Genomic DNA, 50,338 nt, shown 5'->3' with positions numbered 1-50,338 from the left:
CCGGCGCGACCTCCGCGCGCTCCCGGGGAAACAGCTCCGCGTCCATACGCTCCATCGTGCCGCATGCCCGCGCCACCATCCCTGAGCTGCGGCTCCGCTAGCCTGGGAGGCACGATGAGCGACCGTATGACGACACCGTGGGGCGAGGCCGAGCTGTCCCGCTTCCCCGAGGATCCGCGCGACCGGCTGCGTGCCTGGGACGCCTCCGACGCGTACCTGCTGCGCCATCTGGCCGAGGAGGGCGTGCCGCTCACGGGTTCGGTCGTGGTGGTCGGGGACCGCTGGGGCGCGCTGGTCACGGCACTCGCGGAGCACCGGCCGACGCAGATCACCGACTCCTTCCTGAGCCAGGAGGCGACGCGGGCGAATCTGGCGCGGGCCGGCGTCGAGCCCGGTGCCGTGCGGCTGCTGACCACCCAGGATCCGCCGCCGGAGCGGGTGGACGTGCTGCTGGTGCGGGTGCCGAAGAGCCTGGCGCTGCTGGAGGACCAGCTGCTGAGGCTGGCGCCCGCCGTGCACGCGGGCACGCTGATCGTCGGCACCGGGATGGTGAAGGAGATCCACACCTCCACGCTGCAGCTGTTCGAGCGGATCCTCGGCCCGACCCGCACCTCGCTGGCGCGGCAGAAGGCCCGGCTCATCTTCTGCACCCCGGACCCGGCGCTGGAGCGGCCGGCGAACCCGTGGCCGTACAGCTACGCGCTCCCGGACGGGACCGGGGCGGTCTCCGGGCGAACGGTCGTCAACCACGCGGGCGTCTTCTGCGCCGACCGCCTCGACATCGGCACCCGGTTCTTCCTGCGCCACCTGCCCGGGCCGGGCGCGGACCGTGTGGTGGACCTCGGGTGCGGCAACGGCGTCGTGGGTACGGCGGTGGCGCTGGCGGATCCGTCGGCCGAGGTGCTGTTCGTGGACGAGTCCTTCCAGGCGGTGGCCTCGGCGGAGGCGACGTACAAGGCCAACGGGGTGCCCGGGCATGCCGAGTTCCGGGTCGGCGACGGGCTGGCCGGGGTCGCCCCCGGCAGCGTGGACCTGGTCCTGAACAACCCGCCGTTCCACTCCCACCAGGCGACGACGGACGCGACGGCCTGGCGGATGTTCACCGGCGCGAAGCGGGCGCTGCGGCCCGGCGGCGAGCTGTGGGTGATCGGCAACCGGCACCTGGGCTATCACGTGAAGCTGCGGCGGCTGTTCGGGAACAGTGAACTGGTCGCGAGCGACCCGAAGTTCGTGGTCCTGAGGGCCGTCAAGAAGGACTAGCGCCTGTCCGTCGGAACCTGTCGCAGACGCGGCGGACCGGCACGCCCATCTGCGCCGTCGGCGCCCGCCTCCGCGTTGCAACTGAACGCTCCCCCACGCTCCCATACGCTCGCGCGGGGGCACCCCCATCGCCCGCCCACCTGCGCTGATGGGGCGCCGCCGAGTTTCTCCGCCCTGATCCGCCGGACAGGCACTAAGCCGTCCCGGACAGCACCCCGATGATCCGTCGGACCTCCTGGGCCATCGCCTCCCGGCCCACGCTGAGGTACTTGCGCGAGTCGACGGCTTCCGGGTGGGCGGCGAGGAAGTTCCGGATCGCGCCGGTCATGGCCATGTTGAGAGCCGTGCCGACGTTGACCTTGGCGATGCCGCCGGCGACCGCCGCGACCAGTGCGTCGTCCGGCACACCGGAGGAGCCGTGCAGGACGAGCGGGACGGGCAGTGCGGCGGACAGGCGTTTGAGCAGGCCGTGGTCGAGGGTGGCGGTGCGGGTGGTCATCGCGTGCACGCTGCCGACGGCGACGGCGAGCGCGTCCACGCCGGTACCGGCCACGAAGTCGCGCGCCTGGTCCGGGTCGGTGCGGGCACCGGGCGCGTGGGCGTCCAGCGCGGCTCTGCCGTCCTTGCCGCCGATCTGGCCCAACTCGGCCTCGATCCACAGCCCTTGGGAGTGGGCCCAGTCGGCGGCGGCCCGGGTCGCGGTGAGGTTGTCGGCGTACGGCAGCCGGGCCGCGTCGTACATCACCGAGCTGAACCCGGCGTCGGGCGCCTGGCGCAGCAGGTGGTCGCTCTGCACATGGTCCAGGTGCAGAGCGACGGGTACGGTGGCGTGTTCGGCGGCGGCGACGGCCGCGCGGGCCAGCGGGAGCAGCCGACCGTAGCGGAACTTGACGGCGTTCTCGCTGACCTGGAGGACGACGGGCGCACCGGCCGACTCGGCGCCGGCGATGACGGCCTCGACGTGTTCCAGGGTGATGACGTTGAACGCGGCGACGGCGGATCTGGTGTCGGCGGCTGCGGTGACCAGCTCGCCGGTGGACGTGAGGGGCACGGGAGGTGTCCTTCCGGGGCGCGGGTCAGGGAGCCAGGATCACCGAGCGGGTGAGGTGGCGTGGCTGGTCGGGGTCGAGTCCGCGGGCGGCGGCGACGGCGACCGCGAGCCGCTGGACGCGGACGAGTTCGGCGAGCGGGTCGAGTCCGCCGTCGATCCAGGACCCGCCGGTCGCGCGCACCTGTTCGGCCAGGCCTTCGGGCGCCTCGCCCAGCATCCAGGTGGCCGTGCCCTCGGTGGTGACGCTGATCGGGCCGTGCCGGTACTCCATCGCCGGGTACGCCTCGGTCCAGGACAGCGAGGCCTCGCGCATCTTCAGCCCGGCCTCGTTGGCGAGCCCGACGGTCCAGCCGCGCCCGAGGAAGGTGAACTGGGTGCAGTCGACCAGCCCTTCGGGAAGAGAAGTGGAGAGGGCCGTGCGCGCGTCGGCGACGACGGAGTCGGTGTGCAGGCCGAGACAGGAGCGCAGGAGGGTGAGGGCGGTGGTGGCGAACCGGGTCTGGACGACGGAGCGTTCGTCGGCGAAGTCCAGCACCACGAGGTCGTCGGCGGCGGACATGACGGGTGTGTCGGGGTCTGCGGTGACGGCGGTGGTGCGGGTCCGTCCTTTCAGCTCCCCCAGCAGTTCCAGCACTTCGGTCGTCGTACCGGAGCGGGTGAGGGCGACGACCCGGTCGTATGCGCGTCCGTACGGGAACTCGGAGGCCGCGAACGCGTCGGTCTCGCCCTGGCCGGAGCCTTCCCGCAGACCGGCCACGGCCTGTGCCATGAAGTACGAAGTGCCGCACCCCACGATCGCGACCCGCTCCCCCGGCCCCGGCAGCGCGTCCTGGTGCCGCCCAGCCGCCTCGGCCGCCCGCATCCAGCACTCCGGCTGGCTGTTCAGCTCGTCCTCGACATGAGTCATGCTCACACCTTCCCCCTGATTGATTGTTCTTGCAAGATATAGCGAGCTTTCGAGCACAATCAAGCATTCGAGCGCAGACCGGGTGCGTTAGGGTCGCCGGGGAATGGGAGTGCGGTCGGCGAGCGACCGGGAAACGACCGCGCAACGGTCGGAGAGCGGAGGTGCGGATGTCCCGGGACGCCCGCTGGAAGGCGCTGCTGGAACTGCTCGTCGAGCGCGGCCGGCTGGAGGTCGAGGAGGCGGCGGCCGAGCTGGAGGTGTCGGCGGCGACGATCCGCCGGGACTTCGACCAGCTCGCCGAGCAGCAGATGCTGGTGCGCACCCGGGGCGGAGCGGTGGTGCACGGGGTGTCGTACGAACTCCCGCTGCGCTACAAGACGGCCCGGCGCGCCTCGGAGAAGCAGCGCATCGCCAAGGCGGTGGCCGAACTCGTCGCCCCCGGCGAGGCGGTGGGGCTGACCGGCGGTACGACCACCACGGAGGTGGCCCGTGCCCTGGCCGTGCGCGGCGACCTGTCCACCGGTTCGCCCGCGCTGACCGTCGTCACCAACGCGCTCAACATCGCCAACGAGCTGGCCGTACGGCCCCAGTTCAAGATCGTGGTGACGGGAGGGGTGGCGCGCCCGCAGTCGTACGAACTCATCGGTCCGCTCGCGGACGGGGTGCTCGGGCAGATCACGCTCGACGTGGCCGTGCTCGGCGTGGTCGCGTTCGACGTCACGCATGGCGCGGCCGCCCATGACGAGGCGGAGGCCGCGATCAACCGGCTGCTGTGCGAGCGCGCCGAGCGGGTGGTGGTCGCCGCGGACTCCAGCAAGCTGGGCCAGCGGGCGTTCGCCCGGATCTGCGGGGCGGAGCTGGTGGACACGCTCGTGACGGACACGGCGGTGGGGCAGGAGACGGTACGCCGCTTCGAGGAGGCGGGCGTCCGGGTCCTCGCGGTGTGAGGGGAGGCCGGCCCGGACAGGGTCGGCGTGCACCGGGTCCCGTGGCAGGCGCCCGGCTCAGATACGGCTGAGGTCGGTCTTCACGAACCCCGCGCCGCGCTGGTCGTTGCAGCCGGCCGGTGGCCTGTCGAGCGGGTCGGGCCAGGCCTGTTGGGCCTGCAGCGCCACGCTCACCAGGGTCAGCAGCAGGTCGACGTCGCTCGCGGCGTCGAGGCGGATGGTCACCCACTGCGAGCCGGGCACGACCCTGATCGCACCCGAGTCCTTGAAGTCCTTGGCGAACCGTCTGATCGCCCTGTCGGTCAACTGCAGATCGACATCGCGGTCCGAGTGGAAGTGGGCGATCTCGCCCTGGGCCGAACTCACCGCCTGTCCCAGGCCGCAGCTCGGGACCGCCTGACTCAGGTCGGGCCAGGTCGCCAGTTGCGCGAGCGCGCGCGAGGCCAACGTCATGGGCCCATCATGGACCGCTCACCCATCGGCAACCAGCTCGTGAACAAGCATTAACCAAGCCGTTTCCCGCCGCGGACCGGGCATGTGCGCCCCGGAACCACCCGAACAGGACCTGCGTCACGCCGCGTTGACGCCCTCGCCGTCCCGGACGCGTACAAGTCGGCGCAGGTCACGGCCACATCGGTCGCAAGGTGCGCACGCCGATCCCGGTCAATGGGCATCCGGAACCGGCCGATCGTACGGGCGAGGACCGATGTCGCCGATGCGGGTGACGGCGGAGAGCCGCCTCAGCCGGCCCCACTCCCTTGCCCCACCCCGCGTCCCCGCCTAGCCTGAGTTTGTGCCGCAAATAAACAAACTCCGATCGCACAGTGCCGTGCCGGATGCCGGCCGTGATCTGACCCGCCTCCGCCGCGCGCTCACCGCCTTCTTCGCCCTGGACGGCTTCATCTTCGCGGGCTGGGTGGTCCGGATCCCTGCCATCAAGGAGCAGACCGACGCCTCCGCCAGCGGTCTGGGGCTGGCCCTGCTCGGTGTCTCCGCCGGCGCCGTCGTCACCATGACCCTCATCGGGCGGCTCTGCCGACGCCACGGCAGCCATCCGGTCACGGTGGTGTGCGCGGTGGCGCTCTCCCTCAGCGTCAGCCTGCCCCCGCTGACCCACTCCGCGCCCGCCCTCGGCGCCGTACTCCTCGTCTTCGGCGCCGCCTACGGCGGTATCAACGTCGCGTTCAACAGCGCCGCCGTCGACCTGGTGGCCGCGTTGCGGCGGCCGATCATGCCCACGTTCCATGCCGCGTTCAGCCTCGGCGGCATGATCGGCGCCGGCCTCGGCGGGCTGGTCGCCGGTGCGCTCTCCCCCACCCGGCATCTGTTCGGCCTCACCCTGACCGGGCTGCTCGTCACGGCCGTCGCCGGACGCACCCTGCTGCGACAGGACCCGCCCCGGCCCGCCGCCCGGCCCGCGTCCTCGCCCACGCAGGCGTACCGCGGCGCACCGCGGCGGACCGGCGGCCGCGGGCTGGTCGCCGTCTTCGGGCTGATCGCACTGTGCACCGCCTACGGCGAGGGCGCCATGGCCGACTGGGGCGCGCTCCATCTCCAGCAGGACCTCGCGGCGTCGTCCGGCGTGGCGGCGGCCGGGTACTCGTGTTTCGCGCTGGCCATGACCGTGGGCCGGGCCACCGGCACGACCCTCCTGGAGCGGCTCGGCCGGACCCGTACGGTGATCGCCGGCGGCACCGTCGCGGCGGCGGGCATGCTGCTCGGCTCGCTGGCGCCCTCCGTGTGGGCCGCGCTGGCCGGCTTCGCCGTCACCGGGCTCGGGCTCGCCAACCTCTTCCCGGTCGCCGTGGAGCGCGCGGGCTCACTGACGGGTCCGTCCGGTGTGGCCGTCGCCTCGACGCTGGGCTACGGCGGCATGCTCCTCGGACCGCCCGCGATCGGGTTCATGGCCGACTGGTTCTCCCTGCCGGCCGCACTCACCAGCGTGGCGGCGCTGGCCGGCGTCGCCGCGGTCATCGGGGTGGCCACACGGCGGACGATGGGCAGTTGACCCGGAAAAGGCACACCTTCGTCCGCACTCCATCCGGCAGACTCACCCCCATGAACACTGCCGACTTCCTTCAGACCCTGGACCGCGAGGGCCGGCTGCTCGCGGCGGCCGCCGAAGCCGCGGGGACCGACGCCAAGGTGCCCACCTGCCCGGAGTGGCAGGTGCGGGACCTGCTGCGGCACCTCGGGGCGGTGCACCGCTGGGCCGCCGGTTTCGTCGCCGACGGGCTCACCGCGCCGCGCCCCCCGGACGACGCGCCGGACCTGAACGGCGCCGAGCTGGTGGGCTGGTACCGGGACAGTCACCGCCTGCTGGTCGACACCCTGGCCGCCGCGCCCGCCGACGTGGAGTGCTGGGCCTTCCTTCCGTCACCCAGCCCTCTGGCGTTCTGGGCCCGCCGGCAGGCACACGAGACGACCGTCCACCGCTACGACGCGGAGGCGGCACGGGGCGGCACGGCATCCCCGGTCGCGCCGGACTTCGCGGTGGACGGCATCGACGAACTGCTGCGCGGTTTCCATGCCCGCTCCAGGAGCCGCCTGCGTACGGAGGAGCCGCGGGTGCTGCGGGTGAGGGCGCTGAACGCGGGGGCGGACGCGGTGTGGACCGTACGGCTCACGGCCGAGCCGCCGGTGACCGTACGGGAGGAGGGCGGGGAGGCCGAGGCCGAACTGTCCGGCCCCGCCGAGGAGTTGTATCTCGCCCTGTGGAACCGAAGGCCCGTGCCGAGCGTGTCCGGTGACCACTCCCTCGCCGTGCTGTGGCGGGAGAAGGGCGGCATCTGACACAGCGTCAGTCGGCTGCCCGGCCGGCCGACCAGCCGGTCAGTCGGCGTCGGCCAGCATCCGGGCCAGCACCGCGCGCTGCACGGGCCGCACCTCGGCGTGCAGCGCGCGCCCCTTCGCTGTGAGCGCCACCCGCACCCCGCGCCGGTCCTCGGCGCACATGGCGCGCTCAACCAGGCCGTCCTTCTCCAGGCGGCCGATCAGCCGGGACAGCGCGCTCTGGCTGAGGTGGACGCGCTCGGAGATCTCCTGCACACGGGAGGCACAGCCGCCGTCCGCCGCCGCGCCCTCGGCGAGCAGGTCGAGGACCTCGAAGTCGCTGGCGCACAAGCCGTGTCCGTGCAGCTCACGGTCAAGCTCGCACTGGGTGCGGGCATGCAGCGCGAGGATGTCCCGCCACTGCTCCACGAGCGCCTGCTCGGCCCTGTTCGACGCCATGGGCGCACCGTAGCAGACAAGCAAGATTATTGCATCGGAATTAAATGCATTTGCATGTGATGCATACGCATGTAATCTCGTCGGCATGACCTCTCCGCTCAACCCCTCCGCGACCCCGTCCCCGGCGGTTCGCTGGACCCCCCGGCTGTGGGGCACCCTGCTGGTGCTCTGCGCGGCGATGTTCCTGGACGCGCTGGACGTGTCGATGGTCGGCGTCGCGCTTCCGTCCATCGGCTCGGACCTGCACCTGTCCACGTCGACGCTGCAATGGATCGTCAGCGGCTACATCCTGGGCTACGGCGGCCTGCTCCTCCTCGGCGGCCGCACCGCCGACCTGCTCGGCCGGCGTCAGGTGTTCCTCGTCGCCCTCGGCGTCTTCGCGCTCGCCTCACTGCTCGGCGGGCTCGTGGACTCGGGTCCGCTGCTGATCGCCAGCCGATTCATCAAGGGCCTGAGCGCGGCCTTCACGGCACCGGCCGGCCTGTCGATCATCACCACGACGTTCCCGGAGGGCCCGCTGCGCAACCGGGCGCTCTCCATCTACACGACCTGCGCCGCCACCGGCTTCTCCATGGGCCTGGTGCTCTCGGGCCTGCTCACCGAGGCCAGCTGGCGCTTCACCATGCTGCTGCCCGCGCCGATCGCGCTGGCCGCGCTCCTCGCCGGCCTGCGGCTGCTGCCGCGCAGCGCCCGCGAGGAGAACCACAACGGCTACGACATCCCCGGCGCCGTCCTCGGTACCGCCTCGATGCTGCTGCTGGTCTTCACCGTCGTCCAGGCCCCCGAGGCCGGCTGGGCCTCGGCCCGCACCCTGCTGTCCTTCGTCGCCGTCGCGGTGCTGCTGAGCGCGTTCGTCCTCATCGAGCGGCGCTCGCCGAGCCCGCTGATCCGGCTGGGCGTACTGCGCTCGGGCAGCCAGGTCCGCGCCCAGTTCGGCGCGATCGCCTTCTTCGGCTCGTACGTCGGCTTCCAGTTCCTGACGACGCTGTACATGCAGTCCCTGCTCGGCTGGTCGGCGCTGCACACGGCGCTCGCGTTCCTGCCGGCGGGCGCGCTGGTGGCGGTGTCCTCCACCAAGGTCGGCGCGATCGTCGACCGGTTCGGCACACCCCGGCTGATCGCGACCGGCTTCGCCTTGATGGTCCTCGGGTACGCGCTGTTCCTGCGCGTCGATCTCGACCCCGGGTACGCGGCCGTGATCCTGCCGTCCATGCTGCTGATCGGCGCGGCCTGCGCGCTGGTCTTCCCGTCGCTCAACATCCAGGCCACCAACGGGGTCGAGGACCACGAGCAGGGCATGGTCTCCGGGCTGCTCAACACCTCGGTGCAGGTGGGCGGCGCGATCTTCCTGGCGGTGGTCACGGCCGTGGTGACGGCCGGCGCTCCCGCGCACGCCACCCCGCAGGCCGTGCTCGACAGCTACCGGCCGGGCTTCATGGTCGTCACGGCCATCGCGGCGGCCGGCCTGCTGATCACCCTCACCGGCCTGCGCAGCCGTCGAGCCCAGCCGTCCGTAGTCGTCGCCGGGTCCACCGTGAGGGAGGCGGAAGCGGAGCGCGTGGCGGTCCGCGACTAGGGGGAAGCCTCCGAGTGCGCGCCCGGCGGGGCTGGTTGCTCCGCCGGGCGCGCCTCTGTGAAGCTGGGGGAATGTACGCATACGGGGGACGCCGTACCAAAGCTCAACAGGACGCGGCGACGGTGGAGATCGGTTATGCGCTGGTGAGCGCGGCCTTCGCGGCGGCGGTGCTGTTCGGAGCCGTGGCCGGGCCCGCGCTCCTCTTCGATCTGCCGCATCTGCTGTCCGAGACCCTGCTGCGGCTCGGCATGGCGGTGGCGCCGATGGTGTTCGTGGCCCGGGTGGTCAGTGTCCTGGTGCGCTTCCGGCAGGCTGCTCAGCCCAGCCATCCGGGTCGTACCAACCCCGACTCGTAGGCGAGCACGACGAGTTGGGCGCGGTCCCGTGCGCCCAGCTTCACCATCGTGCGGCTCACATGGGTCTTGGCCGTGAGCGGGCTGACCACCAGCCGGCGGGCGATCTCCTCATTGGACAGGCCGATGCCGACCAGCGCCATCACCTCCCGCTCCCGCTCGGTGAGCCGGCCGAGGGCATCCGCCGCCGCGGGTTCCTTGGAGCGGGCCGCGAACTCGGCGATCAGCCGACGGGTGACGCCCGGCGACAGCAGCGCGTCACCCTGGACCACCGCCCGTACCGCGCGCAGGAGTTCGTCCGGCTCGGTGTCCTTGACCAGGAAGCCGGAGGCGCCGGAGCGGATAGCCTCGAAGACGTACTCGTCCAGCTCGAAGGTGGTGAGCATGACCACCTTCACGTCCTGCAGCTCCGCCTCGCCGGTGATGCGCCGGGTCGCGGCGAGCCCGTCCAGCAGGGGCATGCGGATGTCCATCAGGACGACGTCCGGCCGCAGTTCGCGCACCAGGCGCACTGCCTGAGCACCGTCGGCCGCCTCCCCGGCCACCTCGATGTCCGGCTGTGCGTCGAGCAACGCCCTGAAACCGGCCCGCACCAACGACTGGTCGTCGGCGAGCAGTACCCGGATCACTGGTCCTCCCTGAGGTGCGACGGCAGTACGGCGAGCACCCGGAAACCGCCGTCGGGGCGCGGGCCCGCCTCGATGGTGCCACCGAGCGCGGCCGCCCGCTCCCGCATGCCGGCCAGCCCGTTCCCGCTGCCCCCGGCATCGGCACCGGTGGCCGGCCCGTCGTCGTCGATGCACAGCCGCAGCGCGTCGCCGTCATGGGCGAACCGCACGCGCGCGTGCCGCGATCCGGAATGCCGTACGACGTTGGTCAGGGCCTCCTGCACGATGCGGAAGGCGGCGAGGTCGGCACCGGGCGGCAACCGCGGTGGCTCGCCCTCGATCCGCACGGTCAGCCCGGCCGCGGCCGCCTGCTCCACCAGCTCCGGCAGCCTGTCCAGGCCGGGGGCGGGGGCGCGCGGTGCGGCGCCGGAGGTGCGCAGGGTGTCGAGGACCTGGCGTACTTCCCCGAGCGCCTCCTTGCTGGCGGCCTTGATGGTGGTGAGCGCGGCCCGCGCCTGCTCGGGATCGCTGTCGAGCAGCGCGAGCCCCATGCCGGCCTGGACGTTGATGACGGAGATGCTGTGCGCGAGGACGTCGTGCAACTCGCGGGCGATCCGCAGCCGTTCCTCGTCCGCGCGGCGCCGCGCCGCCTGTGCCCGGTCGGCGCGCTCGCGCGCCCACTGTTCGCGCCGTATCCGGGCCAGTTCGGACAGGGCGACGATGGCCAGCACCCAGGTGGCGACGACGATCTCCTGGGTGAGGCTCGCGCCCTTGTCCCCCGATGGCGGCAGCCAGCGGTAGAGCCAGAGGGTGATCAGGGCGTGCCCGGCCCACAGCAGGCCGACGGAGGCCCAGGCGGCCCGCCGGTGCCCGGCGACGACGGCGCTGAAGCAGCCGACGGCGACGGTCAGGAGGACCGGCCCGTAGGGGTAGCCCGCGGCCAGGTAGCCGAGGGTCACCGTGGCGGTGCCGAAGGCCACGGCCACCGGGTACCGGTGCCGCCACAGCAGCAGGACCGAGGCGATGAGCAGCAGCACGCGCGCGTACGGGTCGAGCGGCACGCGCAGGGGCTGGCTGTGCGCCGCGAAGTTGGTGCCGATCAGGACGAACGCGGTGAGCAGCACGGTCGAGCGCCAGGGCCAGCGGCGGGCGAGGGGCGGCTCGGCCCCGTCGTCGTCCGGGGCGCCGCGCCACACAGGCCCGTACCGCCACCGGTGCGAGGGGGCGCGCTGCTCTTCCATGACCGCCACGCTAGACGCCGGCGCCACGGGAGGGCGTCAGCCGGACGAGGTGATCACTCGTACTCCCCGGGAAGTACGACGCCCAGGAGGGACCGAGTGCACCGTGTGCCCCTGGCCTACCGCAGGCCCACGCTGTGCGCCAGCCTCGTGACCGCGTGGCGGAAGAACGTCTCCCGGTCCTCCACCACGTTGTTGAACTGGCCGAACAGCTCGAAGCCCACCAGCCCGAACAGCTGCGCCCAGGCCGCCACCAGCGCCACGGCGGCCTCGGGACGCAGCTCGGGGGCGAACGCTGCGACCATGTGCTCGCCCTCGGGCCGGAGTGCGGCGGGCAGGGGCAGTTCGGCGAGGCCGGGGCCCTCGTGGGCGTCGCGGACGATGCCGATGAGGACGAGTCCGACCCGGGCCGCGGCCCTGATCGTGGTCTCGGGGGCGGAGTAGCCGGGCACGGGTGAGCCGTAGATCAGGGCGTACTCGTGGGGATGCGCGAGCGCCCAGCCGCGCGCCGCCTCGCACACGGCCGTCCAGCGGTCCACGGGAGCGGCCCCGGAAACGGCGTCGCGGGCCTTCTCCGCGGCCTCGCCGAGGGAGTCGTAGGCATCGATGATCAGGGCGGTCAGCAGCTCGTCGCGGCTGGGGAAATAGCGGTACAGGGCCGAGGAGACCATGCCCAGCTCACGGGCGACGGCCCGCAGCGAGAGCTTCGCCGCGCCTTCCTCCGCCAGCTGTCTGCGGGCCGCTTCCTTGATGGCGGCGGTGACTTCGATCCTGGCCCGTGCACGGGCGCCCTGTGGGGTGCTCATACCGGCAGTCTGCCACGCGGGAGAGCGGTGCACACAAAAGAGAGCACTGCTCTTGCATTCTCGCGCCGGCCTGCCCACACTGGAGTCAAGCGAGAGCACCGCTCTCCCAAAGTGTGGGGGTCCCCATGTCGTCGTCTTCGTCTTCGCCGTACTACCTCAAGGGCAGCCCGATGAACGACCGGATGAACAGCGTCATCGGCTGGCTCGCCCGGCACGGCCTCAGCCTCGCGGGCAGCGCGGAGTTGTCCGTGGCGGGCCGCAAGAGCGGGCAGATGCAGCGCATCCCGGTCAACCCGCACACCTACGACGGCGGGCAGTACCTGGTCTCGGCGCGCGGCCACTCGCAGTGGGTGCGGAACATGCGCGCGGCCTGCGGCGGCGAACTGCGCGTCGGCCGCAAGGTGCGCACCTTCACCGCGGTGGAGCTTCCCGACGCGGAGAAGCTCCCGGTCCTGCGGGCCTATCTGGAGAAGTGGGGCTGGCAGGTCAACCAGTTCTTCAACGGGGTGACCGCCCAGTCCACCGACGAGGAGATCATCGCCTGCGCCGGCGACCACCCGGTCTTCCGGATCACCGTCACGGACTGAACCGTGTGGGACGGGAACGGTCAAGAACTGACGGGTTCCTCCGCCGGGACGGCCTGCCCCCGGTCCAGCGCGGTCAGGGCACGCTGGGCGATCGGGTGGACGCGGACGATCTCGCCCAGCGAGGTCGAGCCCTGCGTGATGTCCCGGAACGCCTTCCATGCCGGGCGGAAGCCGGTGAGGGCCGCGTGGAAGAGGCCGGGACGCTTCTCGAACACGGTCAGCAGGCGCTTGCCGACGCTCATCTCGACACCGAGCCCGGCCTTGATCGCGAACGCGTAGTTCAGGGCCTGGCGCCGGGTGTCGACCGCGTCGTGCGCCTCGGCGATACGGACCGCCCACTCCCCCGCGAGCCGGCCCGAGCGCAGCGCGAAGGAGATGCCCTCACGCGTCCACGGCTCCAGCAGCCCGGCCGCGTCACCGCAGACCAGCACCCGGCCCCGGGACAGCGGGGAGTCATCCGCGCGGCAGCGGGTCAGATGGCCGGAGGAGATGGCGGGCTCGAAGCCGGACAGGCCGAGGCGGGCGATGAAGTCCTCCAAGTACCGCTTGGTGGCGGCGCCTTCACCGCGCGCGGAGATCACGCCGACCGTCAGCGTGTCGCCCTTCGGGAACACCCAGCCGTAACTGCCCGGCATCGGGCCCCAGTCGATGAGGACCCGCCCCTTCCAGTCCTCGGCGACCGACTCCGGGACCGGGATCTCCGCCTCCAGACCGAGGTCCACCTGGGCCGGCTTCACACCGACATGTGCCCCTATGCGGCTGGCGCTGCCGTCGGCACCGACGACCGCGCGTGCCAGCACCGTCTCGCCGCCGTGCAGGACGACGGCCACCGTGCGCCGGTCGGGGACCGCCGAGCCGTGCTGCTCGACCCGCTGGACCGTGACGCCCGTACGCAGCTCGGCGCCCGCCTTCTGGGCGTGCTCGACCAGCTGCTGGTCGAACTCGGGCCGGTTGATCAGCCCGAACAGCATCTGCTTGGAGCGGCGGGTGCGGGTGAAGCGGCCGTTGTGCGTGAAGGTGACCGCGTGCACCCGGTCGCGGAAGGGCAGCTCGAAACCGGGGGGCAGCGCGTCGCGCGAGGGGCCGATGATGCCACCGCCGCAGGTCTTGTAGCGGGGCAACTCGGCTTTCTCCAGCAACAGCACACGCCGTCCCGCGACCGCGGCCGCATAGGCGGCCGAGGCCCCCGCGGGTCCCGCGCCCACCACGACGACGTCCCACACCCGCTGCACGTCGTCCGCCGAAGAGTTCTCGCCGCTCACGATGGTCTACTGCTCCGATCCAGCCGCTGCCGTAGTGTCCCTCGCATCCTACGGCGGCCGTCGTCGCAGGCCACTGTGGGAGTATCGGGGGTATCACCCCGTACAACGTCGCACCCACGAGGAGCGTGCCCATGTCGTCGAATCCGGTCGCCGAGACCGTCGCCTCGCTGCTGCCACGGGCCAAGGCGGAGCTGGCCGAACTGGTCGCCTTCAAGTCGGTGGCGGACTTCGCGCAGTTCCCGAAGAGCGAGAGCGAGGCCGCCGCGCGCTGGATCGCCGACGCCCTGCGCGCCGAGGGTTTCGCCGACGTGGCGCTGCTGGACACCCCGGACGGCACCCAGTCCGTCTACGGCTACCTGCCGGGCCCCGAGGGGGCGAGGACGGTTCTCCTCTATGCGCACTACGACGTGCAGCCGCCGCTGGACGAGGCCCGCTGGACCACCCCGCCGTTCGAGCTGACCGAGCGCGACGGCCGCTGGTACGGCCGCGGGAGTGCCGACTGCAAGGGCGGCGTCCTCATGCACCTGCTCGCGCTGCGCGCCCTGAAGGCGAACGGCGGCGTCCCGGTGCATGTCAAGGTGATCGTCGAGGGCTCGGAGGAGCAGGGCACGGGCGGCCTGGAGCGGTACGCCGAGGAGCACCCGGAGCTGCTGGCCGCGGACACCATCGTGATCGGCGACGCGGGCAACTTCCGGGTCGGCCTGCCCACGGTCACCACCACGCTGCGCGGCATGACCCTGGTCCGGGTGGCCGTCGACACGCTCGCGGGCAATCTGCACTCCGGCCAGTTCGGCGGCGCCGCCCCGGACGCGCTGGCCGCGCTGATCCGCGTGCTGGACTCGCTGCGCGCCGAGGACGGTTCGACCACGGTCGACGGTCTCGACGCGACGGCGGCGTGGGACGGCCTGGAGTACACCGAGGAGCAGTTCCGTACGGACGCCAGGGTGCTGGACGGCGTGGAACTGATCGGTGGCGGCTCGGTCGCCGACCGGATCTGGGCCCGCCCGGCAATCACCGTGCTCGGCATCGACTGCCCGCCGGTCATCGGCGCCACCCCGTCCGTGCAGTCGAGCGCCCGCGCCCTGATCAGCCTGCGGGTGCCGCCGGGCGTGGACGCCGCGGAGGCGACCAAGCTGCTCCAGGCGCATGTCGAGACGCACGCCCCCTGGGGTGCCCGGGTCACCACCGAGCAGATCGGCCAGGGCCAGCCCTTCCGCGCCGACCCCTCCAGCCCTGCGTACCAGGCGATGGCCGACGCGATGGCGGTCGCCTACCCCGGCGAGACCATGCAGTACGCCGGCCAGGGCGGCTCCATCCCGCTGTGCAACACCCTCGCCGGCCTCTACCCGCAGGCCGAGATCCTGCTCATCGGCCTGAGCGAGCCGGAGGCGCAGATCCACGCGGTCGACGAGAGCGTGTCCCCCGAGGAGCTGGAGCGGCTGTCGGTCGCCGAGGCGCTGTTCCTGCGCAACTACGCGGCGGGCTAGGCCCTGTCGTCACCTTCGCGCCGTCGTCCGCCCGGAGGGCGGGCCCGGCGGCGGCGACGGGGGTCCCCCGCGGTGGGGATCTCCCGCGTGCGAAGCCGAGCGTAGGGGAAGCGTGCGATCGGCAACGCGGCTGGGGGTGTCCCCTCTGGGGAGTGCGTGTCGTGCCATACGCCGCCGGACCAGGGGCACCTCCCACGTCCTTAGGGCAGTGGGGGAGGGAAGGGGGCGACAGGGCCTCACGCCCTTCTGCCGACGGCAGAGCGCCCTCGCCCACAGGTGGGGGCGCTGCCTACGGTCGGGGCATGGACGTCATCGAACTGCTCCCCCGTCTGCACCTCCTCCGTTTCCCGGTGGGCCAGGCCTATCTCTGGCGCGACGACGACGCGTTGACGCTGATCGACGCGGGCACGATCGGCGCCGGTCGCGCGATCGCCGACGCGGTCACGGGCCTGGGGTACGCGCCCGGGGACGTACAGCGGATCGTGCTGACCCACTTCCACGAGGACCACGTGGGCGGCGCGGGCGAGTTCGCAGCGCTCAGCGGTGCCGAGGTGCTGGCGCACGACCTGGACGCGCCGTTCGTCCGTGGTGAACTCCCCGGCCCGCCCCCGCGGTTCGAGGAGTGGGAGCTGCCACTCCACGCGGCGGCGGCCCGGCATCTGCCCGCGGGCACACCAGTGCCGCCAGCCGCGGTCACCGCCGTGTCCGACGGCGATGTCCTGGACTTCGGCGGCGGCGCCCGGGTCGTCCATGTACCCGGGCACACGGACGGCAGCATCGCCCTGTTCCTGCCCGCGCAGGGCGTGCTGTTCACCGGGGACACGGTGGCGGCCTCACCGGTCGACGGCACGGTGATCCCGGGCGTCTTCAACCTCGACCGACCCCAACTCCTGGCCTCGCTCGGTCGGTTGGCCGAGCTGGACGCGGACGTGGCGTGCTTCGGCCACGGAGACGCGGTGGCAGGGGGCGCGGCCGCCGCACTGCGCAAGGCGGCGAGCGCTCGCTGAGCACGGGGGACGTGTTCCGGCCACGGCCGGCCTCCGTACGCCGGACGACTCGGCCGAGCAGGCGGCACGGCCTTCAGCCACCGTCGGCTCGCGCGCGCCGGGCGACTCGGCCGAGCGAAGGACACGGTCTCCAGCCACCGCCGAAGGGTGCGTCCCGGACGGATCAGCCGACCGGTACCCCGGCCTCCAGGTACAGGGCGGTTCCCCGCTCGCGGGCCCGCAGGGCCCAGCGCAGGCGCTCGTAGCGGACCGGAGGCAGCATGCCGGCTGCCTCCTGTTCGGTGGCGAAGCGCCAGGCACGCAGTTCCGGGCCGGGCAGCAGGACCCGGGACGCCTCGCCGGACTCCAGCCTGCCGCCGTCGAACAGCAGCCGCAGCCCGCCGAAGCCGGGCGGCACCGGCCGTTCCCAGTCGACGACGAGCAGACGGGGCACGTCTCTCAGCCGTATTCCGGTCTCCTCGGCGACCTCGCGCATCCCGGCGCGGGCCGGTGCCTCGCCGCGCTCCACCACACCGCCGGGGAACTCCCAGCCGGGCTTGTAGGTCGGGTCCACGAGCAGCACCCGGTCGTGCTCGTCGAAGAGCAGCACCCCGGCGGCGAGGGTCTCGGCGGTCGGCTCGGGGGTCTGCACGATGTCGCAGGGCGGTACGGCACCGCTGCCGACGGCGTCGGCGATGCGGACGGCGGTGGCGTACGGCGTGAGGGCGCTGGTGTCCACGAGATGGGCGTCGGCGGTGAGCCAGGAGGCGAGGGCGGCGTGGTAGGGCTCGATGTGGTCGTAGGCCCACTGCCGCTGCCGTATCTCGCCGTCGGGCAGGTCCGGCGGGATCTCCCGCCCGGCTATCCGCTCGCGCAGGATCGTTTCAGCCGGAGCGAGCAGCAGATGGTGCACCGGGATCCTGCGGGCGGCGAGGCCGCCGAAGATCTCGTCGCGGTACTCCTGACGGAGCAGGGTCATGGGCACCACGAGGCTCCCGCCCAGCTCGGCGAGGAGCGCGGCCGCCGTGTCGACCACGAGCCGGCGCCAGATCGGCAGGTCCTGGAAGTCGCCGACCTCGGCGAGGCGCTTGGCCGGCAGCAGATGCGTGAGCTCTCCGCCGATGACCTCGGGGTCGAAGAGCGTGCTGTTCGGGATCAGTTCGATCAGTTCCCGTGCGGTGGTGGTCTTCCCCGCACCGAACGCGCCGTTGATCCAGACGACGGTCACGGACTCCCCCTCTTCTGTTGGCCCCCTGAGGCTTGCCCGCTCCACCCTGCCACGGAAACCCCGCCCCGGTGAGGGCGCCGAAAGGGCGGTGCCGGTGCCCTCTGCGGCGGGGACACCGGCACCTGCGCCGCGAGCCGTCGGAGCTACTTCTCCCTGGTGCCGGTGTCGTCGAAGCCGAAGCTGTCCAGGGTGACCGGGTGGCCGCCGGTCGAGTCGAGCGTGTCCGAGACATTGAAGTCACCCAGGGTCATCCCGGTGGGGCCCTTGTCCGCCGCGTGGGAGGGGGTGACGGCGGCCACGACGAATCCGGTGGCCAGGGTGGCGATGGCGAGCATGCTGCGCTTCTTCATGGGCTGACCAACTGCGGATCCGGCCAGGGGTCACGCGGATACCGGCAAGCGGACGACGCGGGCCATCGCGTCCCGGTGGGAGGTCGCATGGAGACGTCCGACGGTCATATCCACGTCGGGGCGCAGGGCGACGCTGCGGCCGTGCGCAACGTCCTCGCCGCCACGTTCGGCCTCGTCGGCACCCTCACCCTCTCAGCCGAGGCGGGCCCGGGCCGCGGGCTGCGAGCTGCGGGTGCCCCGCGCCTTCGTCTCGCGGCACCCCGAGCGCGTCACGTGCCTGCCGTGCCGCGAGCACGCCCGCGACCAGCACCAGCGGCTCGCCGGCCAACTCGACCACCTGGCCGGCCCGGACCGGACCGCTCGCCGATCGTGCCCGGGTGGAGCGGGCGGCCGCCCATCACCGCGTGCCGGCACGGCGGTTCACGGCACCGTGAGGGGACCGGCCGTGCCGTAATCGGCTGGCACGCGCCCGCACGGCGCCGGTATCGTCCGGCATCCCGCCCTGCCCTCGTGTGAGGCAGGCCCCGACCAGAAATGCGCCGCCATGACCAGCCCGCCCCTGACCACGACCCTCTGGCGCCCCACCGGACCCGAGGAACTGGAGCTGGTGCGCGCTCTCGGCTGGCGGGCCTGGCCGCCCCGGCTCCCGGAGCAGCCGATCTTCTACCCGGTCCTCAACGAGGACTACGCGATCCGGATCGCCCGAGACTGGAACGTCCGGTACGACGGCGCCGGCTTCGTGACCCGCTTCGAGGTCGACACCGAGTTCCTCGACCGCTGTCCGGTACGGCAGGCCGGCGGCGAGACGATCCTGGAACTGTGGGTGCCGGCCGAGGAGTTGGAGGAGTTCAACGCCCATATCGCCGGCCGTATCGAGGTCGTACGGGAGTTCCGGTGAACGGGCCCACGGCCTTCGGCGCCCCGGACGATCGCGCCGTAGATGTTCCCCCCGCAGACGATCGCATCGAGGACGTCGTGCGCTCGGGCGACCGGCTGGTCCGGGCCGCGGCCGGGCTGTCCGACGCCGGACTGCGCGCTCCGTCGGAGCTGCCCGGCTGGACGCGCGGCCATGTGCTCGCCCACGTCGCCCACAGCGTCGATGCCTATGTGTGGCTGCTGCGGCTCGCGCACACCGGCCGGGAACCGGGCCCGCACGCGGACGCGGTGACGCTGTCCGCGGCGGTCGAGCGGGATGCGGCGCTGCCCGCGGACCGGCTCGTGGACAGGCTGCGGGAGAGCCTGGACCGGTTCGCGGCGCGGTCGCGTACGACGCCCGCCCCCGTCTGGGACCGCCTGGTCCCGGCGCTGGCCGGCTGGCTCCACCCGGCCCGGTACCTGCTGCTGCGCTGCCTGCGGGAACTGGAGACCCATCACCTCGACCTGGGCCTCGGACACGGCACCGACCAGTGGCCGAACACGTATGTCGCCTGGGCGCTGGACGACACCCTCGTCACGCTGCGCGCCCAGGGGTTTCCGCTCGCCTCGGTGGAGGCGGTGGATCTCGGCCGGCGCTGGCCGGTGGCGGCCCAGGGCCCCTCGGTCGCCGGGGCCGGGCACCAGGTGCTCGGCTGGCTCAGCGGACGGACTCCGGCCGACGCGCTGACGACCGGCCGTCCGGCACACCTCCTGCCCCGCCCGCCCGCATGGCCCCAGCCTCCGCTGCCCGGCTGGGGACGCGTCGACGACGGGGCGTGAGCCGGGAAACCGACGCGCCCGAAGCCCGGGAAGCCGACGCGCCCGAAGCCCGGGAAGCCAACACATCCGAACGCTCGATCACACCTGCGGACGAAATCTCTGGCCCATCAAGGCATCTGACGGGATATCGAACAGTCTGGACGCGCCTCTTCCAACACAGTCCGACACGTCCTACCGTAAACGCGCACAGCCGACACACAGATGACGCCCAGGCGGCGCCATGTCGTCATTCACCGTTCGCGAGTCGGAGGAACGTCAACGATGCGTCACCCTCACACGCGCACAACCCGCCGAAGAGTGGTCGAAGCCTTCACCGCGGGACTGCTGTGCGCGGCGGGCCTCGCCACCCCCGCGCACGCCTTCCCCGCGCACGCGGCCCCCGCCCAGACCCCGGCAGCCTCCGCTGTCCCCGCCCTGGCCGACGGTCTCGCCCTCACCCCGCCGATGGGCTTCAACAACTGGAACTCGACGCACTGCGGTGCCGACTTCAACGAGACCATGGTCAAGGGAATCGCCGACCTCTTCGTGACCAAGGGCCTGAAGGAGGCCGGCTACCAGTACGTCAACCTGGACGACTGCTGGGCACTGCCACACCGCGACGCCGACGGCAAGCTGGTACCCGACCCGGCCCGCTTCCCGAACGGCATCAAGGCCGTCGCCGACTACGTCCACTCCAAGGGACTCAAACTCGGCATCTACACCAGCGCCGGCACCAAGACCTGCAACAGCGCGGGCTTCCCGGGCGCGCTCGGTCACGAGTACAGCGACGCCCAGCAGTTCGCCGACTGGGGCGTGGACTACTTGAAATACGACAACTGCAATAACCAGGGCGTCGACGCCAAGCAGCGCTACACGACCATGCGCGACGCGCTCAAGGCCGCCTCTCGGAAAACAGGCCGGCCCATCGTGTACAGCATCTGCGAATGGGGCGAGAACAAGCCCTGGGAGTGGGCGGCGGACGTCGGTCATCTGTGGCGCACCACCGGTGACATCAGCGACAACTGGGGCTCGATGCTGTCGATCCTCAAGCAGAACCTCCCGCTCGCGCCGTACGCCGGACCCGGCCGCTGGAACGACCCCGACATGCTGGAGGTCGGCAACGGCGGCATGACGGACACCGAGTACCGCTCGCACTTCTCCCTCTGGTCGGTCATGGCGGCGCCCCTGCTCATCGGCACCGACCTGCGCAAGGCCTCCCAGGTGACCTTCGGCATCCTGGACAACAAGGAGGTCATCGCCGTCGACCAGGACCCGCTGGGCAAGCAGGGCACGGTCGTCTCCGCCACCGGCGGACGCTGGGTGATCGCCAAGGAGATGAAGGACGGCAGCCGGGCGGTCGCCCTGTTCAACGAGTCCGGCGCCGCCCAGCGGATCGCCACCAGCGCGGCCGCCGTAGGCCTGCCCGACGCCCCCGCCTACACCCTGCGCGACCTGTGGCAGCACCGCAGCTACAACACCGCGGGCACCGTCGCGGCCACCGTCCCGGCCCATGGCACGGTCCTGCTGCGCATCTCGGCCGACCCGCACTGGGCGGCCAACCCGCCCGCCACCGAACTGGGCCTGGACGGCAGCCCGTTGCTGGAGGCCGCCGCCCCGACGCCGCTGACCAGCACCGTCACCGACCTCGGCCGCACCCCCGCGCGCGGGGTGTCCGTGTCCCTGACCGGCCCCGAGGGGTGGACCGTACGGCCCGCATCAGGGACCACGGCCACCGGCCTCGCCACCGGCAGGAGCCTGCGCACCGCCTGGAGCGTCACCGCCCCGGCGGGAACACCCACCGGCTCCTACGGCCTCACGCTCCAGGCGCATTACCGCTCACCCGCCGGACAGCGCGTCACCAGCACGCTCCCGCTGACCGCGTCGGTCGTGGTACGGCCGCCCGCCGGGACGTCGTATCTCAGCGACCTGAACTGGCTGTCGGCGACGAGTGGTTGGGGGCCGGTGGAACGCGACACCAGCAACGGGGAGAGCGCGGCGGGCGACGGCCACCCGATCACCATCGGCGGCACGGTGTACGCCAAGGGCCTCGGAGTCCACGCACCCAGCGACATCTCCTTCTACACCGGCAAGTCCTGCCGGAAGGTCACCGCGGACGTCGGCGTCGACGACGAGAAGGGCACCAAGGGCACCGTCGCCTTCGAGATCTGGGCGGACGGCACCAAGGTCGCCTCGACCGGGGTCCTGACCAACGCGATGCCGGCCCAGCCGGTCTCCGCCGACGTCACCGGCGCCCAGGTGATCCGCCTGGTCGTCACCGACGGCGGGGACGGGAACGACTCCGACCATGCGGACTGGGCGAACGCCACGCTGACCTGCTGACGGCGCCCACCCAACAGGGCGGTCGGACCGTACGCGGCTGCGGGTGCGGGTGCGTGGGGGCTGTTCACGCAGTTCCCCGCGCCCCTTGGGAACTGCAGTGCCGTCGCTTTCAAAGCGCCGCCGCCGCTGCGCCCCAGCACCCTCCTGGCTCAGACCCCCGCCTTCGCGTCCGGCCTCCGGGCCAGCGCAGCGGCTGCCGCGCCGACCAGCCCCGCGTCCGTACCCATCTGTGCGGGCACGACCGTCAGCCGCTGGACGAAGGACAGCGTCGCGTAGTCGGTGAGCGCCTTGCGCAGGGGCGTGAAGAGGATGTCGCCCGCCTTGCCCACGCCCCCGCCGATCACCGCGATGTCGATCTCGACCAGGGTCGCGGTGGCCGCGATCCCGGCGGCCAGCGCCTGGGCCGCCCGCGCGAAGGAGGCCACCGCGACCGGGTCGCCCTCGCGGGCGGCGGCGGCCACCGCGGCGGCCGAGGTGTCACCGTCAGGGCCGGGACGCCAGCCCTGTTCCAGGGCGCGGCGGGCGATGTTCGGCCCGCTCGCGATCCGCTCCACGCAGCCGCGCGAACCGCACGGGCACGGGTCGCCGTCGAGGTCGACGCTGATGTGCCCGATGTGCCCGGCGTTGCCGGTCGGACCGGGGTGCAGTCGGCCGTTCAGGACCAGGCCGCCACCCACACCGGTCGACACCACCATGCACAGCGCGTTGTCGTGGCCGCGGGCGGCTCCCTGCCAGTGCTCGGCGGCCGTGATCGCGACACCGTCGCCGATCAGCTCGACCGGAAGCCCGCCGGTGGTCGCGCGCACCCGCTCGACCAGCGGGAAGTCGCGCCAGCCCGGCACGTTCACGGGGCTCACGGTGCCCGCGGAGGCGTCCACCGGGCCGGCGCTGCCGATGCCGATGGCGCCGGCGTGTCCCCACAGCGGTGACCCGGCGAGCTCGCCGAGGACCTCCTCGACGGCGCGCATGACCGTTTCCCCGTCCTGCTGCGCGGGCGTGCCGCGCTGGGCCCGCGTCAGGATCCGTCCGTCGTCGTCCACCAGCGCGCCGGCGATCTTGGTACCGCCGATGTCCAGGGCCGCCACGAGGTCGGTGTGCATCAGAGTGAAATCTCCCCGTTGAAGCTTGAAAACCAAAGAAGGGGCAGGCCGGTCAAGCGTTGGGGGCGCAGGCCGACAGACAGCGGTGGACAGTCTCTCGCGCATCTGACAACGTTGTCCAGGCTCTATGCTCGACGCCACATCCTCATACAATCCACGAGTCGGCGCACCACCCCGCACGCACCGATTCCGCGGACCAGACGGACGACAGGACAGGACACCGCATCGTGCCCGAGACGACCCGCCGCGCAGACAGCCTTCCCGGCACCCGTTACGGCAACCGCCCGACGATGAAGGATGTGGCGGCGCGGGCCGGTGTCGGGCTGAAGACGGTCTCCCGGGTGGTCAACGGCGAGCCCGGCGTCACCCCGGACACCGAGCGCCGGGTGCAGGAGGCGATCGACGCGCTGGGCTTCCGCCGCAACGACAGCGCCCGGGTGCTGCGCAAGGGCCGTACGGCGAGCATCGGCCTGGTCCTGGAGGACCTCGCCGACCCCTTCTACGGCCCGCTCAGCCGCGCCGTGGAGGAGGTGGCCCGGGCCCATGGCGCCCTGCTCATCAACGGCTCCAGCGCCGAGGACCCGGAGCGCGAGCAGGAGCTGGCGCTGGCCTTGTGCGCCCGCCGGGTGGACGGTCTGGTGGTGATCCCGGCCGGGGACGACCATCGCTATCTCGAACCGGAGATCAGGGCCGGGGTGGCGACCGTCTTCGTTGACCGTCCGGCCGGGCGGATCGACGCCGACGTGGTGCTGTCGGACAACTTCGGCGGGGCCCGGAACGGCGTCGCCCATCTGATCGCGCACGGCCACCGCCGGATCGGGTTCATCGGCGACATGCCCCGTATCCACACCGCCGCCGAGCGGCTACGCGGCTACCGGGCGGCCATGGAGGACGCCGGGATACCGGTCGAGGACGCCTGGATGTCCCTCGGGCAGACGAATCCGGAGCGGGTGCGCAGGGCGGCGGAGGAGATGCTCTCGGGGCCCGAGCCCGTCACCGCGGTCTTCACGGGCAACAACCGGGTGACGGTCACCGTGATCCGGGTGCTGGCCGAGCGGTCCCGCCGCGTCGCGCTCGTCGGCTTCGACGACTTCGAGCTGGCCGATCTGCTCCAGCCGGGCGTCACGGTCGTCGCCCAGGACGCGGCCGCCCTCGGCCGTACCGCCGCCGAGCGCCTGTTCCGTCAGCTGGACGGCGGGCTCGTGACACCGGAGCGCATCGAACTGCCCACCCGGCTGATCACGCGCGGCTCGGGCGAGCTGCCGCCGGCCGACTGAGCCGCCCATGACCGGCCGCACTCTGGAGGAACTCGGCCTCGCCGAGGTCCCCCGCGACGATCCGCTGACCTATCCCGGCGCCTGGCCCGCCGAGTCCGGGCTGCTGCACGGCGACCTGCTGCTCCCGCTGGAGCGCCTGGTGTACGACGACCGGGTGCCGCTGCTGGCCGTCGGCTCCAACGCCTGCCCCGGCCAACTGCGTTACAAGATGGCGGAGTTCGGGATCGGCTCCCCCCTGCCTATGGTGCGGTCGCGGGTGTCCGGGCTGGACGTGGGCGTCTCGGGGCATGTCAGCCTCTTCGGCTATGTCTCCGCGTCCCCGGTCAACGCCCCGCGTGCATCAAGCGAGTTGTTCGTCCTCTGGCTGGACCGGCGCCAGCTGGAGGTGATCGACGCCAGCGAGCCCCACTTCCGGCGGGCCTGGCTGCCCGCGCCGCGGGTGCGGATCGAGCTGCCGGACGGTTCCGCACTCACCGGGGCGTACGCCTACGTCAACCGGCACGGGGTGCTGCACAACGGCGTCGGTGTGCCGCGCCGCCATCCCGGCGACCAGCACGTCCTGATCTCCGAACTCCTCGCGCGATCGGCTCGGTTACGGGAACTGTTCGGGGTCAAGCCGGAGGAGTTCTGTGCGCGGGCACGCCGTGACGCCGGGCTGTGCGCGCGGGGCACGCGGCTGTTCGCCGAGCAGAAGTGGGTGACGGAGTCGGGTTTCGAGTCGTACGCCGACGATCAGCAGACCGGGAGTCCCGGCACCGGGGCGTCGTTGTTCCCGCCCTTGAGGTAGACGTCGCTGACGTAGACACCGGTGTTGCCGCTGTCGTCGTCGGTCTTCGCCCACCACACGTTCGTCCAGCGGCCGTAGGTCTCCCGGCGCCCCAGATTCGCCTGGCAGTAGAAGTAGTCGGTGCCCGCGTTCAGCGTTCCGGCCGCGGCGCCGGAGGCCGTGTAGGACGTGGCGCTGCGCCAGACCTGGCAGTTGTACTTGCCACCGCCGGTGGGCCCGCAGGCCGGCGCCGGGTTCGAGGTGTGGCCCGTACCGCCGGTCCCGGTGGGGGCGTCGGAGGGTTCGGCCGACGTGGAGGCGGGCGCCGAGGCGGAGGCGCTGGAGGACGGCTTGGCGTCACCGGCCCCGCTCGGCTTCCCGGTGGGCGCGGCGCTCTTCCCGCCGGCTCGGTGCGGGTGTCCGGGCTGGGTGGACCCCTCGGTGCCGGCCCGTCTCGTGGCGGCGTCCGTGCTGTGGGCGGCGGCTGCAACGGAGTCCGCCCCCGGCGCACCCTGATCGCGCACCAGGGCCACGGTGACCCCGGCCACGGCGAGCACGACGGCGACGGCAGCGGCGGCGAGCAGGGCCCGGCCCTTGCGACGGGGCGAACCCGATGCCGTGCTCATGGGTCCGGTGGGGGCACCGGACGCGAAGGCCGGGGTCGGTCCGGTGGGAGCGCCGGGCGGGAATGCGGGGGGCGGTCCGGTGGCAGCGCCGGTGTGCGGGGCGGGGCTTTCCGGGTGATCCGGGTGAGAGGACACCGGCTCCATCGGCACACCGGCCTGCGGAGCGGGAGCGTGCGCACCGGCATCCGGAGCCGGACCATATGCACCAGCCCGCGCGGCGGAACCATGCGCACCGGCCTCGGGAGCGGGATCGTAAGGGGCCGTCGGACCGCCCGTGCCCGGGTCCACCGGCCCGAATCCCGGTGGCGCGGACGGCGTGCCGCGCTCCGACGGTCCGGGCACCCGTGGCGGCGTGGCGCGCAAGGTGGTCGTCGGAGTGTCCGGGGTTCTCGCCTGTGTCACCTCGTGCAGCGCCTCGCGGGCCTCCTCGGCGTCCGGGCGGGCGTCCGGGCGCTTGTCCATCAGGCGCCGCAGCACCGGTGCCAGCGGGCCCGCCCGGCGCGGCTCGGGCAGGGGCTCGCAGACGATCGCGGTGAGCGTCGAGTAGGTGGACGTACGGCGGAACGGCGAGGCACCCTCGACGGCCGCGTACAGCGTCGCGCCGAGGGCCCAGACGTCGGCGGGCGGTCCCGGCTCGGCGCCCTGGGCGCGCTCGGGGGCCAGATAGTCCAGCGAGCCGACGAGTTCGCCGCTGCGGGTGAGGCGGGTGGCCGAACCGTCGCCGGGGTCGTCCATGGTGGCGATGCCGAAATCGGTCAGGACGACCCGGCCGGAGCGGTCGAGGAGGATGTTGCCGGGTTTGACGTCGCGGTGCAGGACGCCGGCGCGGTGGGCGGCGGCCAGTGCGTCCGTCACCGCCGCGCCGATGCGCGCCGCCTCGTACGGGTCGAGGGTGCCGCGCTCGCGCAGGATGCCGTCGAGGGAGGGTCCGTCGATCAGTTCCATGACGATCAGCGGGCGCCCGTCGACCTCGGCGACGTCGTGCACGGCGACGACGCCGGGGTGGCGGACCCGGGCGGCGGCCCGGGCCTCGCGCTGCATGCGCAGCCGCAGGTCGGACAGTTCCGGTCCGGCCGCGTCGGTGTAGGTGCGCAGCTCCTTGACCGCGACCTCGCGGCCGAGGACCTCGTCCACCGCCCGCCAGACCACCCCCATGCCGCCGCGCCCGAGGCGTGCGGTGACGCGGTAACGACCTGCCAGCACCCGGCCGAGCCCGTCGTCCGTGTGCCCGGACTCCTCCGGTCCCTGCTCCCCCGAAGACACCGCCGCCCCGTTCCTGTGTCGTCCTCTGCCGCGTCCGCGTGGTCGATGCGTGACGTCCAGCGTACGGGCCGGCGGCGCCGGTTCAAGCCGCCGGCGGATGCTGTGACAGGTTCTCCACCTCGCGTCCGCTCTTCGCGAAGGCGCCTGGTCCGCCCTTTCGTGGAGGCGCCGCGTCCGCTACTTCGCGGAGGCCGTCAGGTCGCCGCGCCGGGGCGCCGCGAAGCCCTCCAGGCCGGCGCGGGTCAGGCCGGTGAGGCGGGCGACCTCGGCGATGTCGAGGGCGCCGCAGTCCAGGCCGCGCAGCAGATAGCCGCTGAGGGCCTTGGCGGTGGCGGGCTCGTCCATGACGTCGCCGCCCGCGTGGTTGGCGTAGCGGGCGAGGCGGGCCGCCGCCTGCTCGAAGCCCTCGCGGTAGAAGGCGAAGACGGCCGCGTAGCGGGTCGGGATGTGCCCGGGGTGCATGTCCCAGCCCTGGTAGTAGGCGCGGGCGAGGGCGCGGCGGGTGAGGCCGTAGTGCAGGCGCCAGGCGTCGTGGACCTTCTCGGTCGGGCCGACGGGCAGCACGTTCGTCGAGCCGTCGGAGACCCGGACGCCGGTGCCGGCGGCCGCGACCTGCATGATCGCCTTGGCGTGGTCGGCGGCCGGGTGGTCGCTGGCCTGGTAGGCGGCGGAGACGCCGAGGCAGGCGCTGTAGTCGAAGGTGCCGTAGTGCAGCCCCGTGGCGCGGCCCTCGGCGGCCTGGATCATCCGGGCGACGGTGGCGGTGCCGTCGGTGGCGAGGATGGACTGGCTGGTCTCGATCTGGATCTCGAAGCCGAGCCGGCCGGCGTCCAGGCCGTGTACCTTCTCGAAGGCCTCCAGCAGGCGTACGAACGCGGTGACCTGCTCGGGGTAGGTCACCTTGGGCAGGGTGAGGACCAGGCCCTCGGGCAGGCCGCCCGACTCGATCAGGCCGGTGAGGAAGACGTCGAGGGTGCGGATGCCGCGGTCGCGTACCGCCGCCTCCATGCACTTCATACGGATGCCCATGTAAGGCGCCGCCGTGCCGTTCCGGTACGCCTGCGCGATCAGCCGGGCCGCGCGGGCCGCCGTCGCGTCCTCCTCGGCGTCGGGGTGGGCGCCGTAGCCGTCCTCGAAGTCGACGCGCAGGTCTTCGATGGGCTCGCGCTCCAGCTTGGCGCGGACGCGGGAGTAGACCGGCTCGGCCAGCTCGTCCGACAGGCCGAGGACCGCCGCGAAGGAGGCCGCGTCGGGGGCGTGCTCGTCGAGGGCGGCGAGGGCCTGGTCGCCCCAGGAGCGGATGGTGCCGGCGGCGAAGGCGTCACCGGGGACGTAGACGGTGTGGACGGGCTGCCGGGTGCCCGGGTCCCCGGGGTAGCGGCGCTCCAGCTCCGCGTCGACCGGTGCGAGGGAGGCGCTGATCTCCTCGCTGACGGCGCCCGCGAGGCTTGTCGCCACCTTCTCCTGCTGACCCATCCCACACCCTCCAATGTTTCCGCTCTACGGAATCAACAATCCGTATAGCGAAGTTATCTGCCAACCTTCCCGCTGGTCAACACCGCATTCTGTTCACTCCACCCGGCCAACCCGGCGTGTTCACGTGGCTCTGCCACCGTGCGGGGCCGCACTGCCCCTACCGTCACAGCGCATCCGCAACGACTCGTCCGAAGCCGCCGCAGAAGGAGCGCCCGTGCCGAACCGCAGCCGCGTCACCCGCCGTATGGGCCTGAAGACCGTGTTAGCGGTCACGATCCCCATGTCCCTGTCCAGTACAGCACTCGCCGCCGGCCCCGCCTCGGCCGGCGAACCGCCGAGCGGTCCGCTCCGTGTCATGTCGTACAACCTCCGCTACGCGAGCTCCGCCGAACCCCACAGCTGGGCCGCCCGCAGACCCGTGACGCACGCCCTGCTGCAGCGCGAGCGGTGCCATGTCATCGGCACCCAGGAAGGCCTCTACCAGCAGCTGCGCGACATCGAGGCCGACCTCGGCACTCCCTACGACTGGATCGGCACCGGACGCGCCGGCGGCAGCCGCGACGAGTTCATGGCGGTCTTCTACGACACCCGCCGCCTCGCCCCGCAGGAGTACGACCACTTCTGGCTCTCCGGCACTCCGGACGTGATCGGGTCCAACACCTGGGGCGGCGGCTCCATCCGGATGGTGACCTGGGTCCGGTTCCAGGATCTGCTCGACGGCGACCGCGAGTTCTACGTCCTGAACACGCACCTCGACAACCAGAGCCAGAACGCACGCGCGCGTGCCGCCGCCCTGATCTGCCAGCGCATCGCCGGACTCGACCGCTCGCTCCCGCTCCTCGTCACCGGCGACTTCAACGTCTCCGCCCACAAGAACCCGGTCTACGACACGATGCTGGGCGCCGGCCTGGCCGACACCTGGGACGCCGCGGCCGAGCGCGGCAAGCTGTACGGGACCTTCCACGGGTACAAGCCGCTGACCCCCGACGGCGACCGCATCGACTGGATCCTCGCCACCCCTGGTGTCACGACGCACCAAGCCTCGATCAACACGTTCTCGCTGAACGGCCGGTTCCCGAGCGACCACCTGCCGGTGCAGGCCTCCCTGACACTGGGATGAGACGAGGCGAGGCCCCCGTGACCGGCGGCGCGGTCACGGGGGCCTCGTACAGCGGAGGCGGGGATCAGCCCTTGCGGGTCTTGATCTCCTCGGTCAGCTGCGGGACGACGTCGAAGAGGTCGCCGACGACGCCGTAGTCGACCAGCTCGAAGATCGGGGCCTCGGGGTCCTTGTTGACGGCCACGATGGTCTTCGAGGTCTGCATACCGGCGCGGTGCTGGATCGCGCCGGAGATGCCGTTGGCGATGTACAGCTGCGGCGAGACCGCCTTACCGGTCTGGCCGACCTGGTTGGTGTGCGGGTACCAGCCGGCGTCGACGGCGGCACGCGAGGCACCGACGGCCGCGCCGAGGGAGTCGGCGAGCGCCTCGATGATCGCGAAGTTCTCGGCGCCGTTCACACCGCGGCCACCGGAGACCACGATCGCGGCCTCGGTCAGCTCCGGGCGGCCCGTCGACTCGCGCGGGGTGCGGGCGGTGACCTTGGTGCCGGTCGCCTTGTCCGAGAAGGACACGGCGAGCGCCTCGACCGCGCCGGCGGCCGGGGCGGCCTCCACGGCGGCCGAGTTCGGCTTGACCGTGATGACCGGGGTGCCCTTGATGACACGGGACTTGGTGGTGAAGGACGCGGCGAACACCGACTGGGTGGCCACCGGACCCTCGTCGCCGGCCTCCAGGTCGACGGCGTCGGTGATGATGCCGGAGCCGATGCGCAGCGCCAGACGGGCGGCGATCTCCTTGCCCTCGGCGGAGGACGGGACCAGCACGGCGGCCAGGGAGCCCCCGGCGGACACAGCCTCGTAGGCGGCCTGCAGGGCGTCGACCTTCGGCACGACCAGGTAGTCGGCGTACTCGGACGCGTCGTGGGTGAGGACCTTCACCGCGCCGTGCTCGGCGAGCGTGGCGGCGGTGTCGGCGGCGCCGTTGCCCAGCGCGACGGCGACGGGCTCGCCGATGCGGCGGGCCAGGGTCAGCAGTTCGAGGGTGGGCTTGCGGACGGCACCGTCCACGTGGTCGACGTAGACGAGAACTTCAGCCATGGGATTGCTCTCCTGCGTAACGAAGTTGAGGGGCGGTCAGCGGGTGCGAACCCTTAGATGAACTTCTGGCTCGCGAGGAACTCAGCGAGCTGCTTGCCGCCCTCGCCCTCGTCCTTGACGATGGTGCCGGCCGTGCGCGCCGGACGCTCGTTGGCCTCGTCGACCTTGGTGAACGCGCCCTCCAGGCCGACCTCCTCGGCCTCGATGTCCAGGTCGGACAGGTCCCAGGACTCCACCGGCTTCTTCTTGGCGGCCATGATGCCCTTGAAGGACGGGTAACGCGCCTCGCCCGACTGGTCGGTGACGGAGACGACGGCCGGGAGGGAGGCCTCCAGCTGCTCGCTGGCGGCGTCGCCGTCGCGACGGCCCTTGACCGTGCCGTCCTCGACCGAGACCTCGGAGAGCAGGGTGACCTGCGGGACACCGAGACGCTCGGCCACGAGGGCCGGGACGATACCGCCGGTGCCGTCGGTGGAGGCCATGCCGGAGATCACCAGGTCGTAACCGGCCTTCTCGATCGCCTTGGCCAGCACCAGGGAGGTGCCGATGGCGTCGGTGCCGTGCAGGTCGTCGTCCTCGACGTGGATGGCCTTGTCGGCACCCATGGAGAGGGCCTTGCGGAGCGCGTCCTTGGCGTCCTCGGGGCCGACCGTCAGGACGGTGACCTCGGCGTCGTCCGCGTTCTCCGCGATCTGGAGGGCCTGCTCGACCGCATACTCGTCCAACTCGGAGAGCAGACCGTCCACGTCGTCGCGGTCGACGGTCAGGTCATCGGCGAAGTGCCGGTCGCCAGTGGCGTCGGGCACGTACTTCACAGTGACAACGATCCTCAAGCTCACGCCGGCTCTCCTACTGCATCGTCTATGTCGGGCTGCCTCTTGCAGGCAGCATAGGCGCCTCAAGCGGCCGATCCCGGTCGGGGCGTCCGCGCGCTCCGACCGAAATATTACTCGTCAGTACACCCAGTTCATGCCCGCTAAGCAAGCGCTTTGAACTGTGACCTTCGCAACGCAGCGTAACCGGAACTCGACGGGCCCGCAGGGGACGGCCGCATGATCAGTCCCGCAGGCCGTTGAAGCGGCCCTGGTGGTACAGGAGCGGACGGCCGGTGCCGGAGTGGTCGCCCAGGACGACTTCGGCGAGCACGATCCGGTGATCACCGGCCGGGACGCGGCCGGTGATCCGGCAGACCAGCCAGGCGAGCACGCCATGGAGCACCGGTACGCCTTCCGGGCCCTCGCGCCAGGCGGTCGGCGCGCCGAAGCGGTCGGCGCCGCTGCGGGCGAAGGTGGCGGCCAGCTCGCTCTGGTGCTCACCGAGGATGTGGACGCCTATGTGGTCGGTCTCGGCTATCGCGGGCCAGCTGGAGGCGCCCGTGCCGATGCCGAAGGAGACGATCGGGGGCTCGGCGGAGACGGAGGTGAGGGAGGTGGCGGTGAAGCCGACCGGACCGGAGTCACCGCACGCGGTGATCACCGCCACACCGGCGGCGTGCCGGCGGAAGGTGGAGCGCAACAGGTCGGGAGAGGCGAGCTGAACGGTGCCGAGGTCGGGCGAGGCCGTCATTCGAGTTGTCCTTCTGCTGGAGGTCGCGAGCTGGGCCGTCGGTGCTCAACAGTCCGGACAGGTGGCGCTCGCGGTGCGGGCGAGGTCTACGTGGACCCGCCCGTGGAGAAGGAGTTCGGTCGGCATAGGGTCAGGTTGACGATAGGTGGCACGCACAGTCAAGTACGTTCCGCGATCCGGGAGATACGTCACCGCACTCACACGGCCTCCCCCAGCGCCGCGATGACATCGGCCTTGCGGGGCTGTCCGGTGGCGCGCCGCACCACCCGCCCGTCGGCGTCGAGCACCAGCACGGTGGGCGTCTTCAGGATCTCCAGCCGGCGTACGAGGTCCAGGTGGGCCTCGGCGTCGATCTCGACGTGGGTCACCCCGGGGACCATGCCGGCGACCTCGCCGAGCACACGCCGGGTGGCCCGGCAGGGCGCACAGAAGGCGCTGGAGAACTGGACCAGCGTGGCCCGCTCACCGAGTGCGCCGCCCAGTTCGGCGGCGCCCAGCCGCTTGCCGTCGTCCCGCCCGCGCACCCGCACTCTCCCGCTCCGCCGCTTGTACAGCACTCCGGCGGCGCTCGCCACGACGAGCACCGCCACGCACACCACCAGTCCGGTCATCATGTGCACAAGCATTCACGAGACTGCAAAGATTCCCGCCTCCCGCAGGAGTTTCCGTTGCGGAATGCTTGGTTCATGGACATCGATGTGAGGGGGCCGCGGTTCGCGGCGGCCGTGACGACGGCGGTTCTGGCCGCCGCCCTGATCCTGCAGAGCGGCTGGCTGCTGGGCTGGCAGACGCTGGTGTTCGCGCTCGGCGCGGCCGCGGGTGTGCAGCGGTCGCCGTACGGCTGGGTGTTCCGCACCGCCGTACGGCCGCGGCTCGGGCCGCCGCGGGAGTTCGAGGCGCCGGAGCCGCCGCGGTTCGCGCAGGCGGTGGGGCTGGTGTTCGCCGGGCTCGGTCTTGCCGGGTTCGCCGTGGGGCCGCAGTGGCTGGGGCTGGCCGCGACCGGGGCGGCGCTCGCCGCCGCCTTCCTGAACGCGGCGTTCGGGTACTGCCTGGGGTGCGAGATGTTCCTTCTTCTGAAGAGGGCCACAGTACGGGCGGAGTAAAGGCGTCTTAAAGATCCAAGGTGGGATGGCGGCCGACGTGACGAGGATCTCGCCACTCCGGGGCACCAGGACTGGCTACCCGTCCGTTCTTCGGGCACGATCTGCGAGACGCCGTAAACCTACGGCTGCGTAACTTCCCCGCCGGGAGTCCCCCTTTCCCGAGCAGAGCAGAAAGGGTCCGTCCCGCCCATGGCAGAGCTGGTCTACCGTCCCGTCATCGGTTTCGCCAAGACGTTGTTCAAGGTCTGGGACCTGAAGATCGACTGCCAGGGGTCGGAGAACGTCCCGCGCTCGGGCGGCGCCGTGCTGGTCAGCAATCACATCAGCTATCTGGACTTCGTCTTCAACGGCCTGGCGGCCCTGCCGCAGAAGCGGCTGGTGCGCTTCATGGCTAAGGAGTCCGTCTTCCGGCACCGGATCTCCGGTCCGCTGATGCGCGGCATGAAGCACATCCCGGTGGACCGCAAGCAGGGCGAGACGGCCTACGCGCACGCGCTGGACTCGCTGCGTTCGGGCGAGGTGGTCGGGGTCTTCCCGGAGGCCACCATCTCGCAGTCGTTCACGCTGAAGAGCTTCAAGTCCGGTGCGGCGCGCCTCGCCCAGGACGCCGGCGTCCCGCTGATCCCGATGGCGGTGTGGGGCACCCAGCGGCTGTGGACGAAGGGCCACCCCCGCAACCTGAAGCGCGACCACCTGCCCATCACCATGCGGGTCGGCGAGGCGGTCGAGGCACCCCGCGACCAGTACGCGGGCGCGATCACCCGCCGGCTGCGCGAGGCCGTCCAGGAAGTGCTGGAGGCCGCACAGCGCGCCTACCCGGGCCGCCCCAAGGGCCTTGAGGACTCCTGGTGGCTGCCGGCCCATCTGGGGGGTACGGCACCTACGGTGGAGCAGCTGCGCGCGGCTGAGGCGCGGTGACCTGCGGTGCGTTAGCAGTGTGGGGCCCTGAGCGGTTTGTTCGGCTGCGGGCCGGTGGAGGGCGGTCCGGCTCGTGGGAGGTGCGGGCGTCTTCGGGCTGCGGGTCCGTTGTCGCTTGTCGCGCAGTTCCCCGCGCCCCTGGGGAGTTGCAGAGCCGTCGGCATCATGCGGCGGTTACCGGCTCTGGCCGGGTGGATCGGCGCGCGTTGTGTGAAGGACTGGTGGCTGGTGCGCAGCGCTGCGACGGCGCGCTCCCGTCCGGGCCGGTACGCGCAGGTCGCGCAGGTCGCTGGTGAGCGCCCACGTCGGTTACGGCGCCGTCCGCACGAGCCGCGCCGTGTACGCGCCATGGCGCGGTGCATCTGGAGATGCGTGACGCGTACGGCGTCGGTGACGAGGCCGAGGAGTTCGAGCAGTCCAAGCGCACAGGCCACGTCGACCTCGACCCGACGGCACGGTGGTGGCCCGACTGGCAGGGCATGGTGAGGGAGACCGTCGGCCGTGGCGTGATGATGCGTCGGTCCAGGATCGTTTCCGAGCCCGTGACGGACTACATCCGGTGAAAGCACGCTGCCACCCCGCTGAGCGTCGAGGCGGGTGAACCTGTGCGCAGGCTGCCCCGTCGGCGGGCCGTGGACATTGCCCTGCCAGGAGCCTACGTCCGGCTGTTTCGATGACCGCCTGGTGCAGTTCAACATCTTCACCAGGGACGGTGATTGGGCGGATTCATGGCCGGGAAGTTGGCGACTGCGATTGAGCCGATCTCTTGCAGGGGTTTCCGCGGAGATGGTGCGGCGGAACATTCGGAGGTCGCAATCAGGGCGCGGTGAGGACGAGGACGACGTTGTGGCCGCCGAAGCCGAAGGAGTGGCTGACGGCGGTGCGCAGGTCCTGGCGGCGGGGTTGCTTGGTGACGCAGTCGATGTCGAACTCGGGCGCGGGCGCCTGGAGGTTGGCGATCGGCGGGATGCGGCGGTGCTGGAGCGAGAGGACCGTCAGCGCCGCTTCGATGGCCCCGGACGCGCCGAGGGTGTGCCCGAGCACGCCCTTGGCGGCGGTGACGCTCGGGCGGTGCGGCAGGACCCGGGCGATCAGCGCGGCCTCGGCGGCGTCGTTGAGCGGTGTCGAAGTGCCGTGCGCATTGACGTGATCCACATCGTCCGGGGCGAGCCCTGCCTCGGCGAGGGCGGTGCGCAGGGCGGCCTCGGCGCCGTGGGCGTCCTCGGGCAGTGCCGTCGGGTGGTGGGCGTCGGACGTGCTGCCGCAGCCCGCGAGCAGGGCGCGGGGGCGCATGCCGCGGGCGGTGGCGTCGGCGGTGCGCTCCAGTACGAGGATCCCGGCGCCCTCCGCCATGACGAAGCCGTCCCGGTCGGCGGCGAACGGCCGGGAGGCCGCGGTCCGGTCGGACCGTACGGAGAGGGCGCCCATGCGCCAGAAGCCGATGGTGCACACGCGGCTGACCGCGGCTTCCACGCCTCCCGTGACCGCGATGTCGCACAAGTCGGCGGCCAGCAGGTCACGGGCCGTGGCGATGGCACTCGCGCCGGAAGCGCATGCGGTGGCGGGGCTGAGGCTGGGCCCGCGCGCCTGGAGGTCGATGGAGACCTCGCCCGTACCGAGGTTCGGGATGATCATCGGAATGGCGAGCGGTGACGTCAGGTCGGCTCCGCGCTGTTCGAGGCGTGCGCACTGCTCCTCCAGCTTCTCCAGTCCGCCCATGCCGCAGCCGATGACCGTGGCGACCCTGGCCCCGTCCCAGCAGGCGGGGTCGAGCCCCGCGTCGCGGACCGCCTCCCGGGCCGCCAGCACGGCGAGTTTGGCGAAGCGGCCCATGCGCCAGGCCTTGCGTCCGGTCCGCCGGTCCAGATCCTGCTTCGCGAGCGGGACCCGGCAGGAGAAGTCGACGGGCAGTCCGGCGAGGGCGGGGTCCGGGGCGGCGGTGGCCTGCCCGGCGCAGACACCGGTCCATGTGTCCTCGACGCCGATCCCGGCGGGTGTGACCAGTCCCAGGCCGGTGACGGCGATCGAGGCGGTCACGGGGCCGTCACCGGGTCCGAGGTGCGCAGTGTGCCGACGTACTCGGTGACTTCGGCCAGTGTGGTGGTCCGGGTGGCGTGCTCGCTGTCGATCTTCACTCCGAGTCTCTCGTCCAGGATCAGCGCGAACTCGGCCAGTGCGAGGGAGTCCAGTTCGAGCTGCTCCAGAGTGACCTCGGGGCCGATTTCGGCTTCCGGAACGAGGAAGCTGCCGGTCAGTACGGAGCGGATGGTGTCGTAGGTGTCGGTCATGGCCTTTTCCTCGGGGCTCGACGTCGGGACTGCGGATGTGTATCAGGGGCTCCACTCCAGGAGGACCAGCCCGCCGGAGGCTCCGCTGGCCAGCCCGAACAGGGCGACCAGGTCGTCCGGGCGTAACCGCCCCCGCTCCGCGGCTTGTGCGAGTTGCAGGGGAAGGCCGGCGGTGGCGACGTTGCCGTAGGCCGTGAAGACGGCTACGGCCTTGTCCTCTGGCACGCCGAGGGAGTCGAGGATGGTGCGGGTGAAGGCGACGGACGGCTGGTGCACGCACACAAGGTCCAGGTCTCCCGGCTTGCGGCCGGCCGCGTGGAGCACGTCGAACGCGCGGGCCTCCAGGCCCGGGAAGGAGGCGGCGAGGGCCGCGGAGTCGAACCGGACCGCGGGGGCGTCGGCGGCTTGCGGGAAGTACGGGTTGGAGACGGTGGCGGCCTGCCAGCCCGAGGAGTTGGCGCAGAACGCGGCGGCGAGAATCCCGGGCCGGTCGCTCGCCTCCACGAGCAGGGCCGCGCCGAGGTCGCCCAGTGTCAACGCGGGCAGCAGCAGGGCCAGTTCCCGGCGGTCACGGACCGGGAGCGCGGACAGCCGGCTCCCGCGCTCCCCCGTGGTCACGAGCACGCGTGCGTAACGGCCCGCCCGGATCAGGGCGTCGGCGATCTCCAGGGCGTTCAGGACGCCGTTGCAGGCGTTCTGCACATCGAAGACCGGTGCGGTGACACCGAGTTTGTGTGCCACGACATGTGCGGTGGCCGGCTCCTCGACGTCCTCGCTCGCGGAGGCGAAGATCAGCAGGTCGACGGCGTCCGGGGCCAGACCGGCCTGCTCCAGGGCGCTGCGGCCGGCCGCGGCGGCCAGGTCGGAGGGCCAGGTCCCGGGTGGGGCGACGCGGCGCTCCTCGAAGCCGTACATCTGTCTCAGGAGACCGGGCATGAGCCGTACGCCGGGGTTTCGGGAGCGCACCTCGTCCTCGATCTCCGGGCCGGTCTGACGGTCGGCGGGCACATGGACGGCGACCCGACGGATCGTGCTGTAGCGGGGGTTGGTCATGGCAGTCGTGTCGTCTCCGCGGCATAGCGCAGTCGTTGCGGCATACCGCAGTCGTCGTCGAGTGCCGCCCGGCGGCGGCTCGGGCCAGTGAAGTGAGGAGGAGCGGCGCACCGCAAACGGATGCCGGTCCGCATGGGGCCATTGGAGTGATCATGGTCGAGGGCTTCATACGGTGGAGTTACGCGCGGCACGGAGAGGGTCTGCCGGGGCCGACAATGCTCCGGTGTCGCTGACCGAGGCCGAATTCCCCTGTGCCGACTACGACTTCACGCCCCACTGGTTCGCCCACAGGGGTGTGCGGCAGCACTACCTCGACGAGGGGGCGGGTGCGCCGGTGCTGATGCTGCACGGCAACCCCAGCTGGAGTTACATGTGGCGGGACCTGGTGCGGGAGTTGCGCGCCCGCCATCGGTGCGTCGTCCCCGACCACATCGGTATGGGCCTGTCCGACCGCCCCGGCGAGTCCGTCTACCCCTATACCGCCTCCTGTCGCCTGGCGGATCTGGAGCGGCTGGTGGAGCACCTGGTGGCCGAGCACGGTCTGCCGGACCGGGGCTGGACCCTGATCGGGCACGACTGGGGCGGTGTCATCGGCATGGCCTGGGCGCGCCGCCGGCCCGAGTGGCTGTCCCGCATCGTCATGCTCAACTCCGCGGCCTTCCCGTTGCCGGCCGGTGCCCGGCTGCCGTGGTACCTCCGCCTGATCCGCGGCGGGGGCCGTCCGCCGGCCTGGTTCGTGCACCGCACCAACGCCTTCGTCCTGGCCGCCGCCCGCCTCGGGGTGACCTCACCGCTGCCCGCGCCCGTGCGCCGTGCCTATGCGGCCCCTTATCGCGGCAGGCAGCGGCGACTGGCGGTGGTGCGGTTCATCCAGGACATCCCGCTGGCCCCCACCGACCCGGCGTGGCCGCTGATCGACGTGGGCCCGGTCGAAGATCCGAAGATGACGTCACTGCCCCTGCTGGTGTGCTGGGGCGGCCGGGACCCGGTCTTCGACCACCGCTTCCTCGCCGAGTGGATGCGCCGCTTCCCCGCCGCCGAGGTGCGGCTGTTTCCATATGCCGGGCACTTCGTCCAGGAGGACGCCCGTGACGAAGTCATCGCGTGCGTACGGGATTTCCTGGGGTGCCCCCCTGAGAGGCAGAGCTGAGCCATGTCCGTCTCCGCGACCGCCGCGACCGGGACGCAGGCCGGGCTGCTGGGCAGGCTGGCGTGCTGGCAGCAGGCAGAGCCCACCGCCGTCGCACTCGACACGTTCTGCGGCCGGCGCCGGGAACGGATCACCTATGCCGGCCTGTACGCCCGGTGCCTGCGCACCGCGGACGCGCTGGCGGCCGCGGGCATCGGCCCGGGCACGCGGGCGGTGGTGCTGACCCGGCGTCCGCTGGACCTGCTCACCACGGTGTACGCGCTGTCCGCGCTCGGCGCCTGCGCCGTACTGATCGACCCCGGCCTGCCCCGTGCGGCCCTGCAACGGTGCCTGCGCGAGGCCGCCCCGCAGGCCTTCGTGGCAGAGCCGCTCGCCCAGGTGGCACGGGTGCTGTACGGCTGGGCACGACCGAGTGTGCACACGGTGCTCTGCACCGGGTCGGGTCCCGGTCCCTGGCCGACGGTCGCCGCACTCGCCCGCACGGCACCACGCGCCGCACTCGACGCCACCGGGGACAGCACGGCGCTGATCGCTTATACCTCCGGTTCCACGGGCACACCGAAGGGCGCGGTGTACACCAACGAACAGCTGGTGCGTCAGTGCGGCGCCACGGGAGGCGTGCTCGGCGCACAGCCGGGAACCGTGGCGGTCGTCGGCTTCCTGCCCTTCGCCCTGGGCGGCCCGGCGCTCGGCGTCACCGTCGTCGTTCCCCGGATGGACTTCCGCAGGCCGGGCCGGGCCCGTCGGGACGATCTGCTGCGCGCGGCAGCGCAGACGCGTGCGGCCTGCGTGCTCGGCTCCCCGGCGCTCATGACCGTTCTCGCCGGGGACGGCCGCAGGGAACCGGCCCTCGCCACCGTACGGTCGGTCGCCACCTTCGGGGCCCCGCTGGAGTACGGCCTGCTGGACCGCCTCACCGCTACCCTGCCGGACCACGCCGTGATCCGGAGCGTCTACGGCGCCACCGAGAGCCTTCCGGTGAGCGCGATCGACGGCCCGGACCTGCGGTCCGCGCGCGCCGCGTCCGAACGGGGCGGTGGCCGGTGCGTGGGCCGGGTGGTGCCGGTCATGTCGGTGCGCGTCATCCCGGCCGAAGCCGGACCGATCGCCCACTGGTCCGCGGTCGAGCCGCTGCCCGCGCACGCCGTCGGCGAGATCACGGTGCGCGGCCCCCTGGTCAGCCGCGGCTACTACGGCCGCCCGCATGCCGACGCCGAGGCGAAGATCCCCGACGGGGCTCACGTCTGGCACCGCACCGGCGACCTGGGCCGCACGGACGACGAGGGCAACCTCTGGTACTGCGGACGCAAGGCCCACGCGGTTCCCGGCCCCGACGGCCCCCTGTACACCGAGTGCGTCGAACCGGCGTGCAACGCGGTCGACGGCGTCCGGCGGACCGCGCTGGTCGACGCCGGCGGAGGCCAACAGGCCGTGCCCGCGCTGTGCGTGGAGGCCGACGCGCCGCGGCGCGGCGCCGAGCGCGGCCGGATCGTCGCGGACCTGCGTCGCACCCTCGCCGCGCTGGAAGGTGGCGCTCAGGTCCGCGCGATCCTCTTCCACCCCGGTTTCCCGGTCGACATCCGGCACAACTCGAAGATCGAGAGAGGGGTGCTCGGCCAGTGGGCGCGGCGTCGTCTGGCGGCGAGCGCCGCTGCCACGAAGGCGGCGGAGGAGGACCGCGGATGAAGATCCTGGTCACGGGCGGCAGCGGATTCCTCGGCGCCGAGGTCTGCCGGCGCCTCGCGGCCCGCGGGCACCAGGTGCGGTCCCTGCAACGCGGCCACCGGGCACCGCCGCCGAGCGGGACCGAGGCCGTGTGGGGCGACATCCGCGACCCCGCTGCGGTCGCAGACGCCGTGCGCGGGTGCGACGCGGTCGTCCACACGGCGGCGCTGGCCGACATCTGGGGGCCGCGACACGACTTCGCCTCCGTCAACATCGCGGGGACGACGGCCGTCCTCGACGCCTGCCGACGCCATGGTGTGCCCTGGCTGGTGAACTCCTCCAGCGCCAGCGTGGTCTTCGCCGGCGGTGACCTGGAAGGCGTCGACGAGTCCGCCCCGTACCCCAGCCGGTTCCTCGCCCCCTATCCCTGGTCCAAGGCCCGTGCCGAACAGCTGGTCCTGGCCGCCAACGGCCCCCGGCTGGCCACCGTGTCCCTGCGCCCCCATCTGATCTGGGGCGACGGCGACCCGCATCTGCTGCCCGGGCTGCGCGCCGCGGTCCGGCGCGGGAGGCTCCTGCTGCCCGGAGCGGGCTCCCAACGCGTGGACACCGTGCACGTCAGTGACGCCGCCGAGGCACACGTGCTGGCGGTGGAGAGACTGACCGCGAACTCCCCTCTGGCAGGCGCCCGCTACTTCGTCACCCAGGGCCGGCCCTGCACCCTCGCCGCGACCGTCCGGGGCCTGCTCGCGTACGGCGGCAGCAGCGTGGAGGTGCGCGGTGTCCCCGCTTCCGCCGCGCTCGCCGTCGCCGCACTCCTCGAAGCCGTGGGGAAGGCGACCCGCAGGCGACGCCGGCCCCTGCTGACACGCTTCCTCGTGGCCGAACTGACCCGCGCCCACTGGTTCGACATCACCGCGGCACGTCGCGACCTCGGCTACACCCCCGCCGACCACTCGTGGTCAAGCGCGTCAGGGAGCGTCTTCCACAGGTAGGACCGGTCCGGGGCCGCTTTCAGGGCGTCGAGGACGACAGGGTGCGGTCGGGCGTACAGCTGCGGATAGTCCACTTCGCCGGCCGCGGGGTCGGGGATCCAGGCGAGGCACTCGCCGTCGAGGGAGAACCGGGCGTCCACGCCGGGCTTGTTTCCGCGCGGGTCCTGTCGATGCCAGGCGCCGTGGAAGCGCACGGCGACCAGACCGTGCACGGCATGGCCGCTGCCGTCGTCGTGCGCCAGCCGTTGGTAGCACAGGGCCGTGGGGATGTCCTCGGCGCGCAGCAGGGCGGCCAGCGCATGGGATTTGGCGTAGCAGATGCCGGTGCCCAGGGCCAGCACGTCGGAGGCGCGCCAGGTGACGCGCGGGTCGCCGGAGTCCCGGGAGTGCGGGATGGTGTCCCGCACGAAGTCGAAGGCGGCCCGCGCATAGGCATACGAGTCGGCCGCCCCTGCGGCCAGTCGCGCGGCCGTCTCGCGGACCACGGGATGGTGATGGTCGATGGCCTCGTCCGCGGCCAAGTACGCGGAAAGATCGGCGGTGTTCTGGATCAGCTCCATGTTCGCAGAGCATAGGAATGCGATCACCCGACAGTCAATGACTTTTCGAGCGACCGCATATCTATGCATCACTGGGGGCTAGCGCGCCATCTCCTCCTTGACGGCGCCGACGAAGGTGTCGACGTCCTCCTCCGTGGTGTCGAAGGAGCACATCCAGCGCACCACCCCGGCCGCCTCGTCCCAGAAGTAGAAACGGAAGCGCTGCTGCAGGCGCTCGCTCACGTCGTGCGGAAGCCTGGCGAACACGCCGTTGGCCTGCACCGGGTAGAGGATCTCCACGCCGTGCACCGCGCGGACGCCCTCGGCGAGCCGCTGGGCCATCTCGTTGGCGTGCCGGGCGTTGCGCAGCCACAGGTCCTTCGCCAGCAGCGCCTCCAACTGCACCGACACGAAGCGCATCTTGGAGGCCAGCTGCATGGACATCTTCCGCAGGTGCTTCATCTGCCGCACCGCGTCCTGGTTGATGACGACGACGGCCTCGCCGAAGACGGCGCCGTTCTTCGTCCCGCCCAGCGAGAGGATGTCGACACCGACCGCGTTGGTGAACGTCCGCATCGGCACGTTCAGGGAGGCGGCCGCGTTGGCTATCCGGGAGCCGTCCAGGTGCACCTTCATGCCCCGGGCGTGGGCGTGCTCGCAGATCGCGCGGATCTCCTCGGGCGTGTACAGCGTGCCCAGCTCTGTGCTCTGGGTGATCGAGACGACCTGCGGCATCGCGCGGTGCTCGTCCTCCCAGCCCCAGGCCTGCCGGTCGATCAGCTCGGGGGTGAGCTTGCCGTCCGGCGTGGGCACGGTGAGCAGCTTCAGGCCGCCCATGCGCTCGGGCGCACCGCCCTCGTCGACGTTGATGTGCGCGCTCTCGGCGCAGATCACCGCACCCCAGCGGTCGGTGACCGCCTGGAGCGCGACGACGTTCGCGCCGGTGCCGTTGAAGACCGGGAAGGCCTCCGCAGTGGCCCCGAAATGGCTCCGGATGATCCGCTGGAGGTGCTCGGTGTACTCGTCCTCGCCGTAGGCCACCTGATGGCCGCCGTTGGCCAGAGCCAGGGCGGCGAGCACCTCGGGGTGGGCCCCGGCGTAGTTGTCGCTTGCGAAACCGCGGACCTGCGGGTCGTGGTGGCGACGCGCGTCGGTCTTGGGAGGGTTCACGGCTTCTCGGTCAGCCACAGGCGGTTTCCGTTCACTTCGGCGGCGGGCTTGCTCCAGACGCCCTCGATGGCTTCGGCGAGGTCCTTGACGTCCGTGAAGCCCGCGAACTTCGCGTTGGGGCGTTCGGCGCGCATGGCGTCGTGCACCAGCGCCTTCACCACCAGGATGGCAGCCGCCGAGCGCGGTCCCTCCTCACCCCCGGCCTTGCGGAAGCCGTCCGCCATCGCGAGCGTCCAGGCCTCGGCGGCGGCCTTGGCCGCCGAGTACGCCGCGTTGCCCGCGGTGGGCTTCGATGCGCCTGCCGCGCTGATCAGCACGTACCGGCCGCGGTCGCTGCGCTGCAGACCGTCGAAGAAGGCCAGGGAGGTGTGCTGGACGGTGCGGATCAGCAGCTTCTCCAGCAGATCCCAGTCGGCGAGGTCCGTCTCGGTGAAGTTCGCGCTGCCGCGCCAGCCGCCGACCAGATGGACCAGGCCGTCGATCCGGCCGTGGTCCTTCTCGATGCGGGCCGCCCAGTCGCGGGTGGACTGCAGGTCGAGCAGATCGACGGTCTCCCCGGTGACCGTGGCACCACCGCGGGCGTAGCGGGCCGCGTCCACGGCCTCCGCCAGGCGCTCGGGGTTGTTGTCGGCACCGACCACGACCGCTCCGGCCTCGGCGAGCCGGACCAGCGCGGCGTGTCCGGCGGGTCCGCCCGCGCCGGCCACCGCGATCACCGCACCACTCAGAGACCCGTTGTTCCCCACGTTCTTCCCCTCTTGACAGGTGTTCTGGACGCGGTCGCTCACGCGGCGACCGGCTCGGCGCTGTCCGCCGTGATGCCCTTGGTGGAGGCGATCACATGCTTCAGCTTCTTGGACAGGGCCTCGTAGAACATGCTCAGCGGAAACTCGTCCGGAAGCACGTCGTCCACGAGCTTGCGCGGCGGCTGGGTCAGGTCGAGGGCGTCCGGCCCCTTGGCCCAGCGGGAACCGGGGTGCGGGGCGAGGTAGGTCGAGACCAGCTCGTAGCCGGCGAACCAGTGCACCAGCTTCGGGCGGTCGATGCCGTCCTTGTAGAGCTTCTCGATCTCGGCGCACAGCTGGTTGGTGACCTGCGGGGCGCGCTCCCAGTCGATGGCGAGCTTGTTGTCGGTCCAGCGCACCACGTCGAGCTTGTGCAGGTAGGCGAAGAGCAGCTGGCCGCCGAGGCCGTCGTAGTTGCGGACGCGGTCGCCGGTCACCGGGAAGCGGAACATCCGGTCGAAGAGCACCGCATACTGCACGTCACGGGCCTGCGGGACGCCGTCCGCCTGCAGCTTCACGGCCTCCTTGAAGGCGGTGAGGTCGCAGCGCAGCTCCTCCAGGCCGTACATCCAGAACGGCTGGCGCTGCTTGATCATGAACGGGTCGAACGGCAGGTCACCGTGGCTGTGGGTGCGGTCGTGGACCATGTCCCACAGCACGAAGGCCTCTTCGCAGCGCTTCTGGTCGTGGACCATCGCGGCGATGTCCTCGGGCAGCTCCAGGCCCAGGATGTCGACGGCGGCGTCGGTCACCCGGCGGAAGCGGGCGGCCTCGCGGTCACAGAAGATGCCACCCCAGGAAAAACGTTCCGGCGCTTCGCGTACGGCGATCGTCTCCGGGAACAGCACCGCGGAGTTGGTGTCGTAGCCGGAGGTGAAGTCCTCGAACGTGATGCCGCAGAACAGCGGGTTGTCGTACCGCGTGCGCTCCAGCTCGGCCAGCCACTCCGGCCAGACCATGCGCAGCACGACCGCCTCCAGGTTGCGGTCCGGGTTGCCGTTCTGCGTGTACATCGGGAAGACGACCAGGTGCTGCAAGCCGTCCGCGCGCTGCGCGGCGGGCTGGAAGGCCAGCAGGGAGTCCAGGAAGTCCGGCACCTGGAAGCCGCCCCCGGCCCAGCCGTGCAGATCCTTCACCAGGGCCCGGTGGTAGGCCTCGTCGTGCGGGAGCAGCACGGAGAGCTGCTCGACCGCGTCGACGACACGCCGTACGGCGGCCTCGACGTCCGCCTTCGCCGGGGCACCCTCGGCCTCGAAGTCGATCGATCCGTCCTTCGACTGCCATGGCCGGATCCGCTCCACGGCATCCTTGAGCACGGCCCAGGCCGGGTGCTCGATCACCCTGGCCGAAGAAGGAATCTGTCCCCCCGTAGCCGCCTGCACAAGAATTTCCGTCATGTCCCATCCTCCACGGGAGAACCTCTCGTATGGACACCGTATGCATACCCGGTTTCCGCCATCAAGAGGCTGAGCGGGAAATTATTCGGTCCAGCTCCTTGGTCACCGCTGTTTTTTCTGCCGTACACCGTGACGACGCTCACTTCCGCCGTCGGCGACCGGCTCTGGCGTGGTGCTTCGCAGCGCGGTCACACGCTCTTCGCGGGACGGTCACGCGTCTGCCGCGCAGAGGTCAAGGGAACGGGGACTCGCCCACGGCAGGGTGACGCGGGGGCGGATACCGGCCAGCTGAGAGCCCGCCACGCCCCGGATGCCTCATGCACGTGCGGGTTCATCGCGGGTCCCGCCCACTAGGCTGCGATTCTGCTCGCGCGGACGACGGGGTCCGCCCGTCCCGCGCGTGCCGAGCCGCCGTCGACGGAAGCGAGTCGAACCTTGAACTTCCTTACCATCGGTCACCGCGGGGTCATGGGTGTCGCGCCCGAGAACACCCTTCGCTCCTTCGTCGCCGCGCAGGAAGCCGGCCTCGACGTCATCGGACTCGATCTGCACCTGAGCAAGGACGGCGCCCTCGTCGTCATGCACGACGCGGAGGTGGACCGAACGACCGACGGCACCGGGCCGGTCGCCGAGAAGACCCTCGCCGAGCTACGGGTCCTGGACGCGGGCCACGGGGCGCGGGTGCCGGTGTTCGAGGAGGTGCTGGCCGCGGTACGCACACCGCTGCAGGTCGAGATCGAGGACGTGGCGGCGGCCCGGGCGCTCGCGGCGGTGATGCACGAGCGCGATCTGGTGGGGCGCGTGGAGGTGTCCTCGTTCCAGGCCGAGGCGATCACCGAGATCGCCCGGCTGGTGCCGGGCGTCCGCACGGCCCTGATCGCCAGCAGCTACGGCATGGAGGTGGCGGAGCGCGCGGTCGCCCTGGGCGCGGCGACCGTCTGCCTCGACATCCGCCGGCTCACCCTGGAGGTCGTCGAGCACGTGCGCGCCTCCGGGCTGCGGATCATCGGCTGGGTCGTCAACACGCACAACCATCTCCGGCTGGTCCGCGCCCTGGAGCTGGACGGGGCGACGACCGACTTCCCGGAGATCAAGCGCACGGCACGCTTCACCGCGTAGGGACCAGCCGGAAGCACTCAGGCGAGCTTCTTGACCAGCAGCTCGAACTGCAGGTCGTCGCGCTGCGGGATACCGAAGCGCTCATCGCCGTACGGGAAGGGTGACATCTGTCCCGTACGGCGGTAGCCGCGGCGCTCGTACCAGGCGATCAGGTCGTCCCGTACGGAGATCACCGTCATGTGCATCTCGGTGACGCCCCAGGTCTCGCGCACCAGGCGCTCGGCCTCGGCCATGATCTGCTTGCCGAGGCCGGCGCCCTGCAGGGCGGGGCTGACCGCGAACATGCCGAAGTAGGCGTGGTCACCGCGGTGTTCGAGCTGGCAGCAGGCGACGATCCGGCCGTCCTGTTCCACCGTCAGCAGCCGGCTGTCGGGCGACTTGATCACCTCCCGCACGCCCTCGGGGTCCGTCCGCCGGCCGTCCAGGATGTCCGCCTCGGTGGTCCACCCGGCCCGGCTGGCGTCCCCGCGGTAGGCCGACTCGATCAGCGCGACCAGCGCGTCGACGTCGGCGTCGGTGGCGTCCCGGAAGCTGGGTCCGGTGGCGGGTGTCTCCATGGGGCGGTCTCCGATCTCGGCGTGGCTCAGCCAGGGTCGAGGGTAACCCTGCCATTAGGCTCCGCCTGCATGGTGCACGTACTCAGCAGCCGGACACTGCTCTCCCCCACCGACCCCGAGCGCTCCCGGGCCTTCTACGGCGAGCAACTGGGCCTGTCCGTCTACCGCGAGTTCGGTACGGGAACCGAGCGCGGGACGGTCTACTTCCTCGGCGGCGGCTTCCTGGAGCTCTCCGGCCGGTCCGAGACCCCGCCGTCGTCCGCGATCCGGCTGTGGCTGCAGGTGGACGACGTGACTGCCGCGCACGAGGAGCTGCGGGCGAAGGGCGTCGACATCGTCCGGCCACCACTGAAGGAGCCGTGGGGCCTGATCGAGATGTGGATCACCGACCCGGACGGCATCCGCATCGCGCTGGTGGAGGTCCCGGCGGACCATCCGATGCGGTACCGGCCGGGGATCTAGGGTCGGCGGATCAGGTCGCAGGACATCGACGGCACCTCATCAGCGCAGGTGAGCGGGCGATGGGGGTGCCCCGCCGCGAGCGAGGTCGAGCGTGGAGGAGCGTCCAGCCGCAAGGCGGAGGAGGGCGCCGACGCGGAGCGGCAGCAACCGACGGCAACGCCGCTGGGGTGCCCCCACGCCCTTAAGGCAGTGAGGGAGGGCGTGCCGGCCCCGCGTCTGCGACCGGATCCGCCGGACAGGCCCTGGGGTTCGGGCGCCCGGCGTCCGGCCCCACCCGTGGGCATGGTCCCGTCCGCGGGCCTGATGCCTGTGGTGAGCACGTGACCGCTGACGCCGAGCAGTGAGGGCAGGGACTCGGTCTGCCGCATCGCCGCGCGGACCAGCCCGCACCCCCGGCAGCCGCGCGGCCCGCTGGACGTGCAACCGCACCGGGTCGAGGACTTCCGCTTCGTGGCCGTCGCCGGCGAGCCACTCCGCGTGCACGCCGCTGCCGCCGCCCACGTCGAGGTTCCGGGCCGGAGCGGGCGGCAGGAGCCTGCGCGGGACGTCCTGGGTGCGCCGGAACTGCAGCCTCCCGCGCCCGTGCGGAGTCGGGCGTCTCCCCGGTCGCGTCCGTAGTACTCGGCGATCTCCCGGCTGGCGAGAGTGCCACGGTGTCCTCGGTGTCCTCGGTGTCCTCGGTGTCCTCGGTGTCCTCGGTGTCCTCGGTGTCCTCGGTGTCCTCGGTGTCCATGGTTTCCATCGCCGGCACCTTCGCGCGCTCCGTAGCCGCGGGGAGCGCCCCGGATGGCCGTGGCGGGAAGCCGGGGTTAGCGTGCCGAGAGACGTCCCCGGGCGCTGCGGCGGCCGGCCCGGCCGGAAGGAACCGTGATGAAGTTCGACAAGCCGGTGGCCGGCGGACCGTGCTGGACCGAGCTGGGGACCAGCGATCTGGAGGGGGCCAAGCGCTTCTACACCGAGCTGTTCGGGTGGCGGCCGGAGACCGATCCGCGGAAGGAGGCGGGCGGGTACACGGTGGCGCGCCTGGGCGACGCGGCGGTCGCCGCGCTCACCCCGCTGTACCAGGAGTCCCAGCCGGTGGCGTGGAACGTCTCCTTCGCGGTGCCGGACGCGGATGCGGCGGTACGACGCGTGGAGGAGGCCGGCGGGACGGTGATCCTCGGCCCGATGGACGTGTTCGACGTGGGCCGGTTCGCCGTGGTCCTCGACCCGACCGGTGCGGTGTTCCAGCTCTGGCAGGCGCGGTCCTTCCCGGGCGCCGGGCTGTTCAACGCGCCCGGTGCCCTCGGCTGGGTGGAGCTGGCGACCCGGGACACCGAGCGGGCGCAGGACTTCTACACCACGGTGTTCGGCTGGAGTGTCAACGCCTCGGAGTGGTACACGCAGTGGGGCATCGACGGCGACGACTTCGGCGGCATGGCCGACATGGGCGACCGGTTCCCTCCCGAGGTACCGCCGCACTGGCTGCCGTACTTCACGGTGGCCGACGTGGACGCGACAGCCGAGGTCGCGCAGAGCGCGGGCGGTGCCGTCGTGCTGGCTCCCGTCTCGGTGCCGGACGGGCCGCGTATCGCGGTGCTGCGGGATCCGCAGGGCGCCGCGTTCGGGGTGCACCGGGCCGGCGAGGAGAGCTGAGACGTTCAGGGTGCACCGGGGGCTGAACGCCGGGAGGCTGAGGCCCGGGTTGAGGGAGCTGACGTGCGTTACACGCTGTCCGGACGGACCGGTCCGCGCGTCAGCGAACTCGCGCTCGGCACGATGACGCTCGGCGAGGACTGGGGCCGGGGTGCCGGCAAGGACACCTGCGCCCGGATCGTCGACACCCATGCCGAGGCGGTCGGCGGCTTCATCGACACCGCGAACAACGACGCGGACGGCAGCCCGGAGCGGATCGTCGGCGAACTGCTCACCGGGCGCCGGGAGTCCGTCGTGCCGGCCGGCACGTACACGCGCGGGACGCGCGACGGGGACCCCGATGCGGCGGGCAGTCACCGCAAGAACCTCGTACGGTCGGTCGAGGAGGTGACGCGGGCCCCGGCCGACGTGATGCGCTCCGGCGAAGTGCTGCACGTGGGTGTGTCGGACTGGCCGGCCTGGGAAATCGCCCAGGCCAACACCCTTGCGGAGCGGCGGGGTTGGACGTGCCTCGCGGGTTCGCGCGGGAAGTACCGGCGCGGGGAGACGGGACGGCTGGACGCCTTGGGTGACGAGCCGGCGGCGTAGGAGGAGGGCGTCATCAGCGCCGTCCTCGATGTCGCCGAGCGGGGCGGCTGGGGCCCGGCGCAGGTGGCCCTGGCCTGGCTGCTGGGCCGGCCCGGCAACGCGACCGATCATCTCCGCCACGAAGCCGGAGCAGCCGGCCGACCATCTCGCGAGCGCGGTGCCGCTGGGATTCCCGCACGACTTCCAGCGGGAGTTGCCTGTCACACGGAACGTCTACGGCGACCGCTGGGCCGACATCGAGGACCGCCGTTCCACCCGTCGCCGTACGGTCCGCGAGGTCCTCTGAGCGGCCTCCCGACGCCCGCTTGACGTCCTCGCCTACGTCCGCAGCACGCCCGTCCTGCCTTCCAGGCGGCCGAGCAACTCGGCGAGCAGGCCAGCGAGTTCATCCTGGCCCTCGGGCTCCAGGACGGACAGTACGGCGGTCTCGTAGGCGAGTTGCTCCGGGAGGATCCCGTCGACCAGCTCGCGGCCGGCGTCGGTGAGACGGAGGTGGGCGACGCGGCGGTCGCGAGTGTCGCCGCGCCGTTCGACCAGTCCGCGTTCCGTCAGCTGCTTGAGCCGCTTGGTGACGGCGGCCCCGGAGGAGAAGGTCTCACGGGCCAGCTCCCCCGGGGTCAGCTCGTGGCCGGTGCGGCGCAGCGCGCCCAGCAGGTCGAACTCGGGACGGCTGAGCCCGGCCCGGCGCAGCGGTGCGTCCTCGGCCTGCTGGAGCAGCGCGGCACAGCGGTTGATCCGTCCGATGACCTCCATGGGCCCGGTGTCCAGCTCGGGGTGCACGGCCTGCCAC

53 protein-coding genes are annotated in these 50,338 nt (G+C 72.1%); 26 read left to right on the top strand and 27 right to left on the bottom strand.

The genetic code is table 11. From position 1 onward, the window contains the following. Positions 1-126 precede the first annotated feature (126 nt). Positions 127-1,260 (top strand): methyltransferase, encoded by a 1,134-nt coding sequence (locus M878_RS86625; RefSeq protein ID WP_023552823.1) that lies wholly within the window; start codon positions 127-129, stop codon positions 1,258-1,260. Positions 1,261-1,453: 193 nt separating this feature from the next. Here the strand turns inward: M878_RS86625 and M878_RS86620 are convergent, their stop codons facing one another. Beyond that, the gene (locus tag M878_RS86620; RefSeq protein ID WP_023552822.1) at positions 1,454-2,311 is read right to left on the bottom strand and encodes a class II fructose-bisphosphate aldolase; all 858 of its coding nucleotides are present in this window, start codon (positions 2,309-2,311) and stop codon (positions 1,454-1,456) included. A 25-nt stretch (positions 2,312-2,336) separates the two neighbouring features. Continuing rightward, on the bottom strand, positions 2,337-3,218 hold the full coding sequence (locus M878_RS86615; RefSeq protein ID WP_023552821.1) for an SIS domain-containing protein: 882 nt from the start codon (positions 3,216-3,218) through the stop codon (positions 2,337-2,339). Positions 3,219-3,385: 167 nt separating this feature from the next. Here M878_RS86615 and M878_RS86610 point away from each other — a divergent pair, with 167 nt between their 5' ends. Next, positions 3,386-4,165: a DeoR/GlpR family DNA-binding transcription regulator gene (locus tag M878_RS86610; RefSeq protein WP_023552820.1), complete on the top strand. Its 780-nt coding sequence runs from the start codon at positions 3,386-3,388 to the stop codon at positions 4,163-4,165. A 57-nt stretch (positions 4,166-4,222) separates the two neighbouring features. Here M878_RS86610 and M878_RS86605 read toward each other — a convergent pair whose 3' ends face one another. After that, positions 4,223-4,618, bottom strand: coding sequence for a luciferase domain-containing protein (locus M878_RS86605; protein WP_023552819.1), 396 nt, complete (start codon positions 4,616-4,618; stop codon positions 4,223-4,225). A gap of 376 nt (positions 4,619-4,994) precedes the next feature. On the opposite strand from M878_RS86605, the gene M878_RS86600 reads away from it, so the two are divergent. Then, complete coding sequence (locus M878_RS86600) at positions 4,995-6,173, top strand: MFS transporter (protein ID WP_023552818.1); 1,179 nt, start codon at positions 4,995-4,997, stop codon at positions 6,171-6,173. A gap of 50 nt (positions 6,174-6,223) precedes the next feature. Beyond that, complete coding sequence (locus tag M878_RS86595; protein WP_023552817.1) at positions 6,224-6,958, top strand: maleylpyruvate isomerase family mycothiol-dependent enzyme; 735 nt, start codon at positions 6,224-6,226, stop codon at positions 6,956-6,958. Between the two features lie 39 nt (positions 6,959-6,997). Here the strand turns inward: M878_RS86595 and M878_RS86590 are convergent, their stop codons facing one another. Then, on the bottom strand, positions 6,998-7,396 hold the full coding sequence (locus M878_RS86590) for a MarR family winged helix-turn-helix transcriptional regulator (RefSeq protein ID WP_023552816.1): 399 nt from the start codon (positions 7,394-7,396) through the stop codon (positions 6,998-7,000). 85 nt (positions 7,397-7,481) lie between these two features. Between M878_RS86590 and M878_RS86585 the strand changes: the two genes are divergently transcribed. Together M878_RS86585 and M878_RS86580 are read left to right on the top strand one after the other, a co-directional pair. Further along, positions 7,482-8,972: an MFS transporter gene (locus M878_RS86585; protein ID WP_023552815.1), complete on the top strand. Its 1,491-nt coding sequence runs from the start codon at positions 7,482-7,484 to the stop codon at positions 8,970-8,972. Between the two features lie 71 nt (positions 8,973-9,043). After that, positions 9,044-9,328 carry a DUF6332 family protein gene (locus M878_RS86580; RefSeq protein WP_031226901.1) on the top strand — a complete coding sequence of 95 codons (285 nt, stop codon included), beginning with the start codon at positions 9,044-9,046 and terminating at the stop codon, positions 9,326-9,328. On the opposite strand, the gene M878_RS86575 is transcribed toward M878_RS86580, so the two are convergent. The 3 genes from M878_RS86575 to M878_RS86565 form a co-directional block, all read right to left on the bottom strand. Next, positions 9,289-9,954 carry a response regulator transcription factor gene (locus tag M878_RS86575; protein ID WP_023552813.1) on the bottom strand — a complete coding sequence of 222 codons (666 nt, stop codon included), beginning with the start codon at positions 9,952-9,954 and terminating at the stop codon, positions 9,289-9,291. The two genes, M878_RS86580 and M878_RS86575, sit on opposite strands and share 40 nt — an antisense overlap. Beyond that, a complete protein-coding gene (locus tag M878_RS86570) occupies positions 9,951-11,174 on the bottom strand; it encodes a sensor histidine kinase (RefSeq protein WP_106962896.1) in 1,224 nt (407 codons plus the stop codon). Before M878_RS86570 ends, M878_RS86575 begins: the two co-directional genes overlap by 4 nt. 116 nt (positions 11,175-11,290) lie before the next feature. Next, positions 11,291-11,977: a TetR/AcrR family transcriptional regulator gene (locus M878_RS86565; protein WP_023552811.1), complete on the bottom strand. Its 687-nt coding sequence runs from the start codon at positions 11,975-11,977 to the stop codon at positions 11,291-11,293. A gap of 125 nt (positions 11,978-12,102) precedes the next feature. Here M878_RS86565 and M878_RS86560 point away from each other — a divergent pair, with 125 nt between their 5' ends. Then, positions 12,103-12,564 carry a nitroreductase family deazaflavin-dependent oxidoreductase gene (locus tag M878_RS86560; protein WP_031226897.1) on the top strand — a complete coding sequence of 154 codons (462 nt, stop codon included), beginning with the start codon at positions 12,103-12,105 and terminating at the stop codon, positions 12,562-12,564. 20 nt (positions 12,565-12,584) lie between these two features. On the opposite strand, the gene M878_RS86555 is transcribed toward M878_RS86560, so the two are convergent. After that, complete coding sequence (locus tag M878_RS86555) at positions 12,585-13,826, bottom strand: geranylgeranyl reductase family protein (protein ID WP_023552809.1); 1,242 nt, start codon at positions 13,824-13,826, stop codon at positions 12,585-12,587. Between the two features lie 131 nt (positions 13,827-13,957). Here M878_RS86555 and M878_RS86550 point away from each other — a divergent pair, with 131 nt between their 5' ends. Together M878_RS86550 and M878_RS86545 are read left to right on the top strand one after the other, a co-directional pair. Further along, positions 13,958-15,313: a dipeptidase gene (locus tag M878_RS86550; protein WP_023552808.1), complete on the top strand. Its 1,356-nt coding sequence runs from the start codon at positions 13,958-13,960 to the stop codon at positions 15,311-15,313. A gap of 302 nt (positions 15,314-15,615) precedes the next feature. After that, entirely contained in the window at positions 15,616-16,320 is a 705-nt protein-coding gene (locus tag M878_RS86545; RefSeq protein ID WP_023552807.1) for an MBL fold metallo-hydrolase, read from the top strand. A 163-nt stretch (positions 16,321-16,483) separates the two neighbouring features. Here the strand turns inward: M878_RS86545 and M878_RS86540 are convergent, their stop codons facing one another. Then, complete coding sequence (locus M878_RS86540; protein WP_023552806.1) at positions 16,484-17,527, bottom strand: NUDIX hydrolase; 1,044 nt, start codon at positions 17,525-17,527, stop codon at positions 16,484-16,486. Positions 17,528-17,670: 143 nt separating this feature from the next. Then, entirely contained in the window at positions 17,671-17,877 is a 207-nt protein-coding gene (locus tag M878_RS86535; protein WP_023552805.1) for a hypothetical protein, read from the bottom strand. Between the two features lie 544 nt (positions 17,878-18,421). On the opposite strand from M878_RS86535, the gene M878_RS86530 reads away from it, so the two are divergent. The 3 genes from M878_RS86530 to M878_RS86520 all read left to right on the top strand — a co-directional run bounded on the left by M878_RS86530 (position 18,422) and on the right by M878_RS86520 (position 21,891). After that, the gene (locus M878_RS86530) at positions 18,422-18,775 is read left to right on the top strand and encodes a hypothetical protein (protein ID WP_023552804.1); all 354 of its coding nucleotides are present in this window, start codon (positions 18,422-18,424) and stop codon (positions 18,773-18,775) included. Beyond that, positions 18,772-19,572 (top strand): maleylpyruvate isomerase family mycothiol-dependent enzyme, encoded by an 801-nt coding sequence (locus M878_RS86525; RefSeq protein ID WP_023552803.1) that lies wholly within the window; start codon positions 18,772-18,774, stop codon positions 19,570-19,572. The genes M878_RS86530 and M878_RS86525 overlap by 4 nt, the downstream gene beginning before the upstream one ends. Positions 19,573-19,833: 261 nt before the next feature. Then, complete coding sequence (locus M878_RS86520; protein WP_031226894.1) at positions 19,834-21,891, top strand: NPCBM/NEW2 domain-containing protein; 2,058 nt, start codon at positions 19,834-19,836, stop codon at positions 21,889-21,891. Positions 21,892-22,040: 149 nt separating this feature from the next. Here the strand turns inward: M878_RS86520 and M878_RS86515 are convergent, their stop codons facing one another. Beyond that, a complete protein-coding gene (locus M878_RS86515) occupies positions 22,041-22,991 on the bottom strand; it encodes an ROK family protein (RefSeq protein ID WP_023552801.1) in 951 nt (316 codons plus the stop codon). A gap of 227 nt (positions 22,992-23,218) precedes the next feature. Between M878_RS86515 and M878_RS86510 the strand changes: the two genes are divergently transcribed. Next, positions 23,219-24,268: a LacI family DNA-binding transcriptional regulator gene (locus tag M878_RS86510; RefSeq protein WP_023552800.1), complete on the top strand. Its 1,050-nt coding sequence runs from the start codon at positions 23,219-23,221 to the stop codon at positions 24,266-24,268. Between the two features lie 7 nt (positions 24,269-24,275). Next, the gene (locus M878_RS86505; RefSeq protein WP_023552799.1) at positions 24,276-25,055 is read left to right on the top strand and encodes a hypothetical protein; all 780 of its coding nucleotides are present in this window, start codon (positions 24,276-24,278) and stop codon (positions 25,053-25,055) included. Here the strand turns inward: M878_RS86505 and M878_RS86500 are convergent. Further along, entirely contained in the window at positions 25,001-26,923 is a 1,923-nt protein-coding gene (locus M878_RS86500) for a serine/threonine-protein kinase (RefSeq protein WP_023552798.1), read from the bottom strand. The genes M878_RS86505 and M878_RS86500 overlap by 55 nt on opposite strands. A 177-nt stretch (positions 26,924-27,100) precedes the next feature. Continuing rightward, positions 27,101-28,399 (bottom strand): DUF6986 family protein, encoded by a 1,299-nt coding sequence (locus tag M878_RS86495; protein WP_023552797.1) that lies wholly within the window; start codon positions 28,397-28,399, stop codon positions 27,101-27,103. 214 nt (positions 28,400-28,613) lie between these two features. On the opposite strand from M878_RS86495, the gene M878_RS86490 reads away from it, so the two are divergent. Beyond that, positions 28,614-29,519 (top strand): endonuclease/exonuclease/phosphatase family protein, encoded by a 906-nt coding sequence (locus M878_RS86490; RefSeq protein WP_023552796.1) that lies wholly within the window; start codon positions 28,614-28,616, stop codon positions 29,517-29,519. 64 nt (positions 29,520-29,583) lie between these two features. Here M878_RS86490 and M878_RS86485 read toward each other — a convergent pair whose 3' ends face one another. From M878_RS86485 to M878_RS86470, 5 genes are all read right to left on the bottom strand, one after another. After that, entirely contained in the window at positions 29,584-30,558 is a 975-nt protein-coding gene (locus M878_RS86485) for an electron transfer flavoprotein subunit alpha/FixB family protein (protein ID WP_023552795.1), read from the bottom strand. Positions 30,559-30,611: 53 nt separating this feature from the next. Further along, positions 30,612-31,397, bottom strand: a complete 786-nt coding sequence (locus tag M878_RS86480) for an electron transfer flavoprotein subunit beta/FixA family protein (RefSeq protein WP_031226893.1) — start codon at positions 31,395-31,397, stop codon at positions 30,612-30,614. Positions 31,398-31,614: 217 nt separating this feature from the next. After that, positions 31,615-32,124, bottom strand: coding sequence for a flavin reductase family protein (locus M878_RS86475; RefSeq protein WP_023552793.1), 510 nt, complete (start codon positions 32,122-32,124; stop codon positions 31,615-31,617). 45 nt (positions 32,125-32,169) lie between these two features. Continuing rightward, positions 32,170-32,250, bottom strand: coding sequence for a putative leader peptide (locus M878_RS000000102010; RefSeq protein WP_365583582.1), 81 nt, complete (start codon positions 32,248-32,250; stop codon positions 32,170-32,172). Between the two features lie 71 nt (positions 32,251-32,321). Beyond that, positions 32,322-32,735 carry a thioredoxin family protein gene (locus M878_RS86470; protein WP_031226892.1) on the bottom strand — a complete coding sequence of 138 codons (414 nt, stop codon included), beginning with the start codon at positions 32,733-32,735 and terminating at the stop codon, positions 32,322-32,324. A 75-nt stretch (positions 32,736-32,810) separates the two neighbouring features. Here M878_RS86470 and M878_RS86465 point away from each other — a divergent pair, with 75 nt between their 5' ends. The 3 genes from M878_RS86465 (at position 32,811) to M878_RS000000101530 (ending at position 34,708) form a co-directional block, all read left to right on the top strand. After that, positions 32,811-33,227, top strand: coding sequence for a DUF4395 domain-containing protein (locus M878_RS86465; RefSeq protein WP_023552791.1), 417 nt, complete (start codon positions 32,811-32,813; stop codon positions 33,225-33,227). Positions 33,228-33,416: 189 nt separating this feature from the next. Further along, positions 33,417-34,145: a lysophospholipid acyltransferase family protein gene (locus M878_RS86460; protein WP_023552790.1), complete on the top strand. Its 729-nt coding sequence runs from the start codon at positions 33,417-33,419 to the stop codon at positions 34,143-34,145. Positions 34,146-34,513: 368 nt separating this feature from the next. Then, the gene (locus tag M878_RS000000101530; protein ID WP_209445587.1) at positions 34,514-34,708 is read left to right on the top strand and encodes a DUF6879 family protein; all 195 of its coding nucleotides are present in this window, start codon (positions 34,514-34,516) and stop codon (positions 34,706-34,708) included. A 253-nt stretch (positions 34,709-34,961) separates the two neighbouring features. Here M878_RS000000101530 and M878_RS86450 read toward each other — a convergent pair whose 3' ends face one another. Genes M878_RS86450 through M878_RS86440 form a run of 3 tightly spaced genes read right to left on the bottom strand, consistent with a single transcriptional unit; the run spans position 34,962 to position 37,486 of the window. After that, the gene (locus M878_RS86450) at positions 34,962-36,182 is read right to left on the bottom strand and encodes a beta-ketoacyl-[acyl-carrier-protein] synthase family protein (protein WP_023552788.1); all 1,221 of its coding nucleotides are present in this window, start codon (positions 36,180-36,182) and stop codon (positions 34,962-34,964) included. Beyond that, complete coding sequence (locus M878_RS86445; protein WP_023552787.1) at positions 36,179-36,433, bottom strand: acyl carrier protein; 255 nt, start codon at positions 36,431-36,433, stop codon at positions 36,179-36,181. The genes M878_RS86450 and M878_RS86445 overlap by 4 nt, the downstream gene beginning before the upstream one ends. A 42-nt stretch (positions 36,434-36,475) precedes the next feature. Further along, positions 36,476-37,486, bottom strand: a complete 1,011-nt coding sequence (locus M878_RS86440; protein ID WP_023552786.1) for a 3-oxoacyl-ACP synthase III family protein — start codon at positions 37,484-37,486, stop codon at positions 36,476-36,478. A gap of 223 nt (positions 37,487-37,709) precedes the next feature. Here M878_RS86440 and M878_RS86435 point away from each other — a divergent pair, with 223 nt between their 5' ends. The 3 genes from M878_RS86435 to M878_RS86425 are packed head-to-tail and all read left to right on the top strand — an operon-like array spanning position 37,710 to position 41,296. After that, positions 37,710-38,636: an alpha/beta fold hydrolase gene (locus tag M878_RS86435; RefSeq protein ID WP_023552785.1), complete on the top strand. Its 927-nt coding sequence runs from the start codon at positions 37,710-37,712 to the stop codon at positions 38,634-38,636. Positions 38,637-38,639: 3 nt separating this feature from the next. Further along, positions 38,640-40,322, top strand: a complete 1,683-nt coding sequence (locus M878_RS86430; RefSeq protein WP_023552784.1) for an AMP-binding protein — start codon at positions 38,640-38,642, stop codon at positions 40,320-40,322. After that, positions 40,319-41,296: an NAD-dependent epimerase/dehydratase family protein gene (locus tag M878_RS86425; RefSeq protein ID WP_023552783.1), complete on the top strand. Its 978-nt coding sequence runs from the start codon at positions 40,319-40,321 to the stop codon at positions 41,294-41,296. The genes M878_RS86430 and M878_RS86425 overlap by 4 nt, the downstream gene beginning before the upstream one ends. Here M878_RS86425 and M878_RS86420 read toward each other — a convergent pair. The 4 genes from M878_RS86420 to M878_RS86405 all read right to left on the bottom strand — a co-directional run bounded on the left by M878_RS86420 (position 41,239) and on the right by M878_RS86405 (position 45,187). Then, positions 41,239-41,856 carry a transglutaminase-like domain-containing protein gene (locus M878_RS86420; protein WP_023552782.1) on the bottom strand — a complete coding sequence of 206 codons (618 nt, stop codon included), beginning with the start codon at positions 41,854-41,856 and terminating at the stop codon, positions 41,239-41,241. The two genes, M878_RS86425 and M878_RS86420, sit on opposite strands and share 58 nt — an antisense overlap. Before the next feature lie 78 nt (positions 41,857-41,934). Next, entirely contained in the window at positions 41,935-43,005 is a 1,071-nt protein-coding gene (locus tag M878_RS86415; protein ID WP_023552781.1) for a threonine aldolase family protein, read from the bottom strand. Continuing rightward, positions 43,002-43,793, bottom strand: coding sequence for an SDR family oxidoreductase (locus tag M878_RS86410; protein ID WP_051430152.1), 792 nt, complete (start codon positions 43,791-43,793; stop codon positions 43,002-43,004). The genes M878_RS86415 and M878_RS86410 overlap by 4 nt, the downstream gene beginning before the upstream one ends. Further along, the gene (locus tag M878_RS86405; RefSeq protein ID WP_031226884.1) at positions 43,790-45,187 is read right to left on the bottom strand and encodes a DUF6421 family protein; all 1,398 of its coding nucleotides are present in this window, start codon (positions 45,185-45,187) and stop codon (positions 43,790-43,792) included. Before M878_RS86405 ends, M878_RS86410 begins: the two co-directional genes overlap by 4 nt. Before the next feature lie 435 nt (positions 45,188-45,622). Between M878_RS86405 and M878_RS86400 the strand changes: the two genes are divergently transcribed. After that, positions 45,623-46,306 (top strand): glycerophosphodiester phosphodiesterase, encoded by a 684-nt coding sequence (locus M878_RS86400; protein WP_078630487.1) that lies wholly within the window; start codon positions 45,623-45,625, stop codon positions 46,304-46,306. A gap of 17 nt (positions 46,307-46,323) precedes the next feature. Here the strand turns inward: M878_RS86400 and M878_RS86395 are convergent, their stop codons facing one another. Continuing rightward, entirely contained in the window at positions 46,324-46,863 is a 540-nt protein-coding gene (locus M878_RS86395; protein ID WP_023552777.1) for a GNAT family N-acetyltransferase, read from the bottom strand. Between the two features lie 69 nt (positions 46,864-46,932). Here M878_RS86395 and M878_RS86390 point away from each other — a divergent pair, with 69 nt between their 5' ends. The 4 genes from M878_RS86390 (at position 46,933) to M878_RS000000102000 (ending at position 49,834) form a co-directional block, all read left to right on the top strand. Then, positions 46,933-47,325 (top strand): VOC family protein, encoded by a 393-nt coding sequence (locus tag M878_RS86390; protein WP_023552776.1) that lies wholly within the window; start codon positions 46,933-46,935, stop codon positions 47,323-47,325. 870 nt (positions 47,326-48,195) lie between these two features. Then, entirely contained in the window at positions 48,196-48,960 is a 765-nt protein-coding gene (locus M878_RS86385) for a VOC family protein (protein ID WP_023552775.1), read from the top strand. A 63-nt stretch (positions 48,961-49,023) separates the two neighbouring features. Beyond that, a complete protein-coding gene (locus tag M878_RS000000102005) occupies positions 49,024-49,548 on the top strand; it encodes an aldo/keto reductase (protein ID WP_023552774.1) in 525 nt (174 codons plus the stop codon). A 157-nt stretch (positions 49,549-49,705) separates the two neighbouring features. Next, the gene (locus tag M878_RS000000102000; protein WP_425347920.1) at positions 49,706-49,834 is read left to right on the top strand and encodes a hypothetical protein; all 129 of its coding nucleotides are present in this window, start codon (positions 49,706-49,708) and stop codon (positions 49,832-49,834) included. 32 nt (positions 49,835-49,866) lie between these two features. On the opposite strand, the gene M878_RS86375 is transcribed toward M878_RS000000102000, so the two are convergent. After that, the coding region (locus tag M878_RS86375) for a MarR family winged helix-turn-helix transcriptional regulator (protein ID WP_023552772.1) at positions 49,867-50,338 on the bottom strand (472 nt) is incomplete at its 5' end.

Origin of the sequence: Streptomyces roseochromogenus subsp. oscitans DS 12.976, from assembly GCF_000497445.1 — a bacterium.
In the GTDB taxonomy this organism is placed as follows: domain Bacteria; phylum Actinomycetota; class Actinomycetes; order Streptomycetales; family Streptomycetaceae; genus Streptomyces; species Streptomyces oscitans.
The sequence above is the reverse complement of the archived record's forward strand: the minus strand, read 5'-3'. Positions and strand labels throughout refer to the sequence as shown.

Excerpts from the sequence above, each read along its gene's own strand:
- M878_RS86625 (WP_023552823.1), top strand. The coding sequence starts at position 127 with ATGACGACACCGTGGGGCGAGGCCGAGCTGTCCCGCTTCCCCGAGGAT.
- M878_RS86615 (WP_023552821.1), bottom strand. The coding sequence starts at position 3,218 with ATGACTCATGTCGAGGACGAGCTGAACAGCCAGCCGGAGTGCTGGATG.
- M878_RS86610 (WP_023552820.1), top strand. The coding sequence starts at position 3,386 with ATGTCCCGGGACGCCCGCTGGAAGGCGCTGCTGGAACTGCTCGTCGAG.
- M878_RS86605 (WP_023552819.1), bottom strand. The coding sequence starts at position 4,618 with ATGACGTTGGCCTCGCGCGCGCTCGCGCAACTGGCGACCTGGCCCGAC.
- M878_RS86595 (WP_023552817.1), top strand. The coding sequence starts at position 6,224 with ATGAACACTGCCGACTTCCTTCAGACCCTGGACCGCGAGGGCCGGCTG.
- M878_RS86590 (WP_023552816.1), bottom strand. The coding sequence starts at position 7,396 with ATGGCGTCGAACAGGGCCGAGCAGGCGCTCGTGGAGCAGTGGCGGGAC.
- M878_RS86585 (WP_023552815.1), top strand. The coding sequence starts at position 7,482 with ATGACCTCTCCGCTCAACCCCTCCGCGACCCCGTCCCCGGCGGTTCGC.
- M878_RS86580 (WP_031226901.1), top strand. The coding sequence starts at position 9,044 with ATGTACGCATACGGGGGACGCCGTACCAAAGCTCAACAGGACGCGGCG.
- M878_RS86570 (WP_106962896.1), bottom strand. The coding sequence starts at position 11,174 with ATGGAAGAGCAGCGCGCCCCCTCGCACCGGTGGCGGTACGGGCCTGTG.
- M878_RS86565 (WP_023552811.1), bottom strand. The coding sequence starts at position 11,977 with ATGAGCACCCCACAGGGCGCCCGTGCACGGGCCAGGATCGAAGTCACC.
- M878_RS86560 (WP_031226897.1), top strand. The coding sequence starts at position 12,103 with ATGTCGTCGTCTTCGTCTTCGCCGTACTACCTCAAGGGCAGCCCGATG.
- M878_RS86550 (WP_023552808.1), top strand. The coding sequence starts at position 13,958 with ATGTCGTCGAATCCGGTCGCCGAGACCGTCGCCTCGCTGCTGCCACGG.
- M878_RS86545 (WP_023552807.1), top strand. The coding sequence starts at position 15,616 with ATGGACGTCATCGAACTGCTCCCCCGTCTGCACCTCCTCCGTTTCCCG.
- M878_RS86535 (WP_023552805.1), bottom strand. The coding sequence starts at position 17,877 with ATGAAGAAGCGCAGCATGCTCGCCATCGCCACCCTGGCCACCGGATTC.
- M878_RS86530 (WP_023552804.1), top strand. The coding sequence starts at position 18,422 with ATGACCAGCCCGCCCCTGACCACGACCCTCTGGCGCCCCACCGGACCC.
- M878_RS86520 (WP_031226894.1), top strand. The coding sequence starts at position 19,834 with ATGCGTCACCCTCACACGCGCACAACCCGCCGAAGAGTGGTCGAAGCC.
- M878_RS86515 (WP_023552801.1), bottom strand. The coding sequence starts at position 22,991 with ATGCACACCGACCTCGTGGCGGCCCTGGACATCGGCGGTACCAAGATC.
- M878_RS86505 (WP_023552799.1), top strand. The coding sequence starts at position 24,276 with ATGACCGGCCGCACTCTGGAGGAACTCGGCCTCGCCGAGGTCCCCCGC.
- M878_RS86495 (WP_023552797.1), bottom strand. The coding sequence starts at position 28,399 with ATGGGTCAGCAGGAGAAGGTGGCGACAAGCCTCGCGGGCGCCGTCAGC.
- M878_RS86485 (WP_023552795.1), bottom strand. The coding sequence starts at position 30,558 with ATGGCTGAAGTTCTCGTCTACGTCGACCACGTGGACGGTGCCGTCCGC.
- M878_RS86475 (WP_023552793.1), bottom strand. The coding sequence starts at position 32,124 with ATGACGGCCTCGCCCGACCTCGGCACCGTTCAGCTCGCCTCTCCCGAC.
- M878_RS000000102010 (WP_365583582.1), bottom strand. The coding sequence starts at position 32,250 with ATGCCGACCGAACTCCTTCTCCACGGGCGGGTCCACGTAGACCTCGCC.
- M878_RS86470 (WP_031226892.1), bottom strand. The coding sequence starts at position 32,735 with ATGACCGGACTGGTGGTGTGCGTGGCGGTGCTCGTCGTGGCGAGCGCC.
- M878_RS86465 (WP_023552791.1), top strand. The coding sequence starts at position 32,811 with ATGGACATCGATGTGAGGGGGCCGCGGTTCGCGGCGGCCGTGACGACG.
- M878_RS86460 (WP_023552790.1), top strand. The coding sequence starts at position 33,417 with ATGGCAGAGCTGGTCTACCGTCCCGTCATCGGTTTCGCCAAGACGTTG.
- M878_RS000000101530 (WP_209445587.1), top strand. The coding sequence starts at position 34,514 with ATGCGTGACGCGTACGGCGTCGGTGACGAGGCCGAGGAGTTCGAGCAG.
- M878_RS86445 (WP_023552787.1), bottom strand. The coding sequence starts at position 36,433 with ATGACCGACACCTACGACACCATCCGCTCCGTACTGACCGGCAGCTTC.
- M878_RS86440 (WP_023552786.1), bottom strand. The coding sequence starts at position 37,486 with ATGACCAACCCCCGCTACAGCACGATCCGTCGGGTCGCCGTCCATGTG.
- M878_RS86430 (WP_023552784.1), top strand. The coding sequence starts at position 38,640 with ATGTCCGTCTCCGCGACCGCCGCGACCGGGACGCAGGCCGGGCTGCTG.
- M878_RS86425 (WP_023552783.1), top strand. The coding sequence starts at position 40,319 with ATGAAGATCCTGGTCACGGGCGGCAGCGGATTCCTCGGCGCCGAGGTC.
- M878_RS86420 (WP_023552782.1), bottom strand. The coding sequence starts at position 41,856 with ATGGAGCTGATCCAGAACACCGCCGATCTTTCCGCGTACTTGGCCGCG.
- M878_RS86405 (WP_031226884.1), bottom strand. The coding sequence starts at position 45,187 with ATGACGGAAATTCTTGTGCAGGCGGCTACGGGGGGACAGATTCCTTCT.
- M878_RS86395 (WP_023552777.1), bottom strand. The coding sequence starts at position 46,863 with ATGGAGACACCCGCCACCGGACCCAGCTTCCGGGACGCCACCGACGCC.
- M878_RS86390 (WP_023552776.1), top strand. The coding sequence starts at position 46,933 with ATGGTGCACGTACTCAGCAGCCGGACACTGCTCTCCCCCACCGACCCC.
- M878_RS86385 (WP_023552775.1), top strand. The coding sequence starts at position 48,196 with ATGAAGTTCGACAAGCCGGTGGCCGGCGGACCGTGCTGGACCGAGCTG.